This is a genomic window from Staphylococcus capitis subsp. capitis, from assembly GCF_040739495.1.
Lineage (GTDB): Bacteria > Bacillota > Bacilli > Staphylococcales > Staphylococcaceae > Staphylococcus > Staphylococcus capitis.
Genome location: NZ_CP145263.1, coordinates 288,358 through 346,028 on the forward strand (window position 1 = coordinate 288,358; position 57,671 = coordinate 346,028).

Annotated in this window: 52 protein-coding genes and 4 pseudogenes (2 of these 56 only partly in view); 38 read left to right on the top strand and 18 right to left on the bottom strand. The window is 33.4% G+C overall.

What is annotated here, in order from left to right:
• From betA to V6C74_RS01460, 13 genes are all read left to right on the top strand, one after another.
• On the top strand, positions 1-563 hold the end of the coding sequence (gene betA / locus V6C74_RS01400; RefSeq protein WP_002432573.1) for a choline dehydrogenase. It extends 1,156 nt beyond the left edge of the window; the window shows 563 of its 1,719 coding nt (coding positions 1,157-1,719); its start codon lies off the left edge, out of view; the stop codon is at positions 561-563.
• Positions 564-806: 243 nt separating this feature from the next.
• Positions 807-1,982 (top strand): M20 family metallopeptidase, encoded by a 1,176-nt coding sequence (locus V6C74_RS01405; RefSeq protein ID WP_002454103.1) that lies wholly within the window; start codon positions 807-809, stop codon positions 1,980-1,982.
• Between the two features lie 18 nt (positions 1,983-2,000).
• Entirely contained in the window at positions 2,001-3,383 is a 1,383-nt protein-coding gene (locus tag V6C74_RS01410; RefSeq protein ID WP_002454102.1) for an MFS transporter, read from the top strand.
• Between the two features lie 151 nt (positions 3,384-3,534).
• Positions 3,535-3,747: a sterile alpha motif-like domain-containing protein gene (locus tag V6C74_RS01415; RefSeq protein WP_016898557.1), complete on the top strand. Its 213-nt coding sequence runs from the start codon at positions 3,535-3,537 to the stop codon at positions 3,745-3,747.
• Positions 3,748-3,782: 35 nt separating this feature from the next.
• Complete coding sequence (locus V6C74_RS01420) at positions 3,783-4,253, top strand: antibiotic biosynthesis monooxygenase (RefSeq protein WP_002454100.1); 471 nt, start codon at positions 3,783-3,785, stop codon at positions 4,251-4,253.
• Between the two features lie 423 nt (positions 4,254-4,676).
• Positions 4,677-5,042, top strand: coding sequence for a hypothetical protein (locus tag V6C74_RS01425; protein ID WP_002454099.1), 366 nt, complete (start codon positions 4,677-4,679; stop codon positions 5,040-5,042).
• Positions 5,043-5,313: 271 nt separating this feature from the next.
• The gene (locus V6C74_RS01430; RefSeq protein WP_002454098.1) at positions 5,314-6,900 is read left to right on the top strand and encodes an acyl-CoA synthetase; all 1,587 of its coding nucleotides are present in this window, start codon (positions 5,314-5,316) and stop codon (positions 6,898-6,900) included.
• 238 nt (positions 6,901-7,138) lie between these two features.
• Positions 7,139-9,766 carry a pyruvate, phosphate dikinase gene (gene ppdK / locus V6C74_RS01435; protein WP_002454097.1) on the top strand — a complete coding sequence of 876 codons (2,628 nt, stop codon included), beginning with the start codon at positions 7,139-7,141 and terminating at the stop codon, positions 9,764-9,766.
• Between the two features lies 1 nt (position 9,767).
• A complete protein-coding gene (locus V6C74_RS01440) occupies positions 9,768-10,589 on the top strand; it encodes a pyruvate, water dikinase regulatory protein (protein ID WP_002432738.1) in 822 nt (273 codons plus the stop codon).
• A 346-nt stretch (positions 10,590-10,935) separates the two neighbouring features.
• Positions 10,936-12,441 (top strand): L-lactate dehydrogenase (quinone), encoded by a 1,506-nt coding sequence (lqo, locus tag V6C74_RS01445; protein WP_002454096.1) that lies wholly within the window; start codon positions 10,936-10,938, stop codon positions 12,439-12,441.
• Between the two features lie 154 nt (positions 12,442-12,595).
• A complete protein-coding gene (locus V6C74_RS01450; protein ID WP_002454095.1) occupies positions 12,596-13,456 on the top strand; it encodes a class I SAM-dependent methyltransferase in 861 nt (286 codons plus the stop codon).
• A 116-nt stretch (positions 13,457-13,572) separates the two neighbouring features.
• Positions 13,573-14,127 (top strand): PadR family transcriptional regulator, encoded by a 555-nt coding sequence (locus tag V6C74_RS01455; RefSeq protein WP_002454094.1) that lies wholly within the window; start codon positions 13,573-13,575, stop codon positions 14,125-14,127.
• 23 nt (positions 14,128-14,150) lie between these two features.
• Positions 14,151-15,335, top strand: coding sequence for an NAD(P)/FAD-dependent oxidoreductase (locus tag V6C74_RS01460; protein WP_016898559.1), 1,185 nt, complete (start codon positions 14,151-14,153; stop codon positions 15,333-15,335).
• Positions 15,336-15,544: 209 nt separating this feature from the next.
• Here the strand turns inward: V6C74_RS01460 and V6C74_RS01465 are convergent, their stop codons facing one another.
• From V6C74_RS01465 to V6C74_RS01475, 3 genes are all read right to left on the bottom strand, one after another.
• Positions 15,545-16,435, bottom strand: coding sequence for a fructose bisphosphate aldolase (locus V6C74_RS01465; protein ID WP_002454092.1), 891 nt, complete (start codon positions 16,433-16,435; stop codon positions 15,545-15,547).
• A gap of 356 nt (positions 16,436-16,791) precedes the next feature.
• Positions 16,792-18,153 (bottom strand): FAD-dependent oxidoreductase, encoded by a 1,362-nt coding sequence (locus tag V6C74_RS01470; RefSeq protein WP_002454091.1) that lies wholly within the window; start codon positions 18,151-18,153, stop codon positions 16,792-16,794.
• 219 nt (positions 18,154-18,372) lie between these two features.
• A complete protein-coding gene (locus V6C74_RS01475) occupies positions 18,373-18,960 on the bottom strand; it encodes a hypothetical protein (protein WP_002454090.1) in 588 nt (195 codons plus the stop codon).
• A 341-nt stretch (positions 18,961-19,301) separates the two neighbouring features.
• Here V6C74_RS01475 and V6C74_RS01480 point away from each other — a divergent pair, with 341 nt between their 5' ends.
• Positions 19,302-20,198 carry a hypothetical protein gene (locus V6C74_RS01480; RefSeq protein WP_002454089.1) on the top strand — a complete coding sequence of 299 codons (897 nt, stop codon included), beginning with the start codon at positions 19,302-19,304 and terminating at the stop codon, positions 20,196-20,198.
• A gap of 46 nt (positions 20,199-20,244) precedes the next feature.
• On the opposite strand, the gene V6C74_RS01485 is transcribed toward V6C74_RS01480, so the two are convergent.
• The gene (locus V6C74_RS01485) at positions 20,245-20,673 is read right to left on the bottom strand and encodes a hypothetical protein (protein ID WP_002454088.1); all 429 of its coding nucleotides are present in this window, start codon (positions 20,671-20,673) and stop codon (positions 20,245-20,247) included.
• A 282-nt stretch (positions 20,674-20,955) separates the two neighbouring features.
• Between V6C74_RS01485 and V6C74_RS01490 the strand changes: the two genes are divergently transcribed.
• Complete coding sequence (locus V6C74_RS01490; RefSeq protein ID WP_016898560.1) at positions 20,956-22,293, top strand: aspartate aminotransferase family protein; 1,338 nt, start codon at positions 20,956-20,958, stop codon at positions 22,291-22,293.
• 102 nt (positions 22,294-22,395) lie between these two features.
• Here V6C74_RS01490 and V6C74_RS01495 read toward each other — a convergent pair.
• A pseudogene (locus V6C74_RS01495) lies at positions 22,396-23,844 on the bottom strand (APC family permease).
• A 375-nt stretch (positions 23,845-24,219) separates the two neighbouring features.
• Between V6C74_RS01495 and V6C74_RS01500 the strand changes: the two are divergent.
• From V6C74_RS01500 to budA, 5 genes are all read left to right on the top strand, one after another.
• The gene (locus V6C74_RS01500; protein WP_002454084.1) at positions 24,220-24,861 is read left to right on the top strand and encodes a YoaK family protein; all 642 of its coding nucleotides are present in this window, start codon (positions 24,220-24,222) and stop codon (positions 24,859-24,861) included.
• Between the two features lie 84 nt (positions 24,862-24,945).
• Entirely contained in the window at positions 24,946-25,830 is an 885-nt protein-coding gene (locus tag V6C74_RS01505) for a LysR family transcriptional regulator (protein ID WP_002454083.1), read from the top strand.
• A gap of 410 nt (positions 25,831-26,240) precedes the next feature.
• Complete coding sequence (locus V6C74_RS01510; RefSeq protein ID WP_103175478.1) at positions 26,241-27,191, top strand: L-lactate dehydrogenase; 951 nt, start codon at positions 26,241-26,243, stop codon at positions 27,189-27,191.
• A gap of 59 nt (positions 27,192-27,250) precedes the next feature.
• Entirely contained in the window at positions 27,251-28,915 is a 1,665-nt protein-coding gene (gene alsS, locus V6C74_RS01515; RefSeq protein WP_002454081.1) for an acetolactate synthase AlsS, read from the top strand.
• Between the two features lie 132 nt (positions 28,916-29,047).
• Positions 29,048-29,752 carry an acetolactate decarboxylase gene (gene budA, locus V6C74_RS01520; RefSeq protein WP_002454080.1) on the top strand — a complete coding sequence of 235 codons (705 nt, stop codon included), beginning with the start codon at positions 29,048-29,050 and terminating at the stop codon, positions 29,750-29,752.
• A 66-nt stretch (positions 29,753-29,818) separates the two neighbouring features.
• Here the strand turns inward: budA and V6C74_RS01525 are convergent, their stop codons facing one another.
• The gene (locus V6C74_RS01525; RefSeq protein ID WP_002454079.1) at positions 29,819-30,694 is read right to left on the bottom strand and encodes an oxidoreductase; all 876 of its coding nucleotides are present in this window, start codon (positions 30,692-30,694) and stop codon (positions 29,819-29,821) included.
• A gap of 75 nt (positions 30,695-30,769) precedes the next feature.
• Between V6C74_RS01525 and panB the strand changes: the two genes are divergently transcribed.
• From panB to V6C74_RS01550, 5 genes are all read left to right on the top strand, one after another.
• Positions 30,770-31,588, top strand: a complete 819-nt coding sequence (panB, locus tag V6C74_RS01530) for a 3-methyl-2-oxobutanoate hydroxymethyltransferase (RefSeq protein WP_002454078.1) — start codon at positions 30,770-30,772, stop codon at positions 31,586-31,588.
• Positions 31,581-32,435, top strand: a complete 855-nt coding sequence (panC, locus tag V6C74_RS01535; protein WP_002454077.1) for a pantoate--beta-alanine ligase — start codon at positions 31,581-31,583, stop codon at positions 32,433-32,435. Before panB ends, panC begins: the two co-directional genes overlap by 8 nt.
• A complete protein-coding gene (gene panD, locus V6C74_RS01540; protein ID WP_002454076.1) occupies positions 32,435-32,818 on the top strand; it encodes an aspartate 1-decarboxylase in 384 nt (127 codons plus the stop codon). Before panC ends, panD begins: the two co-directional genes overlap by 1 nt.
• A gap of 177 nt (positions 32,819-32,995) precedes the next feature.
• Positions 32,996-33,889, top strand: a complete 894-nt coding sequence (locus V6C74_RS01545) for a zinc ribbon domain-containing protein (protein WP_002454075.1) — start codon at positions 32,996-32,998, stop codon at positions 33,887-33,889.
• 30 nt (positions 33,890-33,919) lie between these two features.
• A complete protein-coding gene (locus V6C74_RS01550) occupies positions 33,920-35,335 on the top strand; it encodes a zinc ribbon domain-containing protein (RefSeq protein WP_229716941.1) in 1,416 nt (471 codons plus the stop codon).
• A 78-nt stretch (positions 35,336-35,413) separates the two neighbouring features.
• Here V6C74_RS01550 and V6C74_RS01555 read toward each other — a convergent pair.
• Positions 35,414-37,097, bottom strand: a pseudogene (locus V6C74_RS01555) (CocE/NonD family hydrolase).
• A gap of 194 nt (positions 37,098-37,291) precedes the next feature.
• Between V6C74_RS01555 and V6C74_RS01560 the strand changes: the two are divergent.
• A pseudogene (locus V6C74_RS01560) lies at positions 37,292-37,636 on the top strand (TetR-like C-terminal domain-containing protein); the annotation flags it as partial.
• Between the two features lie 83 nt (positions 37,637-37,719).
• Here V6C74_RS01560 and V6C74_RS01565 read toward each other — a convergent pair.
• Entirely contained in the window at positions 37,720-38,166 is a 447-nt protein-coding gene (locus V6C74_RS01565) for a VOC family protein (protein WP_002454069.1), read from the bottom strand.
• 164 nt (positions 38,167-38,330) lie between these two features.
• Here V6C74_RS01565 and V6C74_RS01570 point away from each other — a divergent pair, with 164 nt between their 5' ends.
• Together V6C74_RS01570 and V6C74_RS01575 are read left to right on the top strand one after the other, a co-directional pair.
• Positions 38,331-38,831 carry a hypothetical protein gene (locus tag V6C74_RS01570; protein WP_002454068.1) on the top strand — a complete coding sequence of 167 codons (501 nt, stop codon included), beginning with the start codon at positions 38,331-38,333 and terminating at the stop codon, positions 38,829-38,831.
• A gap of 160 nt (positions 38,832-38,991) precedes the next feature.
• Entirely contained in the window at positions 38,992-39,708 is a 717-nt protein-coding gene (locus V6C74_RS01575) for an epoxyqueuosine reductase QueH (protein WP_016898564.1), read from the top strand.
• A 77-nt stretch (positions 39,709-39,785) separates the two neighbouring features.
• Here the strand turns inward: V6C74_RS01575 and V6C74_RS01580 are convergent, their stop codons facing one another.
• Together V6C74_RS01580 and V6C74_RS01585 are read right to left on the bottom strand one after the other, a co-directional pair.
• Positions 39,786-40,058, bottom strand: coding sequence for a hypothetical protein (locus V6C74_RS01580; RefSeq protein ID WP_002454066.1), 273 nt, complete (start codon positions 40,056-40,058; stop codon positions 39,786-39,788).
• Positions 40,059-40,195: 137 nt separating this feature from the next.
• The gene (locus tag V6C74_RS01585) at positions 40,196-41,260 is read right to left on the bottom strand and encodes a quinone-dependent dihydroorotate dehydrogenase (protein WP_103175479.1); all 1,065 of its coding nucleotides are present in this window, start codon (positions 41,258-41,260) and stop codon (positions 40,196-40,198) included.
• 247 nt (positions 41,261-41,507) lie between these two features.
• Here V6C74_RS01585 and V6C74_RS01590 point away from each other — a divergent pair, with 247 nt between their 5' ends.
• Positions 41,508-42,365, top strand: a complete 858-nt coding sequence (locus V6C74_RS01590) for a fructosamine kinase family protein (protein WP_016898566.1) — start codon at positions 41,508-41,510, stop codon at positions 42,363-42,365.
• 73 nt (positions 42,366-42,438) lie between these two features.
• Here the strand turns inward: V6C74_RS01590 and V6C74_RS01595 are convergent, their stop codons facing one another.
• From V6C74_RS01595 to V6C74_RS01620, 6 genes are all read right to left on the bottom strand, one after another.
• Positions 42,439-43,383 carry an amidohydrolase family protein gene (locus tag V6C74_RS01595; protein WP_002454063.1) on the bottom strand — a complete coding sequence of 315 codons (945 nt, stop codon included), beginning with the start codon at positions 43,381-43,383 and terminating at the stop codon, positions 42,439-42,441.
• A gap of 131 nt (positions 43,384-43,514) precedes the next feature.
• Complete coding sequence (locus V6C74_RS01600) at positions 43,515-44,150, bottom strand: nuclear transport factor 2 family protein (RefSeq protein WP_002454062.1); 636 nt, start codon at positions 44,148-44,150, stop codon at positions 43,515-43,517.
• Positions 44,151-44,183: 33 nt separating this feature from the next.
• The gene (locus V6C74_RS01605) at positions 44,184-45,020 is read right to left on the bottom strand and encodes an alpha/beta hydrolase (RefSeq protein ID WP_002454061.1); all 837 of its coding nucleotides are present in this window, start codon (positions 45,018-45,020) and stop codon (positions 44,184-44,186) included.
• A gap of 68 nt (positions 45,021-45,088) precedes the next feature.
• Positions 45,089-46,090: an amidohydrolase family protein gene (locus V6C74_RS01610; protein WP_002454060.1), complete on the bottom strand. Its 1,002-nt coding sequence runs from the start codon at positions 46,088-46,090 to the stop codon at positions 45,089-45,091.
• 115 nt (positions 46,091-46,205) lie between these two features.
• The gene (locus V6C74_RS01615) at positions 46,206-46,910 is read right to left on the bottom strand and encodes an SDR family NAD(P)-dependent oxidoreductase (protein WP_002454059.1); all 705 of its coding nucleotides are present in this window, start codon (positions 46,908-46,910) and stop codon (positions 46,206-46,208) included.
• A 15-nt stretch (positions 46,911-46,925) separates the two neighbouring features.
• Complete coding sequence (locus V6C74_RS01620; RefSeq protein ID WP_002432343.1) at positions 46,926-47,468, bottom strand: TetR/AcrR family transcriptional regulator; 543 nt, start codon at positions 47,466-47,468, stop codon at positions 46,926-46,928.
• Between the two features lie 126 nt (positions 47,469-47,594).
• Here V6C74_RS01620 and V6C74_RS01625 point away from each other — a divergent pair, with 126 nt between their 5' ends.
• The 4 genes from V6C74_RS01625 (at position 47,595) to V6C74_RS01640 (ending at position 50,982) form a co-directional block, all read left to right on the top strand.
• Positions 47,595-47,894 (top strand): DUF2316 family protein, encoded by a 300-nt coding sequence (locus tag V6C74_RS01625; RefSeq protein ID WP_002454058.1) that lies wholly within the window; start codon positions 47,595-47,597, stop codon positions 47,892-47,894.
• Positions 47,895-47,905: 11 nt separating this feature from the next.
• Positions 47,906-48,724, top strand: coding sequence for an NmrA/HSCARG family protein (locus tag V6C74_RS01630; protein WP_002454057.1), 819 nt, complete (start codon positions 47,906-47,908; stop codon positions 48,722-48,724).
• 41 nt (positions 48,725-48,765) lie between these two features.
• Positions 48,766-49,140, top strand: coding sequence for a VOC family protein (locus V6C74_RS01635; RefSeq protein WP_103175480.1), 375 nt, complete (start codon positions 48,766-48,768; stop codon positions 49,138-49,140).
• Between the two features lie 444 nt (positions 49,141-49,584).
• Positions 49,585-50,982 carry an amino acid permease gene (locus V6C74_RS01640; RefSeq protein ID WP_002454056.1) on the top strand — a complete coding sequence of 466 codons (1,398 nt, stop codon included), beginning with the start codon at positions 49,585-49,587 and terminating at the stop codon, positions 50,980-50,982.
• 241 nt (positions 50,983-51,223) lie between these two features.
• Here the strand turns inward: V6C74_RS01640 and V6C74_RS01645 are convergent, their stop codons facing one another.
• A complete protein-coding gene (locus tag V6C74_RS01645) occupies positions 51,224-51,919 on the bottom strand; it encodes an alpha/beta hydrolase (protein WP_002454055.1) in 696 nt (231 codons plus the stop codon).
• A gap of 19 nt (positions 51,920-51,938) precedes the next feature.
• Positions 51,939-52,094 (bottom strand): hypothetical protein, encoded by a 156-nt coding sequence (locus tag V6C74_RS01650; protein WP_016898567.1) that lies wholly within the window; start codon positions 52,092-52,094, stop codon positions 51,939-51,941.
• 286 nt (positions 52,095-52,380) lie between these two features.
• On the opposite strand from V6C74_RS01650, the gene V6C74_RS01655 reads away from it, so the two are divergent.
• The 5 genes and pseudogenes from V6C74_RS01655 to V6C74_RS01675 form a co-directional block, all read left to right on the top strand.
• The gene (locus V6C74_RS01655) at positions 52,381-53,439 is read left to right on the top strand and encodes a PTS transporter subunit IIC (protein ID WP_002454054.1); all 1,059 of its coding nucleotides are present in this window, start codon (positions 52,381-52,383) and stop codon (positions 53,437-53,439) included.
• 105 nt (positions 53,440-53,544) lie between these two features.
• Positions 53,545-54,951: pseudogene (locus V6C74_RS01660) on the top strand (phosphate--AMP phosphotransferase).
• 444 nt (positions 54,952-55,395) lie between these two features.
• On the top strand, positions 55,396-56,097 hold the full coding sequence (locus V6C74_RS01665) for a hypothetical protein (RefSeq protein ID WP_002454051.1): 702 nt from the start codon (positions 55,396-55,398) through the stop codon (positions 56,095-56,097).
• Between the two features lie 190 nt (positions 56,098-56,287).
• The gene (locus V6C74_RS01670) at positions 56,288-56,773 is read left to right on the top strand and encodes a hypothetical protein (RefSeq protein ID WP_002454050.1); all 486 of its coding nucleotides are present in this window, start codon (positions 56,288-56,290) and stop codon (positions 56,771-56,773) included.
• Between the two features lies 1 nt (position 56,774).
• Positions 56,775-57,671 carry the 5' portion of an NAD(P)/FAD-dependent oxidoreductase gene (locus V6C74_RS01675; protein ID WP_029625750.1) on the top strand. 594 nt of this gene lie beyond the right edge of the window, so the window shows 897 of its 1,491 coding nt (coding positions 1-897); its start codon is at positions 56,775-56,777; its stop codon lies beyond the right edge, outside the window.

The window sequence follows — 57,671 nt, forward strand, 5'->3', positions numbered from 1 at the left end:
ATCAAGTTCACGTAGGTCCAATGTATTCAAATTCAAGAGGTAGCTTGAAAATTAAATCTAAAGATCCATTTGAAAAACCAAGTATCGTGTTTAACTACTTATCAACTAAAGAAGATGAGCGTGAATGGGTAGAAGCAATTCGTGTTGCACGTAATATTCTTAAACAAAAAGCTATGGATCCATTTAATGGTGGAGAAATATCACCAGGACCAGAAGTACAAACTGATGAAGAAATTCTAGATTGGGTACGTAAGGATGGCGAAACAGCATTACACCCATCTTGTAGTGCTAAAATGGGCCCTTCTTCAGACCCTATGGCTGTTGTAGATCCATTAACTATGAAAGTTCATGGCATGGAAAACTTACGTGTCGTAGATGCATCAGCAATGCCACGTACAACAAATGGTAATATTCATGCTCCAGTTTTAATGTTAGCTGAAAAAGCAGCAGACATTATTCGTGGTAGACAACCATTAGAACCTCAATATGTAGATTACTATAAACATGGTGTTCATGATGAGAAAGCTGGCGCAATGGAAGACGATCCATTTTATCAATATTAATCGAACTAAGTTCATCAATTAAATCAATAAAAGCTATTCTATAATTAGCGAAGCCTTTAAGTGAATTGAATTCAAATTCATTTAAAGGCTTTTTATTTATGTTTTGGCAATTCATTTTCTATTAATTTTCAAAAAGTATAATAATGTAGTTGTTATTATCATAAATAAAAAATATAGTAAAAAGACACTGTGCAACATTCCTTGACGATTAAGTTCTATAATTGCATTGAGGAGAGGATATAAATGAATCAAGAATTAATTAAACGTTTACGTGAGAAAGAAAGTAAAATGATTGAAATCAGACGATATCTTCATGAACATCCTGAACTTTCTTTTCATGAAACTGAAACGCCTCAATACATTGCCGATTTTTATAAAGAGAAAGATTGTGACGTTGAAACGAATGTAGGACCCAATGGTGTTAAAGTAACAATTGATAGTGGGAAACCAGGTAAGACGATTGCGATTCGTGCAGATTTTGACGCATTACCTATTGAAGAACAAACTGGACTGTCATTTGCTTCAAAAAATAAAGGCGTTATGCATGCGTGTGGCCATGATGCGCATACAGCATATATGCTTATTCTCGGAGAAACATTGATAGAAATGAAAGAACAATTCAAAGGTAAAGTCGTTATCATTCATCAACCTGCAGAAGAAATACCACCAGGTGGGGCCCAAGGAATGATTAAAGATGGTGTGCTTGAAGGTGTGTATCATGTCTTAGGTGCGCATGTTATGAGTACGATGGAAGCAGGTAAAGTCTTTTACAAAGAAGGCTATGTTCAAACAGGTCGTGCTTATTTTAAATTAGTTGTACAAGGTAAAGGTGGTCATGGTTCATCACCTCACATGGCTAATGATGCAATTGTGGCTGGTTCCAACTTTGTCACTATTGCTCAAACAGTAGTATCAAGACGTCTGAACCCATTTGAAACGGGTGTAGTCACTATAGGTTCGTTTGATGGTAAAGGTCAATTCAATGTGATTAAAGATCAAATTGAAATAGAAGGAGACGTTCGTGCTCTAACTGACCAGACTAGAGATACAATTCAACAAGAATTAACTAGAATTGTTAAAGGTATAGAGGAAACATTTGGAGTAACATGTGAATTCGAGTTCAAAAAGGATTATCCTGCGTTATATAATGATCCAGAATTCACTTCATATGTCTCAGAAACAATCAAAAATGCACAAATTGATGATATAAAAGGTGTTGAGATATGTGAACCTCAGCCACCATCAGAAGATTTTGCATATTATGCTACTGAATTACCAAGTACATTTATTTATTCAGGTGCTGCACCTGAAGATGGTGATATTTACCCTCACCACCATCCTAAATTTAATATTAATGACTCATCAATGCTTGTTGCTACTGAAGCAGTGGGCACTGTTGTTTTAGATTATTTAACTTAAAAGGAGATTTAATCATCAATGAATCAGCAACATGAATACATAGGGACTCGTAAACTTTTAATAGGAATCGTATTAGCAGTCATCACATTTTGGTTATTTGCTAATTCTTTAATCAACGTAATTCCCAATTTACAAACGTCATTTGGAAGTTATTTAAGTACAATAAGCATTGCGGTAAGTTTAACAGCTTTATTTTGTGGCATGTTTGTTGTTGGAGCGGGCAGTTTGGCAGATTATTTTGGACGTGTACGTTTAACGATAATTGGACTATGGTTAAATATTTTTGGCTCATTGCTAATCATCGTATCTGACTACATTCCGTTATTATTGATGGGACGTGCAATTCAAGGTCTTTCTGCTGCATTGATTATGCCTGCGACACTATCATTAATTAAAGCATACTATCATGGTGACAAACGTCAGCGTGCGCTTAGCCTCTGGTCTATAGGTTCCTGGGGAGGTTCTGGTTTCGCATCTTTATTTGGAGGGATGATAGCTACATTCTTAAGTTGGAGATGGATATTTGTCTTTTCAATTATCGTCCCCCTCATTGCAGTACTTTTAATTAAAGGTACACCAGAATCTAAGAATCAACATGCATCATCAAGACAGTTTGATATTGTGGGTCTTATTTTACTAGTTGTTATGATGCTCAGTCTAAATATTATGATTACACAAGCTGCACATTTAGGTTTATTTTCCGTAGCGATTGTGTCATTATTTGTCGCATTTGTGTTATCTACAATATTATTTATCATCCTTGAAAATAGAAAACGCTATCCACTTATCGATTTTGCTTTATTTCGTAATCGATTCTATACGAGTGCGACATTTGCTAATTTTTTAATTAATACAGTTGCTGGTACGCTTCTCATAACGAATACGTTTGTCCAACAAGGTATAGGTTTGAGTTCATTCGAAACAGGTTTGTTGTCACTCACGTATTTGATTGCAGTATTAACAATGATTCGAGTAGGAGAGAAAATCTTACAAGAGTTTGGTTCTAGAAAACCTATGCTAATTGGTACGATGTCGACAACGGTGGGAATATTCTTAATGTCAATTACGTTTTTACCTATTCCAGTGTATATCACTTTATGCGTGATAGGATTTTTATTATTTGGATTAGGTTTAGGGTTATTCGCAACGCCTTCGACTGATACAGCCATTTCTCATTCTCCAGAGGAAAAGGTAGGCGTCGCCTCAGGTATTTATAAAATGGCTTCTTCAATAGGTGGCGCTTTTGGTGTGGCCATTTCAGGTTCGATTTATAGCATATTTTCAACATTATTTGATCCAAAATTAGGAGCAATGATGGGGCTATGGTTTAATACAATGATTGCTTTCACTGCATACTTTATTGTATGGCTCACACTTCCTAATACTAAAAAGAACTCATAAGAATTGTCTATTTTCTTTAAATTAAACAAACGTTTTAAAGAGTTTTCTTTTTGAAAATGCAAATAAATTTCACTGAATATTCTTTGATATGATGTTTTATGAGTCATTTCGTGATAGTATAAATTTATATTACGAAAAAAGGGGTGTTAGCGTGAGTTTCTATGAATTTATTCAGAACCTTGTGGGAGATCAAACGCCATTGGGAGAGTTAGCGGCGTGGATTAACCAAGATGCTCATTTTCCAATTGAAGAGACTGTAGCTGACAATATACTCAATTATTTCAATGGACTTAAAGATTTCGATCATGAACTCATAGAAATTGTTAAACGCTCATTATCCCTTTATGAACAAAGTAGGATGTAATACTTATAAATTGAAGTGAAATGAAGGAATTATATATGTTAATCAATGATGCATACAAGGCATATATTATAGAAGAAACTGATCATTCTTTTATGATAGAGAAAAATAATGATAAACAATATTACGAAGTGCTAGAATCTATAAATACACTATCGAACGACGCATTTTGCGTGTTAAATCATCTTTTTGTTAATGAAGGAAACGAAGAAGCTTTTGAACAAAAGTTTTTACAAAGAAACAAACACTTAGAAAATGTACCAGGATTTAGAGCGTTGAGATTTTTAAGACCTAAAACTGTAGGTCGACATTATATAATCGTAACTTTATGGGAAGATCGACAAGCATTTTATGATTGGCAGAATTCTGCTGAGTACGCAAAAACACATAAGAAACGTGGAACATCAAAAGGTGTGGATCATCGCATTGTTAATCGCGATTTATCATATAATGTTAGAATTGAACTTGAAAAACTTCATCATCATATAGATTTTGAAAGCGTCATATAGGTGAATAGGTGGAGAGAAGGGCAGAAATATAATTCTATTGTCCCACATCCAACTTACATAGCTTGTTGAAATCTTTAAAATAATTTTTGATTTGGGAGTCCACCGGCTAATTGTAGAAAATTGATGTAAGCGCAGTTTTAAAATAGTCATTCATTGCTAATATGTTAATTAAGGCTAAGACAATCATTTGTGTCTTAGCCTTCTTATTTATAGGCATTAGTTTTCAAATTGTATTTACAAGTTTAAATTGGTAAACGTGCCCCTCACTCATAATTAGAATAGAAGATTTTGAGGTCACTGTATCATTTTGACAATATAACATTTCTCAACTTTAATAGTTATAAAGTCGATTAACGATTTCCAAATACGATTAAATATTGAAAAATAGACAAATTTAAATAGTTAGGAGAGCACGAATCTAAAATGAATTTTTTCAAACTCATTACGATAATTTGTTCCTTAATTCCAATAGAGTTTATCGGCCTAAATATTGATTATCATACGGGGTCACTAATAGGTTATATTCCATATGTGATTGTCGCGCTCTTAGTGAGTTTATCTATTTTTAAAACTGGTATAAAAAATAATATAGGCATTGTAATAAGTAGAATCATTGGGATATTTCTCTCTTGGGTATGTGTTCATTTATTTATGAATGTTTATAATTCATCAGGTTATTTCACCCCATTTTCGACAGATGGTTTTGCAATATTTTTAGGAACCATTCATGTCATAGTCATTATAATTATCTATTTAGTTATCTATAGTTTCTCTTCTCTAAATAAGTGATTGTATCAATATAGACACAAAAGGCTAGTTTAATGCCTAACCGCGTAAGGATTATTTTTAAAAGTGACTTATAAGTAACTGTCTCCGATTCTGTTCATCATATTCCTTACGCATATACAGTGCTCTAATAAGTAATACAAGAACAATTATCAATATAATCCCAATAATACTAAAAATTCAGAAAATTACTATAATATAAGTTTAATCCATTTGAATGGTCTTTAAGTTCTGATAGTATGAGTATGAACGTGAATTGAAAGGAAGTACAGTTATGAACAAATCAGATTTACTTGCTCCAGAGAAATATAATATTATTTCTGAAATTGAAAAATACGCTTCAGATTCATCTAAAAAAGCGATTATTTATAAAGATAACGAACATGATAATATTTCAGTAAGTTATGAAGAGCTATTGCAAAATGCAAATAAAGTAGGGAATGTCTTTTTAAAACATGGTCTTAAAAAAGGTGACAAAGTATTAATCATGATGCCTCGCGCTATCGCCACTTACGAATTATACATCGCTGCGTTAAAGTTGGGTATCGCGATTATACCAAGCTCAGAAATGTTACGTACTAAAGATTTACAATATCGAATTACACATGGTGAAATTGATGCAGTGATTGCATTTCACACATTAACTAAAGAATTTGAAGGCGTTAAAGAATACGAGGAACTTACTAAATTCATTATTGCTGGTCATCAAGATGGTTGGATTTCTATCGAAGATGAAAAAGCTAACGAAAGTAATGAACTTGAAAGTGCTGAAACGACACGTGATGATTTAGCAATTCTTTCATATACATCGGGAACTACTGGTAATCCTAAAGCTGTTACACATTCTCACGGCTGGGGATATGCGCACTTACAAATGGCACCAAAACATTGGCTATGCATCAAAGAAGATGATCTTGTGTGGGCAACGGCTGCCCCAGGTTGGCAAAAGTGGGTATGGAGTCCGTTCTTATCAATACTAGGTACTGGCGCAACAGCCTTTGTATATAATGGACGTTTCCAACCAGAAACGTATCTTGAATTATTACAAGATTATCAAATTAATGTATTATGTTGTACGCCGACTGAATATCGTATGATGGCAAAATTAAGTAATCTAAATGACTATCATTTAGAACTCTTACACAGTGCAGTTTCGGCAGGCGAGCCTCTTAATCGTGAAGTTGTAGAGCAATTTAAGAACAACTTTAATCTTACAGTAAGAGATGGTTATGGTCAGACTGAAAGTACATTGCTTATCGGTTTTCTTAAAGATACAGAACCACGTCCGGGGTCTATGGGTAAAGGCATTCCAGGTAGTTTTGTCACAATTATTGATGATGATGGTAATGAAGTTCCACCTCAAACTAAAGGTAATATCGCTGTGCCATTAGATTTGCCTGCATTATTTAAAGGATATTATAAAGATGAGGAACGTACGAAAGCGGCTGCAGCAGGTTATTATTATGTCACAGGAGATTTAGCGCATAAAGATGAAGATGGCTATTTCTGGTTTGAAGGACGTCGTGATGATATTATTATCAGCTCTGGCTATACAATCGGTCCATTTGAAGTAGAGGACGCACTGACGAATCATCCTGCTGTTAAGGAATGTGCAGTGGTTGCCAGTCCTCACGAGATTCGTGGTAATATTGTTAAAGCCTTTATCATTTTACAAAATAACTATGAAGGCAATGATGAACTAGTTAAAGAACTTCAAACATTCTGTAAAAATGAAGTGGCACCTTACAAATATCCTAGAGCAATAGAATTTGTCGATGATTTACCAAAAACAAATTCTGGTAAAATTCGCCGTGTCGAACTGCGTGATGCGGAAATTGCAAAATACAATAACCGAGATTAATCTAATTCGAACTATAAAGCTATTATGATGTATCAAACTGTCGATTCAGTATTAAACTGAGTCGACAGTTTTTTGTGTATAACATATTTATATTTTCGCTAATGTTGTTTTAAAGGCTTTTATTCACGTAATCGTAATATTTATGAAATCCTTTTCATAAAAATAGTTGTAATTATTCTTTTAATATGACATACTAAAAATTATTAGTATGTCATATTAAAAGAAGAGGTGGTCTATGATGACACAATATATTTATGCATTTGACGAAGGACGCATTTCAATGAAAAATTTATTAGGTGGGAAAGGTGCTAACCTGTCTGAGATGAAACGTTTAGGTTTACCGGTACCTGATGGATTTACAATTACAACCGAAGCATGTATTGATTACTTAAAACAAAATGAACAATTGCCAACAGAAGTTAAAACACAATTGATACATCACTTAACGTCCTTTTCAGAAAGAACAGGAAAATCATTCTCCTCTGACGAAGATTTATTATTAGTTTCAGTGCGTAGTGGCGCAAAAATTTCTATGCCTGGAATGATGGATACTATCCTTAATTTAGGTTTGAACGATGACAACGTGAAGAAACTTGCTGATAAAACAAATGATGCACGCTTCGCCTATGACTGTTATCGACGTTTATTACAAATGTTTGGTGAAGTTGTGTATGGTATTCCTATGCTTGAATTTGATACATATTTTGATGATTTCAAAAATAAACACAATTACAAGAACGATGCGGATATACCTGCTGACGGCTTGCAAACGATATGTGAAAGGTTTAAAGAGATTTATCGAGAAGAGGTATATAAGCCATTTCCTCAAGAACCATTAAAGCAATTAGAGGAAGCGATTGAAGCGGTATTCAAATCTTGGGATAACGATCGAGCGCGTGTATATAGAGAATTAAATGATATTCCGCATGATATTGGAACTGCTGTCAATGTGCAAGAAATGGTATTTGGTAATAGTGGAGAACAGAGCGGTACAGGTGTTGCGTTTACCAGAAATCCAGTTACTGGTGATAATCAATTATTTGGAGAGTACTTACTTAATGCGCAAGGTGAAGACGTTGTAGCAGGAATTAGAACACCACAAGATATTGATACATTAAAGGCGCAAATGCCAGAGGTTCATCAAGAATTTGTTGAAGTGACAAAGCAACTTGAAACACACTATAAAGACATGCAAGATATCGAATTTACGATTGAAAACGGCAAGCTTTATTTACTTCAAACACGTAATGGGAAACGTACGGCAAGAGCTGCTATTGAAATTGCTGTGGATATGGTTAATGAAGGTTTAATCACTCGCAAAGAGGCAGTAGCAAATGTGGATGTAAAATCAATCGATCAATTATTGCATCCTAATTTTAAGGAAGAAGCATTAGAGCAAGCAACTGTTATTTCGAAATTAGGGCTACCTGCAAGTCCAGGTGCAGCAACAGGCCAAGTCGTCTTCTCAGCTGAAGATGCGAAAGAACAAGCTGAAGAAGGTCATCGTGTAGTTCTGATGCGTCCGGAAACGTCCCCAGAAGATATTGAAGGTATGATTGCTAGTGAAGCTATCGTTACAACTCATGGAGGTATGACATCTCATGCAGCAGTTGTGGCAAGAGGGATGGGTAAATGTTGTGTTACAGGTTGTTCAGATGTTGAAATCGATACTCTAAATAAAAGGGTTTATTATTCAGATGGCGAATTGCATGAAGGTGATGTGGTTTCGGTAGATGGTTCCACAGGAGATTTATATGTAGGTGAGATTGAAACGGTCAATGCAGAACACAGTGAAGCATTTGAACAATTTATGGAATGGTCTGAAGAAACTGCGCGCTTACAAGTCAGAATGAATGCCGAAACACCTCAAGATATTAAAGCAGGATACAATTTTGGTGCTAAAGGGATTGGACTTGTAAGAACAGAGCATATGTTCTTTGGAGCTGAGCGTTTAATAGAGATGCGCCGATTTATTTTAGCTTCAGACCATGAAGCACGTATTGGTGCATTAGAGAAGATTAAAACGTATCAAGTAGAGGATTTTGAAGCTATATTTAGACTTTCTCAAGACCGACCTACAATTGTGCGCTTATTAGATCCCCCATTACATGAATTTTTGCCAAGCTCAGATGAAGACATCGCAAGCGTTGCCGAACAACTTGATATTCCTAAAGATGTATTACGTAAGCGTATCGCTGAACTCAACGAAGTTAATCCTATGTTAGGTCATCGTGGTTGTCGCTTAGCTATAACTTATCCTGAGTTATACGAAATGCAAGTAGAGGCGATTATTGAAAGTGTATTGCAACTTAAGAAAGAGGGCATAGAGTGTCATCCTGAAATTATGATTCCACTTGTTTCTACTGTTGAAGAGTTTATTACTCTAAAAGACCGTTTAGCAGAAACAATTACTCAATTGAAAAATGACGCAAAAACAAATGTGAATTATCTTATTGGTACAATGATCGAAACACCGAGAGCATGTTTAATTGCGCAACAACTGGCACAACATTGTGATTTCTTTAGTTTCGGTACAAATGATTTAACACAATTAACTTATGGTTTTTCAAGAGATGATGCAGGGAAATTTATAAACGTGTATACTGAAAGTAACATTTTACAGATTGATCCATTCCAAACATTAGATAAAGATGGTGTGGGACAATTGATTCAATACGCGGTTGAACAAGCTAAGCAAATAAAACCAGAGATCAAGATAGGCGTATGTGGTGAACTTGGTGGTGATGCTAAATCAATTCATCAATTTAATCAATGGTCTATTGACTATGTATCATGTTCGCCATTCAGAGTACCTGGTGCGATATTAGCTACTGCTCAAAGTCAGGCGGAGGAAAGCGAGCGATAAGGTGGAAGAGAAGAACGATCAAGTTTTAAAGTTATTTATTGTTTCGGATTCAATTGGGGAAACGGCACAACGTATGATTCATGCTACATTAACCCAATTCCCAGATTTGACCCAAGTTGAGATTAAGAAATTTCCGTATATTAAAGATGAACAAGAATTTCTTAATGTGCTTCAACTTGCTCGAGAACAAAATGCAATTGTAGCGACAACATTAGTGAGCGAATCATTTAATGCTTTAGGTCATCAGTTTGCGAAAGAACATGATATTCCATACGTCGATTATATGTCAGAGTTAATTCGAATAATTGAAACGCATACAGATGCCAAACCTTTAATGGAAAGTGGCGCATTACGTAAACTTAATGATGAATATTTCAAACGTATTGAAGCTATTGAATACTCAGTCAAATATGATGATGGTAAACATTTTACAGATATTGGTGAAGCGGATGCGTTAATTGTAGGAGTTTCACGTACGTCTAAAACACCATTAAGCATGTATTTAGCCAACAAAGGTTATAAAATCGCAAACATTCCTTTAGTACCGGAAGTTGCCATTCCAGACAATGTATTTCAACAAAAGGGGCTAAAAGTGTTTGGCTTAACTGCAAGTCCGAACTATATTGCAAACATTCGTCGCAATCGTGCTGAAACGTTAGGGTTATCTGCTGAGTCTACATATAATAGTTTGGAACGTATTAAGAAAGAACTCTCTTATGCAGAAGAAGTTTTCAAAAAATTGAATGCTACAGTCATCAATACTGAGTATAAATCTATTGAAGAATCTGCATTTTATATAGAAAAGTTTTTAATGCAACGATAAATTGCTGATTTTAACAGTACGAGGTTGAAGTAGAAAACTTTAACTTTGTGCTGTTATTTCATGTTGATGTGGCTGTGCAATAAGAGCAATATTGTAGCCGGATTAAAAGAGAAAAATATTTTGTAATTAATATTTTTTTAGTATAAAAAAATTATTATTAAACAATTGAATAATCTTAGTTAGAATAATTTACATTTCCTTATTGTTGCTTTAACATAGAAGTGTAGTAACTAGTAAAGAGTTTAAGATGCTCTTTAATTTTTGGAGTTGTGAATTGGGATTTAATAAAAGAACAACTCTAATGTACTGGTGTAATATATTTTAAATTATTTGAGAGGTGAACAACATGGCAAAGTCTGAGAAAAAAGACGTTGTATTAATTGGTGCCGGTGTACTTAGTACAACATTCGGTTCAATGTTAAAAAGCATCGAACCTGAATGGGATATCCATTTATATGAACGTCTAGATCGTCCTGGTATTGAAAGTTCAAATGAACGAAACAATGCGGGTACAGGACACGCTGCGTTATGTGAATTGAACTATACAGTTCAACAACCAGATGGTTCAATTGATATCGAAAAAGCAAAAGAAATCAACGAACAATTTGAGATTTCTAAACAATTCTGGGGTCACTTAGTAAAAAGTGGTCAAATTGAAAATCCTAGAGAGTTTATTCATCCATTACCACATATTAGTTTCGTACGTGGTAAAAATAACGTAAAATTCTTAAAAGATCGTTATGAAGCAATGAAAAACTTCCCTATGTTCGATAATATCGAATATACAGAAGACTTTGAAGAAATGAAAAAATGGATTCCGTTAATGATGGAAGGTCGCGAAAATAACGGTGGCGTTATGGCGGCTAGTAAAATTGATGAAGGTACAGACGTTAACTACGGTGCTCTTACTCGTAAAATGGCTAAAAACCTTCATGACTCTTCAAACGTTGAAGTACAATACAATCATGAAGTTGTAGACTTTGAACGTTTATCAAATGGTAAATGGTTAGTTAAAATTAAAAACCGTAATACTGGTGATGTATTTGAACATCAAACAGATTATTTATTTATTGGTGCCGGCGGTGGAGCGATTCCACTTCTACAAAAAACTGGCATTCCAGAAAGTAAACACTTAGGTGGATTCCCAATTAGTGGTCAGTTCATTGCTTGTACTAACCCTCAAGTTATTGAACAACACGATGCCAAAGTATACGGTAAAGAACCACCTGGCACACCACCTATGACAGTTCCTCACTTAGATACGCGTTATATCGATGGTGAAAGAACATTATTATTTGGACCATTCGCGAATATTGGACCAAAATTCCTTAAATTTGGTTCTAACCTTGATTTATTCAGATCTGTTAAGCCATATAACATCTCAACATTATTAGCTGCAGCAATTAAGAATGTGCCATTAATTAAATATTCAATTGATCAAGTGATTATGACTAAAGAAGGTTGCATGAATCACTTACGTACATTCTATCCTGAAGCACGTGATGAAGATTGGCAATTATACACAGCAGGTAAGCGTGTACAAGTTATTAAAGATACTGAAGAGAATGGTAAAGGCTTCATTCAATTCGGTACTGAAGTTGTGAACTCTGAAGATCATTCAGTTATCGCTTTATTAGGTGAATCACCAGGAGCTTCTACTTCAGTTTCAGTTGCATTAGAAGTATTAGAACGTAATTTCCCTGAATATACTTCAGATTGGAAACCGAAAATTAAAGAAATGATTCCTTCTTATGGAGAATCATTAATTAATGATGAACAATTAATGAGAAAAATCCGTAAACAAACTTCAGAAGACCTAGAATTAGGTTATTATGATAAAGCTAAAAAATAGAATAGATATTTTTAACGTGTGAGATGTAAAGATGTCTCACACGTCTTTTTTATATACAAATATTTCACCTCATGCCTAGAATATTAATTAATTTTAATAAATAAAAGTAAGAGATACAATGGAGTCAAAGTTAGAGTCGAAGGAGTTTGATGATATGACAAATGAAAATATCTTTGATCAACAGTTTTGGAAAGAGGCTTGGGATAATGATCCTAATACACAAGATAAAAGAATGAAACGTGCAGGTTTAGGTCAACCTGAAGCTCCAGGCTTTGAAAAATGGGCTGAAAATTTTAATAAAAATTCTTTTACTGAAGAGAGTCAAAAAAGAGTAAAACGAATTATGTCATGGATTCAGAATCAAACAGGAGGATTTGAAAACCTAAGTATACTGGATGTTGGTGCTGCTTCAGGAGTGTTTAGTATACCGTTCTCAAAAGAAAGCGCTAAAGTTACTAGTCTTGAACCCTCATCCATATTGCACGATATGTTAAAAGATAATGCGCAACATTATGGTGTAGAGATTGAAACAATTAATGAATCATTTGAAAATATTGAAACGACAGATATTAAAAAATTCGATTTAGTCTTTGCATCAATGTGTCCTGCAGTAACAACATGGGAAGCCGTGGAAAAAGCTATAGATATAGCTCATCAATATGTTTATGTCAGCTTAATAGCAGGACCTAAAGAAAACTCAATCGTGGATGAGGTCGTTGCTTTTCTTGAATTAGAACCTTCGCCGATGACTGCTGATTTATATTATTTATTGCAGCTACTTTATTGCAATAACTATACGTATGAAACCTTAATTGAACGTCATACACAACATGCTGAAAAAAGTGTAGATGAAGTCATGCGTCAATTACCTTCTTGGTTAAAAGAAGTAGAAATTGAAATGAATGCGCAACAAAAAGAAAGTATTGAACAATATTTACGAGATAAATATGGCAATCATGTACCCGTAGTTACCGGTGGTAAGTTTGGGAAAGTACTTATCACATTACAAGACTAAATGTATTGAAGATACGACTTCTAAATGCCGTTTTAACAGTATTTGTTAAAATGGTATTTATTTTTCGAAAAAATATTACGATATATCGAAATAACAAATAAAGAAAGGTGATTTAAATGTTCAGAAGAAGACCTGAAATGATAAGACAAAGAATGGAGCGATTTGAAGGATTTGATTTTGGTAGAGGATTTGGTGGTCCGAGAGGTGGCGATCGTGACCGCTTTTTCAAGAAAGGCAATTTACAATTTGTCATTCTTAAAATGTTGAAGGAAGAATCACGCCACGGATATCAAATTATTAAAGATTTAGAAGAACGTTTTAAAGGCTTCTATTCACCTAGTCCTGGATCGGTTTATCCTATCTTACAAATGTTAGAAGATAGAGAATTTGTATCAATCTCTAAAGATGGTAAAAAGAAAGTGTACTCAATCACTGAAGAAGGTGAGAAGTTCTTAGAGGAGAATATTAATAATGATGAATTTACACAACGAATGAAACAATTTCAAAATATAGACTTTGAGCAATTAAAAGCATCACGAGAACAATTACATGAGGTGTTCCAAGGATTTATGAAAGCGAGTCAGCAAGCACTACAAGATGAAGAATTGAAAAAAGAGTTTGACCAGTTTGTTGAAGAAACAAAAGCACGTTTGGAACAATTTTCTAAATAAAGATAGATTGAGGGGGAGTTCAAATGAATATAAAAGATGTTAAAAGCGTAGGTATTATTGGAGGAGGACCTGGTGGATTAATGCTAGGACTTCTTTTGCAACAACAAGGATATGAAGTGTCAATTTTTGAGAAAGCTGGGTTAGATGTAAATAGAGACCGTGGAGGTTCCTTAGATATTCATGAGGAGAGTGGCCAGTTACCATTAAAAGAAACAGGTATTATTAATCGATTTAGAGAGTTAGCTCGTTTTGAGGGTGAAGATACTCGCGTTTTAGATAAAAATGGTAAGGTTTATTATGAAGAAACAGCCGATCCTGAAGTTGAGGGAGGACGTTCAGAAATTGATCGTGGTGAACTATGTGATATCATCATTGAACAATTAAGTGAAGGCACAGTAGTATATGGTAAAGCGTTCGAATCACTTCGTCGTTTAGACAATGGACAGGTTGAAGTCTCATTTGTTGAGGGAGATACAGCTGAGTTTGACTTTGTAGTTGGGGCTGATGGAGCATTTTCAAAAGTGAGACCTTATTTAGCAAATGTGGACGTAGAATATAATGGTATTTCAATGGTTGAACTAAATGTAGAAGATGCATACAATCAATATCCTGATTTAGCAACGTTTAATAAAAATGGGAAAATGATGGCATTTGGTGACCATAAAGCAATTCTTGGTCAAGTGAATGGCGATGGAAGAATTAAAGTATATATGTCTTATCAAATGGATTATGAGGAATTTGAAAAATTTAAAGAAATGAGTAAGTCAGAAATTAAAGAACAGCTGTTACAAGATTTCTCGGACTGGGATGAAGATTTAAAAAAATATATTGAATATGCTGGGGATGATATGCTCTTACGTCGAATTTACAAATTGCCTATAGGGTTTAAGTGGGAGAATCAATCTAATCTCACTTTAATCGGAGATGCGGCGCATTTAATGAGTCCATTTGCAGGCGAGGGTGTTAATATGGCATTCTACGATGCATATTTATTAGCGAAAGCACTTAAAGAGAATAATAATTTACAAGATGCATTGAAAGAATATGAAGCATGTATGTATGAAGCTTCAGAACAGAGTGCAAGTGAGTCTCAAGCTAATTTAGAAGAAATGTTTGGTGATGACGCTGCTCAAAAATTTGGCGATTTCTTTAATCACATTGGTGAATTGTTTGAAGAGCATCAAGCACAAAAATTAGATAATAAATAATAAAAAGTATAAAGAAATGCCGTGTGGTCAAATAGATTACCACACGGCATTTTATATTAGGTTAAGCAAGATAATGTTGCATAACCGGAATGATAGACGGGCTTCAGTGAGCAGATTGCTCAACAATTATACGCATCGCGCAAAAACTAAAGAACAGTTTTCGCTTGATGCTAGTAATTGCTCGCAACCTAAGCGCTCACTTCCGCACCTTAATTTTTATTTACTGATGCGTCATAGATTGAATCTACTGCGTCGCCTAACGCTTTATCGAATTCTTCTTGAGATTGGCTAGCGCGTAAGTCGCTTGCTAATGCACGTGAGAAGCTTGCGATTAATTCATCGTTGTCTTTTAATAATTTGTTAGCTTCGTCTCTGCTATAACCGCCAGATAATACAACGACACGTACAACGTTAGGATGGTCAGCTAATTCTTTGTATAAGTTAGCTTCAGTAGGAATAGTTAATTTTAACATTACTAATTGATTATCATTTAATGCGTCTAAGCCTTTTTTGATTTCAGCTTTTAATACTTTTTCAATTTCAGCTTTATCTTTTGCATTAATGTTTACTTCTGGTTCGATGATTGGTACTAACCCTTTAGCAATGATTTTTTTAGCAAATTCGAATTGTTGTTCAACAACGTCTTTGATACCTTGTTCATTTAATTCTAAGATATTAGAACGCATTTTAGTACCAAAGATATGACGTTCATTTGCACGGTCTAATGTTTCGTCTAAGTCATTGATAGGTTTCATTAATTGAACACCATTTTGTTGTTCAGCTAAACCTTTATCGACTTTTAAGAAAGGTACAATACCTTTGTCAGCTAAGTAATCACCAGTATATTTACCTTCTACTTCACGATCCATTGTTTGTTCGAATAGAATTGCACCTAAGATTTTATCAGGTGAAAATGATGGTGAAGTTACTACGCGAGTACGCATATCATGTACAAGTTGGAACATCTCATCTTCATTGCTATATTGGTCTTCATTAATGCCATATTCTTTAAGCGCTTTAGGAGTACTACCGCCACTTTGGTCTAATGCTGCGATAAATCCTTTGCCATTAGTCATTTTTTCTAATTGTTCTTTATTCATACTTTCCACTCCTTAACTTAACTTTCATTTATAGTATGATAAAAAATATTTTTTATCTCAAGCTTTTCAACTCGAAAAATGTGTAAAAGTATTCTGAATATTGTATTAAGTCATAAATTTGACGTAAATTAGAATTATATTGCTAACAATGTAAAAGTATAAGGCTTATTTCTTATCAAGTTGAAGTGAAAATTTCATAGGGGACATAAGGTCTTCATATAGCTCAAATGTTTTTAAGAATATTCCTTACATCACTCTGAAACTTTAAGAAACCTATACCATAAATATAAAAAACTCAGTGCAAAAGTTTTGTGTACTTTTCACACTGAGTATTGATATATGCAACCTAAATCAGTTTAGAATAGCATTTTGTCACTACCGAACGTATCACCAAGCGCTTGTTGAGCAAGCACGTTGAGGTAATTCCATGGGCGATCGTAGTCAGGTTGGAAGAAGAAATCTTGTACGGCTAATTGTTCTAGTGTATATCCTGCTGATATCGCTATAGAAATTGTATTGATAGAAGCTGTAACATCTTCTGTAGACATGACTTGTCCACCTAAAATTTGATGACTATCTTCATCGTAAATGATTTTCATGTGAATTGTAGTTTCGTCTTGCATAAATTTTGGATGAATCAGTTCTTCAACATATTTTTGACCTAAATTGCCATCATAACTATCAGCTTCTGTACCGTGTACACCAGTTTGTCCAAATTTATAATCAAATAATTGCAATCCAGATGTTCCGGATACTCTTGGCATAGTCATATTTTTACCAGTCATATTTTTTGCTGCTACGACACCTTGACGACGAGAGTTTGTCGCTAAAGCAATGTAACGATCTTCTTCAACTGGAGCGAATGGTACAAGTGTTGCGTCGCCACCAGCATATACATCTTTAGCAGAAGTTTGTTGTTGATGGTCAATATTGATAATACCTTTTTCGCCTAATTCAATTTTGCCATCTAACCATTCAGTTGCAGGTGTAACACCGACTGCGAATAAAACAGTATCTGCTTCATATTCATTTTTATCGGTTACAACTTTTGTTACGTTTCCATTGTCATCACCAGATAACGATTGAACGGTTTCACCGCCTTTGAAGTAAAGACCATTTTTTTCTGAATTTTGTTGTAAAATGTCAGTGAATTCTTGATCTAAATACGTATTTAAAATTCTATCTGCAATGTCAACTATCGTTGTTTCAATACCTGCTTTAGCGAAGGCTTCGGCAGCTTCGATACCAATATAGCCACCACCTACGACAACCGCTTTTTTAGCTTGAGGCACGCGTTGTTTAATTTGATCTGCCCATTTACGACCACGCATAAATAGTACGTTATTATACTGATCAATGCCGTCAATTGGGGGAGTAACTGGTTTACCGCCAGGACTTAAGAACAATTTGTCATACGTTACTTCATTAGATTGTCCATTTTGTTCTACAGTTATCACTTTTTTATCTGTATTTAAGTCAGTAACAGTACTGTTTACACGGATGTTAACGCCTTGTTCTTTATAAGAAGCTTTAGAAGCATAGTGTAATGAATCTAATGACGGTGAAACATCTTCTAAATAGCTTTGAATACCACAAGATAAGAATGAAGGTTTATCTCCACTTTCAAATACATGAATTTCAGCATTTGAATCTTCTTTTAAAAGTGTTTCAATCACTTCATAACCAGCATGTGATGTACCAACGACTACATATTTCATGATTAAATACCTCCTTAAAACTTTGTTTATCTATAGTAAAATGCGTAAGCATTATTAGAATTAATGTTTACATTATTATTATTTCCGTTCTAATTATCGATTATTCAATTTATCATTGCTATAATGTTGGATTTCAAAAAATCGTCAAAAAAAGGGCCATAACATAGTGATGAAACACTATCATATGACCCTCTATCAATAAAATTTAAATTTATAAGATTATGAAGTTTTTTCTCTACGTTTGCGTCCGCCAATTAATAATCCACCTGCTAGAAGTGAAGTGCCAGCGATTAAATCCATCCCTCCATGTGTGTTATTATGACCTGTTTCAGGAAGTGAAGATTTAGAGTGCTTTGGTAAATCAGATGATTTTACGTCTCCTACATAGAATGAATTAAGTTCTCTAGTAGCATCAACAGCTACTTCTTCTTTTGACGCGTGTTTAGGTTCTTTATAAGGTTTAGTTGTGATATCTTGGCCAGTATAACAATCTTCGCTATTCAAAGTGCTATAATTACCAAAGTTTCCACTTTTATATTGAACCTCACCATCTTTATAAACTTTATAAGTGCCCACACCTGCACCAGATTTATTATTAATACCGATTTCGTAGTAGTCCCCTTTATCTTTTACGGCATTGAAATTCTGTAAGTTGGGATTGCCACCGCTGTTTTTCATAGCTTGTTGTGCTACGTCTTTTGCATTATTTGCAGTTACTTCATCCGCTTTTGCTTCAGAAACATTTGCAGTCGTAAATAATACTGCCCCAGTTATTACAGTTGTTGCAATAAGAGAAATCTTGTTCACAATGATAACCCCATTTCGAATTTGAGAATTTAGAATTTGAAATAATGTTTTCTACGCTTTTAGTGTACCACCTGAATAAAATAATCATACCGGTTTAAAAGAAACATTATTGAAACTTTAAGATAAGTTAAAGAAGTTAATATATCCTCACGATTTGTTCATATTTACTTATTAATTTATTCATAAAAAATGACTTCGATAGAGTGCACTCAACATTTGATATGCAATTTTAAAATAACTATACACTTTAGTTTACATACACTATATAATTAATTTATATAGTAGTTTATATGTATTAAGCATCAAGCTATTCATTTTCAGAAAAAAGGGGATTAATGATTATGAAAAAAATGGTGAGTGCATGTCTAGTGACATCTTTATTATTAGCAGGTTGGAGTACGGGGCAAAGTAATGACAATAAAGGAAGTTCAAATCTTTCAGACGATAAATCTCAGTCATCTAAAAGTAATAAAAATTCTAAAAATAATAATTCAAATCATGCATCAAGTCAAAGTTCTAATGACAAGAGTCAAGAAGACGCTAATCAAGAGAATACGCATTCAAATACTTATTATGCGAAAGTATGGTTAACGGCAATAGAAAGCTATAGGGGAAACAGTGATATAAAATTTGACGATTTAGATATTAAACATGGGGATGTTTCAGGTAAGTTAATTGATCCTTATTTACCTGATGTTTCTGCAAAATTTCCAGAAGGAACTGAAATGTTAACTGCAAGCGTTCATGCTGCTGGGTCAGTCTATTATAAAAATAATGGTGACGGTACGATAACGATTTATCCCGTGCCATCACAATTTAACGGTCCGATTTACGGTGATGAATATGGCAAGAAAGAATCACAACGTGTACTACACAAAGCTTCAACTGTAAAATTATATGACGCAAGTGATAGTGAAATTAATAAAATAAGTGCTTTAATGTCATCTGAACCTGCAAGTTATGGGAATCCAATCGATACTCAATCAAATTCAGATTCAGATGATGATAATAGTTCAGATAGTACTACAGTGACACGAAGTAATGTAATCGATTTGGTTGAAGATTATGAAGGACACAAATTAGATACTGACACATATACTTACAAAGAACCTGAAGAAGACAGTGATGGCAATTGGGGATTCTCATTTACAGATAAATATGGGGAACTCGCAGGCTCTTACATTATAGATCAAGATGGCATTGTTACTAAGTATGATAAACATGGTGATGAGGAATAATAAATAATAAGAAAGGTCCAGAACAAATAGCTTCTGGGCCTTTTAATTATAAGTGTTTCTTAGCAATCGTAGGTATACTGATAGCCATGAGAATCATGAATAAGATATGAGCTTCCATCCACAATGCATATGCATTCCAACTGAATTTAAACAATGAACGTTGGGCAATCGCAATTAAAAATGGGTACATGACTATAAAAATAATCGTTAAAGGAACAAATGCTAAGTAATATAGGGGCTTGGAGTAATAATAAATAATTAAAAAAACGATATAGATTACGATACCTATACTTAAATGAATCAACCCTTCAACAATCGTAGGCACTTTCTTCGGGTCAATTAAGAAATCAATATTAAGTAATAGCTGGGTTAAATGCGTCTTTTGAAATAGAACGTCCATCACAATAGTAGTGATTAATAATATAGCGCTGATGACAATTGCACTTAATAAATGATAACCATATCTAAGCCACATAAATTTATCCTCCATAATAATTTTACTTTTTATTATTCCCATAATTAAACAATTTAGACATTTCTATTTGAGTGGTTGAATTCATTTTTAAATTAATAAACCCAAATAATATTTTAATAATTCAGAAAATATTTACAAATCAGAAAATTACTAGTATATTGAGTACTATCATATTACTGGGAATTCATTTTAAGACTGATAAAAAGTGACTCAAAAGCGTTTTGTGAGGGAATAATACAGTATAAGAAATGGATGATAAAGCCTAGGGAAGGTGAATTTATCATGAGTAAAGCAAAAAATTTAATTAATGAAGATGAGGAGTATTTCGCTAAGTCAGGACGTATTAAATATTATCCTTTAGCTATTGATTATGGCTATGGTGCGACGCTAGTAGATGTAGATGGAAAGGAATATATAGATTTATTATCAAGTGCAAGTTCGCAAAATGTGGGGCATGCACCTAAGAAAGTCACAGATGCTATTAAAAAACAAGCAGAAAAATTTGTTCATTATACGCCAGCATATATGTATCATGAACCACTTGTACGTTTATCAAAGAAGATTTGTGAAATAGCTCCTGGAGATTTTGAAAAAAGAGTAACGTTTGGTTTAACTGGATCTGATGCTAATGACGGTATTATTAAGTTTGCTCGTGCCTATACCGGACGTCCCTATATGATTAGTTTCACAAACGCATACCACGGTTCAACGTTTGGCGCTTTATCGATGTCAGCTATTAGCTTAAATATGCGAAAACACTATGGACCATTACTTAATGGTTTTTATCATATTCCATTTCCAGACAAATATAGAGGGATGTTTGAACAATCAACATCTAATACAGTGGAAGAATATCTTGCGCCTCTCAAAGAAATGTTTGCGAAATACGTTCCAGCAGAAGAGGTCGCATGCATTGTAGTAGAGACAATACAAGGTGATGGAGGCTTACTTGAACCTGTATCAGGTTATTTTGAAGCACTACAAGATTTATGTCACCAGCATGGTATTTTAATTGCAGTTGACGATATTCAACAAGGATTAGGACGTACAGGTAAATGGAGTTCTGTGGATCATTTTAACTTTACTCCTGATTTAATTACTTTTGGAAAGTCTCTAGCTGGAGGTTTACCAATGTCAGCTTTGGTAGGTCGTAAAGAAATTATGGAAAGCCTTGAAGCGCCAGCGCATTTATTTACTACAGGTGCCAACCCTGTTAGTTGTGAAGCGGCATTAGCTACATTAGAAATGATAGAAGAGGAAGATTTATTAACCGCTGCCACTGAAAAGGGGAACTACGTACGCCAGCGAATGAATCAATGGATGACACAGTTCGAGAGTGTAGGAGATGTACGAGGTGTTGGATTATCAATAGGTATAGATATTGTGTCTGATAAGGAAATTAAGACACGAGATTCAGAAGCAGCATTGAAAATTTGTAATTATTGCTTTGAGCATGGAGTTGTAATCATTGCAGTCGCAGGAAATGTATTGAGATTTCAACCACCACTAGTAATTACTTATGAACAACTTGATACAGCAGTCGATACCATTGAGAATGCACTTAAAGCATTGGAAAAAGGTAACTTAGATCAGTATGAAATTACCGGTCAAGGATGGTAATGAATCAAAAAGATTCTCATTTTATTAAAAATAAATGAGGATCTTTTTTTATAAAAAAGGCACAAGTGCTGTAAAAACAACAATTGTGCCACTTAGTATTTATTATTTCGGTGCGTGATATTCTTCTTCATCATTTTTCTTAGAGTGTTTCAGTCCATAAAGTAAGTAAATAACAATACCTACAACGAACCATATTAAAGTATATAATTTAGCTTCAAAGCTTAGTCCCCAGAATACAAGTAATACTAGTACAAATGTAATAGCTGGTAATACTGGATATAATGGTAATTTGAAATCTGGTTTTGGTAAATCCTTACCTTCACGTTTTCTTAAGCGATACATTGCCAGTGATACAAACATAAATGCTACGAGTGTACCTGCAGAAATTAATTGTGCTAAAAAGTTGAATGGGAACATTGAACCTATTATCACACCAATAATTGTTAAAATAAGTAAAGCTCTGTTTGGTAAGTGCTTATGATTTAATTGACTTAACCATGAAGGTAGTAATCCGTCGCGACCAAATGAATACAATAATCGTGATCCGGCTAACATCATACCGATTAAAGCAGTGAACATACCGATAACTGAAATCGCTTGAACCACTGCCGCTATAATTCCATGGCCACTTTTACGTAGAGCCCAACCTACCGGTTCAGCATTGTCTGCATATTGTGAGTAATGGAACATACCAACTAAGACTAATGCCACGGCTACAAATAGTACAATGGCTACTGCAAGAGAACCTAAAATCCCTCTAGGCATTGTTTTTTGAGGGTTAATAGCTTCTGCAGAGTTTGCAGCAATTGAATCAAATCCAATATATGCTAAGAAAATCATTGATACACCAGCATATATACCTTGCCATCCACCAAAATCACCTGATTTTGTAACTTTGTGCTCAGGCACAAATGGTACGAAGTTACTAAAGTTGATTGCTGTTAAACCAACAATGACAAATAAGATAATTGCCAAAACTTTAAGTATAACTAGGATATTTTCCATGCGAGCAGCTTCAGTCACACCACGAGAAAGTAATAACGCAGTTAATATAATTACGACAGCAGCGATGATGTCTATTACACCGCCTTTATTGCCGAAAGTATTCGACAACGCGTTAGGTAATGTGATACCAATCGGGGCGATAAGACCTCTTAAGTTAGCTGAAAATCCGGAATCAACAAAGGCTACCGCAATAAAGTACTCAGCAAGTAATGCCCATCCAGCAACCCATCCGAAGAATTCTCCAAATAATACATTAATCCATGAATATGCTGATCCTGCGAAAGGCATAGTCGATGCCATTTCAGTATATGTAAAAGCTACAAGACCAGCCACTATAGCCGCTAATAGGAACGATAAAGCTACTGCTGGACCGGCGTGCTCTGCAGCAACAACTCCTGGTAGAGTGAAAATGGATGTAGAAACAATTGTACCGACACCTAACGCAAGAAAGTCACGAACACGTAATGTGCGTTAAAGGTGTCCATCTTTATTTTGATAAATTGTTGGATTCTCTTTACGAGTAATCCGGTTAAAAAAACTAGACATAATAAACCTCCACTTACTAATAAGACATCTATTTCGAGCAGTCATGGTGTTTATAGAGATTGTTATAGTCCTTATATAAACAACACGAGTGACCAGCTATTTCTAATAATTTATATCATAGCATAGAATTTTCTTATTTTGTCTAAAAATTCTGAAAAATTAAAGCTTTTCTATCTCTCTTTTGATGAATAAATCAAATGTAAGCATTTCACGAAATGATAAACTTGATTATATCAGATATACAAAAAATAAAAATAGAATTTTTAACGAAATTTTTACCAATATTTTACAATTTACATTTATACGTTATAAAACGGATAAATTAACATTCTATAGTGGCAAGGTGTAAAATATGATTGAAAAAATAGAAAAGAGGTGATAGCTATTTCATTAGACAAATATCTCACACAAAATATTCATCAATTTAAAGAGATGGCTATTGCATTGACATTTGTTGGTGGATATATAGATGCTTATACCTTTTTAGAACGTGGAGGCACTTTAGCAGCGGGTCAAACTGGTAACCTCATCTTTCTAGCTTCTGAAGTCTCTCATCATAACCTTGATGGTGGATTGTTAAAGATTATTTCAGTTATCTCATTTATGATAGGTGTCATGTTTGTTTCATTAATACATGCGAAAATAGCTACAAGATATTGGCGTCTTATCGCTTTACTACCAATCACAATGAGTAGCATCACAGTGGGTTTTATACCTGCATCAATACCGAACATCTATATTATTCCACCTTTAGCATTTAGTATGGCCATGCTTACTACTGCGTTTGGTAAAATAGAAGGTGAAGGATATGCTAACACATTTTCAACAGGTAATTTAAAAAAAGCTGTGATTGCGCTAAGTGAATTTATTATAAATAAAGACAAAGTACAATTGAGTAAATCATTGCTTTACATTAGAATAGTAATAAGTTTTGTTGTGGGGGGCTATTATATCTGCGTTACTTCAAAAATATATGGGAGTCTATACAATTTTAATAGCTGCATTCATTTTAATTAGCGTTTTAATATTTTATAGCTTTCTGATTTATCGCAGAGAACGTAATATTCAGTAATATTAATTTGCATAAGGATGAGTAAAGAAATGGAAATTAAACAGATAAAATATTTCGTAGAAGTCGTTCGCCAAGGGGGAATGACACAAGCGTCAGAACATTTATATATTGCTCAATCAACGATTAGTAAAGCTATAAAAAATATCGAGAATGAATATGATATTACTTTATTCGATCGTTCTCAGAAACAAATTAAATTGACAGATATTGGCCAAACATTTTATGACAATAGTCTAGAATTTTTGGCTCTATTTGAGAAACTATCATTAGAAATGAACGATGTAGTCAATGTTCAAAAGGGCCATATTAAGATAGGACTTTCACCCATGATGAATGTTCAAATGTTTACAAATGCGCTTAATCAATTTCACAAGTTATACCCTAATGTGACATACGAAGTCATTGAAGGTGGAGGGAAAATAGTAGAGAACTTAACTGCTAATGACGATGTAGATATAGGTATAACAACGTTGCCTGTGGATCATTCATTATTCCATTCTGTTTCCTTATACAATGAAGAGTTATTACTAGTAGTCAGTAACGATCATCATCTCTCAGATATGGAAAAGGTAGACCTAGCAGAATTAAAAAATGAAGAATTTGTATTGTTCCACGATGATTATTATCTTAAAGATCAAATTATAGAAAACTGTAAACGTATAGGTTTCTATCCTAAGACAGTCGCTAATATCTCACAAATTAGCTTTATTGCTAACTTGATTCAACAAGGTATAGGTATTAGTATTGTACCTGAAAGTTTAGTACGTTTAATGGGAGATAATGTAACGTCCATTCAATTAGAAAATGTAGAACTCTCATGGCATTTAGGTGCCATATGGAGAAAAGATGCTTATTTAAATTATGTAACACGCCAGTGGATAGACTTTATTTCAACACTCCAACCAATTAAATAAATTTTAAACGCGACTTCTAATTAATTTGTTAGAGGTCGTTTTAGTTTATAAGAGAATATAAAATTAAAGAAAAATGTTTCCATAACGCGTATATTATTTACCACGATTTACAATTAAAAGATCTCATAGCTATTGATATATTATATTTTTCTATATATAAACCATTCCTTTTAAGAATACTTATAATCGTTATTATGTATTTTATTAATACATGTTTTCGTACTATAATTAATTATGTAATAAAGTTAGTCACTAAATAAAACATTTTGAACAAATTGTAACAATTTCGTCACTGAAATAATGATTTTATAACTAAGGACAATTAAAATTCTAGTTATTTTAATGAAAATATTATAAAAATAAAACTAAGCACATTAATTGTGTCACTTTATTGCGAAGGAGTCGTTAAAATGAAAAAATTTAGTAAAAAAGTTGTATTAATTGGTGATGGATCAGTAGGTTCTAGCTATGCATTTGCTATGGTTACTCAAGGGATTGCAGATGAATTTGTCATCATTGACATTGCTAAAGATAAAGTAGAAGCAGACGTGAAAGATTTAAATCACGGCGCACTCTACAGTGCATCACCAGTCGTAGTAAAAGCTGGGGAATACAGCGATTGTAAAGATGCAGACTTAGTTGTCATTACAGCAGGTGCACCACAAAAACCAGGAGAAACACGCTTACAACTTGTTGAGAAAAACACTAAAATTATGAAAAGTATTGTATCAAGTGTAATGGATAGTGGTTTCGATGGTTTCTTCCTAATCGCAGCTAACCCTGTTGATATTTTAACTCGCTATGTTAAAGAAGTCACAGGCTTACCAGCTGAACGCGTTATTGGTTCAGGTACTGTTCTTGATAGTGCGAGATTTAGATATTTAATTAGCCAAGAGCTAAATGTTGTGCCATCGAGTGTACATGCAAGCATTATTGGTGAACATGGTGACTCTGAACTTGCAGTTTGGTCTCAAGCAAATGTTGCAGGTATCTCAGTATTTGATACTTTAAAAGAACAAACAGGCAGTGAAGCTAAAGCTGAAGAAATATATGTGAACACTAGAGATGCTGCTTACGATATCATCCAAGCTAAAGGTTCTACTTATTATGGTATAGCTTTAGCGCTTTTACGAATTTCTAAAGCATTATTAAATAACGAAAATAGTGTTTTAAATGTATCAAGTCAACTTAATGGGGAATATGGACATAAAGAAGTTTACTTAGGTGTCCCAACATTAATTAACCAAAATGGTGCAGTTAAAATATATGAAACACCTTTAAGCGATAAAGAGAAACAATTATTTAAGCAATCAGTTCAAACACTTGAAGAAACTTACGACTCAATTAAACATTTAGTATAACGCATGCTTAAAATTCAAAAGAAATAAAGAAATTAAATTTTTGAAAGGATATGAAATGAATGGCTGACAAACAATATTCAGCAGCAGATATGGTAATTGACACTTTAAAAAATAATGGAATTGAATATGTATTTGGTATTCCGGGAGCAAAAATTGACTACTTATTCAATGCATTAGAAGATGATGGTCCAGAATTAATTGTTACACGTCATGAGCAAAATGCTGCAATGATGGCACAAGGAATCGGACGCTTAACTGGTAAACCAGGCGTTGCACTTGTAACGAGTGGTCCAGGTGTGAGTAATTTAACAACTGGATTACTTACTGCCACATCTGAAGGTGATCCAGTATTAGCAATCGGTGGTCAAGTTAAACGCAATGACTTATTACGTTTAACACATCAAAGTATTGATAACGCAGCACTATTAAAATCATCTACAAAATATAGTGCTGAAGTACAAGACCCAGAATCTTTATCAGAAGTGATGACTAATGCCATGCGTACAGCAACGTCAGGTAAAAATGGTGCAAGTTTTATTAGTATTCCACAAGACGTTATCTCTTCACCAGTTGAAACTAAAGCAATTTCACTTTGTCAACAACCTCAACTTGGTGTACCAGCTGAAAAAGATGTTCAAGCAGTCATTGATGCTATCAAAAACGCAAAATTCCCAGTTTTATTAGCTGGTATGAGAAGTTCAAGTCAAGCTGAAACAGAAGCTATTCGTCAGTTAGTTGAAAAAACAAATCTCCCTGTCGTTGAAACATTCCAAGGTGCAGGTGTGATTAGTCGTGAATTAGAAAATCACTTCTTCGGTCGTGTAGGTCTCTTTAGAAACCAGGTTGGTGATGAATTATTAAGAAAAAGTGATTTAGTAGTCACAATTGGTTATGATCCAATCGAATATGAAGCAAGTAACTGGAATAAAGAATTAGACACTAAAATTATTAATATCGATGAAGTTCAAGCAGAAATCACAAACTACATGCAACCAGTCAAAGAATTAATTGGTAATATCGCTGGTACAATTGAACTTATTTCAGAACATGTTGATGAACCATTTATTAATCAAGATCATTTAGATGAACTTGAAAAATTAAGAGCAGAGATTATTGAGGCTACTGGTATTAAAGCGACGCATAAAGATGGTGTGATGCACCCAGTTGAAATCATTGAATCTATGCAAAAAGTTTTAACAGATGATACTACAGTAACTGTAGATGTTGGAAGTCACTATATTTGGATGGCACGTAAATTTAGAAGCTATAATCCAAGACATTTATTATTTAGTAACGGTATGCAAACACTTGGAGTGGCACTTCCTTGGGCAATTTCAGCTGCACTTGTCCGTCCTAACACACAAGTTGTCTCTGTAGCTGGTGATGGTGGTTTCCTATTCTCAGCTCAAGATTTAGAAACAGCTGTACGTAAAAACTTAAACATTATTCAATTGATTTGGAATGATGGACGCTATAATATGGTTGAATTCCAAGAAGAAATGAAATATCAACGTTCTTCAGGTGTAGACTTTGGTGCCGTTGATTTTGTTAAATATGCAGAATCTTTTGGAGCAAAAGGTTTACGTGTATCTAACCAAGAAGAGTTAGAAGCAGCTATAAAAGAAGGTTATGAAACAGATGGTCCTGTATTAATCGATATCCCAGTTAACTACGAAGATAATGTTAAATTATCTACAAGCATGTTACCGAATGCTTTAAATTAATTTGAAAGCGTATGTGTTTGTTAAATCATTTTCCAGGATATAAAAAAGAACGCATTCTAGAGAGATAGGTCATCTTTAGTTTGCGTTTCTTAAAGTAATAAGAAATGAATAATAATAGGAGTGAAAAGTAATATGACTAATGTATTGTACCAACACGGAACGCTAGGAACTTTGATGGCAGGTTTATTAGAAGGAACTGCTTCAGTTAATGAGTTACTAGAACATGGGGATTTAGGTATTGGGACACTTACAGGTTCAAATGGTGAGGTCATTTTTATAGATGGTAAAGCTTACCATGCAAATGAACATAAAGAATTTATTGAATTAACTGGCGATGAAATGACACCATATGCTACAGTCACTCAGTTTAAGGCAGACAAAAATTTCAGTATTTCAGATAAAAATCAAGACGATGTTTATGATGAAGTTAAAAAAGAGATGACAAGCGAAAATATGTTTTCTGCTGTGAAAATTTCAGGTACATTTAAAAAAATGCATGTACGTATGATGCCTGGTCAAGAACCACCTTATACACGTCTTATTGATTCAGCACGTAGACAACCTGAAGAAACACGTGAAAATATCAAAGGTTCTATTGTTGGATTCTTCACACCAGAATTGTTCCATGGGGTGGGTTCAGCAGGATTCCACATTCACTTTGCTAATGATGATCGCGACTTTGGTGGTCACATATTAGATTTTGAAGTAGATAATGTTAATGTAGAGATTCAAAACTTTGAAACGTTTGAACAACACTTCCCAGTAGATGCGAAATCATTTACTGACGCTGAAATTGACTATCAAGATATTGAAGATGAAATTAGAGAAGCTGAATAACAAAAGTTAATCCCAAAGGCGATAGATAATGTCGCTTTTGGGATTTTTTTATGAATTGATATTCAATTATAAATCTTTGGTTTCTGTAAATTTAAGATGATAAGCCTTTAAGAAAGTATAAACTGTATCTAGATAAGGCGTGTTAAGTTTATGAAATCTAGCCTTTTGATAGATATACCCCTGAATAGCTTCAACCTCTAAGGGTTGCTGATTTAAAACATCATAATACATACTTGTTCCCATTTCATCAGGATAACCTTGATAAATCTTCATAATGTCATCGAGTGTCTGATCTGGAAAATGAATCCCCTCAGATTGAGCAACTTGTAACCCATCGTTAAGAATAGAACGACATATTTCTTTCATGTGTGCTGATTTTAATATTTTAGCGGGTTGATGCCCTATAGCAGTAATTGAATTAATTCCCAAGTTAACAAGAAGTTTATACCAAAGTTTGTTTTGGATATCACTTTCCAATATAAGTTCAATCTTAGAAGAAGAAAGCTGTTGTTTTAACTTACGAATATTTGGTGTGTCTTGTAAATGTAAGCGATAATCACGAAAGTGAGTAATTTTATCGTTTCTTTTTTGACCGCTAATATAGACAACAGCTTGATAAACATGTTGGTAAGGAATATGTTGTGATTGACCATAACCATTTTGGGCTAAGATTATAAGTGAATCTTTATGGGCTATGGTTGGTAATTGCTTAATGACGTTGTGAAGTTGATGTGTTTTAACAGCGATGATTATGACATCGAATGAATGATGCGTGTTATCGTATGAAACAACATCAACGTTTTGTGCTTTAGAAGTATTTTCCGGGAAATAGGTCATTGTTTTATTATGGCGACCAATGAGTTGTGTATCAGGTAAGACAGCTTTTAATTCAGCAGCAATCGTTGTTCCAACAGCCCCTGGACCAATAACGGCAATTGTCATAATATAATTCTTTCCTTTCTTGGTGCAATTCATTATACTATTGCTAATAATAAAGGAAATTGAGGTTGAAATGAATTGAAAACATTAAGTCAATTGATAAAGATGAAAGACGAGCAAACTAAAATTTCTATGGTAACAGCTTATGATTTTCCGAGTGCAAAGCAAGCAGAACAAGCTAGGATTGACATGATCTTAGTTGGAGATTCACTTGGAATGACCGTATTAGGATACGAAAGTACAGTTCAAGTGACCGTTGAAGATATGATTCATCATGGAAAGGCTGTGAGAAGGGGCGCACCTAACACATTTGTAGTTGTTGATATGCCTATAGGGACTGTAGGTGTATGTGATGAAGATGATTTGAAATATGCACTTAGACTTTATCAAGCAACACAGGCGAATGCTTTAAAAGTAGAAGGTGCACATCTTGTTTCATTTATTCAAAAAGCAACACGTATGGGTATTCCCATTGTTTCTCATTTAGGACTTACACCACAAAGTGTTGGTGTGATGGGATATAAATTACAAGGGGGAACGAAGGAAGCGGCAATACAATTGATTGAAGATGCAAAAGCTATGCAAGAAGCAGGCGCAGTGCTTCTAGTATTAGAAGCAATTCCTAGTGATTTAGCTCAAGTCATTAGCCAACAATTAACGATACCAGTGATTGGCATTGGCGCTGGGAAAGAGACTGACGGTCAGGTATTGGTTTACCATGATCTGTTGAATTATGGTATAGATCGACAGGCCAAATTTGTAAAACAATATGCTGACTTTTCAGTTGGTGTGGATGGTTTAAAACAATATGATAATGAAGTGAAGTCTGGTAAATTCCCTTCAGAAGCTCACACGTATAAGAAAAAGATTATGAGCGAGGTCGACATCAATGACTAAAATCGTTACAACTATTAATGATATGCAAGAGATTGTGAAGTCATACCGTTCTCAAGGGGAGACAATAGGCTTTATACCTACAATGGGAGCATTACATGATGGTCACTTAAAAATGATGCGTATGTCAGTTGAGAACAATGATGTAACAGTCATTAGTGTATTTGTTAATCCTTTACAATTTGGACCGAACGAAGATTTTGATGCATATCCACGTCAAATTGACCAGGATGTTAAAGCTGTAGAAAGTATTAATGTTGATTACGTCTTTTATCCTAGTGTGGGGGAAATGTACCCTGATCAGCTAGATATTACGCTTAAGGTAGGACGTTTAGCTGAAGTGCTTGAAGGTGCACAACGACCAGGGCACTTCGAAGGAGTAGTCACAGTAGTAAATAAACTATTTAATATCGTTAGTCCTGATTATGCTTATTTTGGGAAAAAGGATGCGCAACAGTTAGCAATAATTGAAAAAATGGTTAAAGATTTTAATCATCCTATTCAAATTGTTGGTGTCGATATTGTACGTGAAGAGGATGGGTTAGCTAAGAGTTCTAGAAATGTATACTTAACTCAAGAAGAACGAAAAGAAGCTATTCATTTAAATGAAAGTTTGCAAATTGCACGTGATTTATATGAAAAAGGTGAGAGACAAAGTTGTGTCATCATTCAAAGTATTACTTCTTATTTAAACAACAATACTAGTGGACACGTTGATGAAGTAGCTATCTACAGTTATCCAGAATTAGTTGAACAGAAATGGATGAGCGGACAAGTTTTTATTTCACTAGCAGTTAAATTTTCAAAAGCACGTTTGATAGATAATATGATTATTGGAGAGGGCAAATAATGATAAGAACGATGATGAATTCTAAGATTCATAGAGCGAGGGTCACGGAGTCAAACTTAAATTATGTAGGTAGTATTACGATAGATTCGAATATCTTAGATGCGGTGGATATTTTACCTAATGAAAAGGTCGCTATTGTGAATAATAATAATGGTGCCAGATTTGAAACATATGTTATTGCTGGAGAACGTGGAAGCGGTAAAATTTGTCTAAATAGTGCAGCTTCTCGTTTAGTAGAAGTGGGTGATATCGTCATTATAATGACTTATGCACAATTAAATGAAAAAGAAGTTAAAAATCATTCACCCAAAGTAGTAGTTATGAATGAGTACAATGAAATTATAGAAATGATACATGAGAAAGAGAACTCGATTGTGCTATAAAAAAGTAATACCTAAAACTTAAAGATTATTGCTGAGTTACTAATGAGTAGCTCGGCAATTTTTATATTAAAAACTAGTATAACACTAATATTATTATATAAATATAAAATTATATAGATAACAATATAAATATGGTATATAATCTAAAATATCTTAATAGTGGAGGTCCAAACATCTATGAATTGTCCTAAATGTGGCCAGAATATTCAACCAGAAGACGTCTTTTGCGGTAACTGTGGTACTAAGCTTCAATCTGTTACTACAGAAACTACTGGGATAACATCATCAGAAACTACAAATAAAGAGACATTAGATAAACGAACTAAAGAAACTAAGGAGCATGTACAATCAACACTTACGGATGTTAATCATCATCAAAATATTAATCAATCTGTAGTCAATCAAAATGATACACATCATCCTGTTAATCAAACATTTGAACAGGCACGTACAAATGAGAAAGATTTTCTTAATGAATTAAAAGAATTTTTTATTAATGCTTTTAAACGACCAGATCAAGTTATTAAAGATAATCAAACATTTAGTTTTAGAATACTGATTACTCTTATTGTTGCAGGACTACTGTTGATAAGTTTATTTACTACTATGCTTATTCCGAGTCAAGTAGGTTTATTTGAAATACAAAAAGAAGATATCTTACTTAGATTTGTTTTAAGTTTAGCTATTATCTTAGCAATTCATATTGGAATTACATATGCGGTGGTAAGATTAACAGTTATTCCTGAAATCAAGTTCAATAAATTATTATCAGATTATGTAATCATCAATACGTTTACAGTAGCTTTATTAATTTTCTCAGGAATAATTCTTGCATTAAATTCATATAAATTTGCGACACTTATTTTTATTGTTATGTATCTATTTTTTACAATATCACCCGCGTATATCCTCGGGAAATATAGTTCATTGTATGAAACTAGAATTTCAGGTGTTTACGGCGTGATTATTTTGATATTTGCTTTAGCCATCATAGCTTTAATCTTTGGGGAAAACGTGATTGAAAGTGTAGTAATGCAAGACTTAAGTAGATTGTTCGGAAGAGTGATTTAATTGAGATTTTGTAAATATTGTGGAAACCCATTGAATCCCAATCATAAAGTATGTACACGTTGTGGTAAACCTACAGGTTATTCTGAACAGTCTATGTCTAGAAATGATGTACGTCTACCTTATCCCCCAGGGCGTTATAGTGATGCTTATCAATTTAAGAAACCGAATAAACCATTAATTATTATTTCAATTTTAGTAGCAGTCATCGCCATTACTTTAATAAGTGTGTTCATATTTTTAAAGCATCAACTGTCTCCAGAACAAAGTGTGGATCAAATTTCAGATGCACTTAAGAAAGAAGACCATCGTCAACTTTCTAAATTACTCACTTCTGATGGAAAGAAGCTTAATGATAATCAAGCACATGCATATCTTCGATTTTTAAAAAATGAAGGAAAATTAAATGAACTTTCTCAAGATTTAAAAGATAGTCTGAAAAATTTGAAGACGTCTAAAGCTAAGACGCATACAATAAGTATCAATCAATTAGCAATTATTAAAATAGAGAAAAATGGTAAACGTTTTGGAGTGTTTGACCATTACACGTTTAATATTCCTAAATATTCTATAGCAATGTATTCACATGATGATGGGAAAATTAATTATGATTACAATGGTCAAACTCATACTATCAATTTAAAAAAGGATGAATCCGTTGAAGTAGGCACATTTCCACTTGGTAATAATCAACTCGATGCCAAAAAACAAGTTGGTAATCAAACATTCAAGGGTAATATAACTATTTTAATGACACCAGCACGTTCTATCGTTAAGGAGAATTTTAAAGAAAAACGCTTTATGATTAAGCCTAATCATACTTATAAAGTAAATGATATTAAGTTGTTCATTAATGATAAAGTTGATGAACGTTTCGATGAAAATAAAGTATATGGACCATACAATTCAAATGATAATATTGTGGTTCATTTAGAGGGAAAAATTGGAAAACATACAGTTAAGACAAATAGTGAACGTGTAGGATTGCCGGAAGGAACTGAAGAGTATAAAACAATCGAACTATCTTTTAATAGTGAAGAAATCTATAAATACGAAGATGAATCTAATGAGTCTGATGACTCTAGTGGCTCTGATAAAGATGACAAAAAAAAGAAAGATAGGGACGATGGCGACAAAGGTACATCTGAAGATCATAAAAGTAAAGATGATGAGGATAAAGAAGATAATACTGAGAAAAGAGTGAAGGCTGACTTAACGCAAACAGAAGCGATAAATATCATTAAGAAGTATGAAAATGATAAATTTGAAAGTAAAGATTATTCTTTTGAGCTGCAAACCTACCAAAGTAGTAGTAATAACATAGTAAAGGTGAAAAATAATAAAGGAAAACTTATTTATACATATAAGATTTACACTCCAATTAAATTTATATATAAAACAGATTCTGAAAACAACTACATTTCATCAGGAGTCTATGAAGGAATTTAATTACTAAAATAATTTTTAAAAGATAAGCTTTAGGAAGCTTGGGCATAAAATTGTCTTAACTTCCTAAAGCTTTTTTATTTATTGAGGTATAATTGGGATAATTAATTGAGAATCATAGTTAGCACCAGTATGAATATAGTGATGACCTTTATTAACTGTTTCATGATGTTCATAACGTGTACTTAAACCAGGAGAACTAGTGCCTTTAATTATTTCATTTCCTTTTATAACTACAACGAGCGTTTCACCTTGTTTAAAGTAAGTACTTGAAGGTAAAATTTCTATTTCAATTGGTACAATCTCGCTTTTTTTCAATTTTAATTCTTGTTCATGTTTGTGCCATGGTTGTATAATGGTAGACTTTTCATCATCTAATTCACGATGAGATACTCTTAACCAACCTGTAGCAACTTGTCCTTGTTCAATATGGTTGAAGTCAGGGAAATTAACTTCATTACCTTGTCTATCTAATTTTTTAATACCTGCGAATATATCCATATCATCTGCTTCGTTAGAAGAAACCCATAGTTTTAAATTCATATTTCCAGTTAACTCTGTATCCTCAGAAAATGTATATGTGAAACGTAGTGACTCATTATCTTTTTCAGAGTGATAGTGTGAAACATGAGTTTGTTTTGGTTTATCTAAATTGAGGGAAAGATTCTCTCCGTCTAGATATAGAGGTGTATATTGTGTATTAGGTATAGGGAAATCAGATGCTTCACGATAATGTCCTTGATAGAACTTCTCACGGACTTCATAAGTCACAGTTGGGGTATCTTTCCAATCGTTGTCCTCTTTTTTAAGGTAATAATCAAAGAATAACTTTTGCTTCTCTAAATTTTCACGCGCATAATAGCTTTCCCACTCTTTTCGGCCATGAACATATAACCATTTATTAACTGAGTTTGCTTGTTTAAAGCCTTCAAATGTACCACGATTGTGTAAACCTTGTGTAGACCAACTGGCGCAAGTAAATAACGGAATTCGAATTTGAGAAAGAGGTACTTGACGTGCTTTCCAATAGCTATCAAAAAGTGTGTGATCTCTTTGAGCTTGGATTAAATCTTCAATATTTGGATTATTTGGCCATCTAGCGAAAATGCCTTGAATCCAAAAACGGTAAAATCCTGTATCAGGAATTCCGCCATGAAAAGCGACCTCTTTATACATATCATTTAATCCTTCCCAAGGAATCATAGCTTTTAAGTGAGGAGGATTGAGGGAGGCTACCCACCATTGAGTCACTGCTAAATAAGAGACTCCATTCGTTCCAACATTACCGTTGGACCATTCTTGTTGTGACGCCCATTCAATGACTTCATAATAATCTTTAGCTTCACGTTTTGACCAAGGTGATAGAACGCCATTTGAACCTGAACTACCTCTCAGTGCTACTTTGACTACTACATAACCATTTGGTACCCAAAATCCAGGATCAGGGGATTCCTCAGGTGTAAAACTAGATGTTGCTATATTACCTAAGGTAGGCCATTTTGCCCCCCATGTTAGTGATTTTAGGTTTGTTATCTTTACCATATATGTCTGCTGACATGACAACTGGAAAACGACCTTCCTTGTTAGGTCTAAAAATATTTAAATATAGAGTTTCACCGTCTTTCATGATAATTTCTACATCTTTTTCCATTATCATCTCTTGATTACCATATTGAACGCTATCTACAACGATATAATTGAGCCCTTTATGAACATCATTAACATCAGTTACATTTAATTCTGGATTACCTAATAAATGATTCATTAATGTGACCTCCTTTTATTGAGAATGGTTTTCAATACACTTTCATCTTACTAAGCGTGTTTATAATTAACAATAATCATTTTCTTAAGTTTGTCTAAAACCCAACAGAATGCTTATAATTGTGGAAAGAGATAAAAAGAAGGTGACAAGATGTCTCAAGATAAAAGAGTAAGAATGATGACGAACTGAAAATTTCAGAAAGCCAGTTAAGAGAGACGATGGATTTTGTGATTAATAGTATAGGAGAACATCTAGATTTCTATAAACTTATGTTTAACTTAGGTAAAGAGTCCAATTTACATGAAAAATTATACGAACTATTAACTGGGCACTTGAATCATGTAGTTAACGATAATGATAAAATCGGAGATATTCCATTTCCGTATTTTATGAGTTATGTCTCAGGCGCTGGTTTATCTTTAATACGTCATTGGGTTGAGGATGAAAATAGAATTTCAAAAGAGGAATTGATTCAACATTTTTATGAAATCGTTAATAATGGTCCAGCAACACTTATAAGACGAAAAAAGGGAATTTAATATAATATAGATAAAAAGTGACACATCTCTACATTGTGAAGTTTGTAAGAGATGTGCCACTTTTTTAATTTGCATGAGTATGATTAATTCATTTGAGAATAATCTTGGCCGTTAAGCATCCAACGCACACCATATTTATCAGTAAAAGTTCCCATTTTACCGCCCCAGAATTGCTCTTCTAATGGCATTTCAATGTTGATAGATTCGTGATCTTTAATTTTATTGTAGAAATTCTCAACACGTTCAGAATCTGTTTTATCATTAGTATCAAAATCAATTAATAAAGAAATACCATTATTTATATTATCTACACGTCCAAAAGAATCAGAACATAAGATTTTAACACCTAAAATCTCAAATTCTGCATGCATCGTTGCTTCTTCACCTTGTTCTTTTGTTAAACCGAAATTTTCAGCTTGTTCTTCGCCTACTGCTAATCTGTTTACATTAGTTGCTCCAAAGACGTCTTCATAGTATTCAAGTGCATCTTTTGCTTTATCAAATGATAAATATGGATGTAGTTGTGTCATATATTTTACCCCCTTTTTTATGAAATATCTTTCTAACGCAATCTTACTATATAATTTTAAAAATTCTAATAATATGATTATATAAAAGTGTCGTCTATATTTGACATTTCTAATGTTGTCATATATATTTGACATTAACAAAGGATATTGAGGAGTGAAACGAGATGAGTAATTTTAATGATTTGATGCTTAATTGGATCACAAGTACCTCTACAAAAAAGGATGAAAGAGAAAAGTCAGAACTTAACCAAAAACTAGCAAACATGTTTGCTATTAACTATTTGGTTACAGTTCTAACAATTGTATTCTTTACAATTATTGATATGTATCATCATACAATTACAATGCATACGATAGTGTTATTTGCCGTATTCTTTATATTTAATATTATACTTATCATTAACTTTTGTAAGAATAAACATTTTGAGGAAGCCGCATATTCACCCAATGAATATAATAAATTAATAAGAAGATATAGTATCTTGAGTGTTGTATTTATGGTTTATTTTGGTATTTGCATGACTCTCATCGGTGTGATAATAGATTATTTATGGAATGATCCCATTGATTGGAGCGGCCATTTACTGAATGGGCTTATTTCAGGAGTAATATTTGGTGGCTTAATGTTTTGCGTCTATTTAGTTAAGCTTAAAAAGGAATACTAGTTTGTTAAATAATAAACATGAACACAAGTATAGTTGATTAAAAAAGTAAATTGTTTTAGTAATTATTACTTTGATGATAGACAACCTCTCTTTATACATCATGTTATTATATAATAAAGTTAATATATAATGAAAATGTATGTTAAAGGGAGGTTTTATTATGATTGAAGCGAATAAAATTTTGGCAAAAATGAAAAACCAGAAGATTAATTACGATAGAGTACTAAGAAAAATGATATCTCAGTGGCAACGTGATGGGGAACGCCCACGTATCTTATTACATAGTTGTTGTGCACCATGTAGCACATATACTCTAGAATTTTTAACTCAATATGCTGATATTGCAATTTACTTTGCGAACCCAAATATTCATCCTAAGAATGAATATCTAAGACGTGCTAAAGTTCAAGAACAATTTGTTAAAGATTTCAATAGTAAAACAAATAGCAATGTCGAATACATTGAAGCAGAATATAAACCACATGAATTTATGAAGATGGCTAAAGAGAAAGGGCTAACTGATGAGCCAGAGGGTGGATTGAGATGTTCAGCATGCTTTGAAATGCGATTAGAAATTGTAGCTCAAGCAGCTGTTGAATATGGTTACGACTATTTTGGAAGTGCCATAACACTCTCTCCAAAGAAAAACGCACAACTTATTAATGAACTAGGAATGGATGTTCAAAATATTTATAATGTTAAATATTTGCCTAGTGATTTTAAAAAGAATAAAGGATACGAACGTTCAATTGAAATGTGCAAAGACTATCATATTTTTAGGCAATGCTATTGTGGTTGCGTCTTTGCTGCAATGAGACAGGGTATTGATTTTAAACAAATTAATAAAGAAGCAAAGGCATTTTTACAACAATTTTAATTAATATAAAATCCCAAATGTACAGATAATATTTAAGACAATACTATCTTATTACATTTGGGATAATTTTTTTAAAACTATATCATTCTGTGTATAAATCTAAAAATCGCTAAGCCTGCTATTGCAATCATCGAGATAAGTGAGAATATCTTAAACTTTCTACTTTCCGTCTTTGTTTCTGATTCTCCTGATTCCATCATTTCACGCAGTTCACGTTCAATATCTAAATCGAGGTCTGTTTTACGGTAACCATTCAAACCTATTCTGTCATCATTAGATTGATGATTGGGCTTTTCAGAAATCGTTTGTTGGTTAGATTGAGATGTTGTCTCTTTCTTCTCATCACTCATATTGTTGCCTCCTAAATTCTTGAAACATATACTTTTCTTTAGTATAAATCGTAAATATTATAAGTAAAGAAATTTCAGGAGTATTAACTAAACGTTCATTTTTTTGAAATATTTCAAAGCGTTATAATCATTTAAATTTATGCGTCTAAACCAATAATATCGCTTACGTTTTGATATCCATTTTTAGATAAATATTTAGCAATGTCTCTATTCATTGACTTAGTTAAACCTGGACCTTCAATGACTAGAGAAGAATAGATTTGTAATAAAGAAGCACCATTTCTTAACATTTTAATTGCGTCTTCAGAGCTAAAGATTCCACCAGTTCCGATAATTAAGAATTTACCTTTAGTTTGTTGATACGCGTATTTAACGAGTTTTAAATTGCGTTCGAATAAAGGTTTACCACTTAATCCGCCTTCTTCAGTTTTATTCTTAGAAATTAAACCGTCACGTTGACGAGTCGTGTTAGCTAGTATAACGCCATCAAAAGTCTTAGTTATGGAAGGTAAGATGTTTTTGAATCCTTCAAGTTCCATATCTGAAGTTAATTTCAAGAATATAGGTACGTTGATATCATTTTCAGATTTAAAAGTAGTGAGCGCTTCGCAAAGCATCGTGAATTCATCTTTATCATGGAAATTCTGTAAATTCTCAGTGTTAGGTGAGCTGATATTAACTGTGAAGAATGTCACGTCATTCTTAAATGTATCGATAACTTTTATATAATCTTGATAACGGTCTTCGTAAGACGTCTTCTTATTAACACCCACATTTAATCCTACTGGGATCGTATAGGCATGACGACGTAAATGACTAAGTGCTTTATTCATCCCTATATTATTGAAGCCCATACGATTAATTAACGCGTCATCTTCAATTAAGCGATACATACGTGGTTTAGGATTCCCTGGTTGCGGTTTAGGGGTAATACCACCTAATTCTACGGCTCCAAAACCAACATGCTCTAATGCTTTAGGTACTTCACAAGATTTATCGAATCCTGCAGCGAGACCGATGGGATTATTAAATTTGATACCATGAATGGTTTGAGAGAGTGATGGGTGATTGTAATTAAAAATTTTGTCCATGATAGGATAAATTTTCGGAACTCTTTGTACCATTTTCAATGCATCAATGGTAAGGCCATGTGCTTTTTCAGGATCTAATTTAAATAATAAAGGTTTAACTATTTTATACATGTTAACGCTCCTATTTCATTATATTTGAGGCTTACTATCCTCAATTTAATATATTTGAAATACATTCCTTTAATAGACTAGCATTTTAATAAAAATTTTCATAGCTAAATTAATGAAAGTTGAAAATTTGACTTAATTCTTAGGTCAGTTTTATTTCATATATACCGATTACTTTTAAAAGATTAATTATAATGAGAGTTGGCAATATAATAATGTATAACGACAAACTTCTTAAGAAGGTGAAAGTATGAAAGCAGAATGGAAAGAGAAACTCCCCCTAGACGGAGTGAAAGACATCTCACCAGTAAGTGGTGGTGATGTTAATGAAGCATTCAAAGTTACAACTACTGAGGATGATATCTCCTTTTTACTTGTTCAGCGTAATCGTCCAGAATCATTCTATGCGGCTGAAATAGCTGGCTTAAATGAATTTGAGAACGCAGGTATCACAGCACCACGTGTGATTGCTAGTGGTGAAATTAACGGAGATGCTTATCTTATTTTGAGCTATTTAGAAGAAGGTGGAAGTGGAAGTCAAAGAGAGCTCGGTCAGCTTGTAGCTAAGATGCATAGTCAACAACAAGAAGAGGGTAAATTTGGTTTCAGTTTACCACATGAAGGCGGAGATATTTCATTTGATAATTCATGGACTGATAGCTGGAAAGAACTTTTCATAGAAAGAAGAATGGATCATTTAAGAGATGAATTGATGCGTAAAGGGTTGTGGAATGAAGAAGATAATAAAGTCTATGAAGAAGTAAGAACTGTGATGGTAAATGAACTTGATAGTCATGAAAGTAAGTCATCTTTATTACATGGTGATTTATGGGGCGGCAACTATATGTTTTTAACTGATGGCAGCCCTGCACTATTTGATCCTGCACCATTATATGGTGACAGAGAATTCGATTTAGGTATTACGACAGTTTTTGGCGGATTTACTCAAGATTTTTATGAGGAATATGAAAAGCATTTTCCTTTAGCCAAAGGTGCACATAAAAGATTAGAATTTTATCGATTATACTTATTGATGGTTCATTTAGTTAAATTCGGTAATATGTACGCAGGTAGTGTTAATCGCTCAATGGATACAATTTTAAATTAAAAAAATTCCCCACACAGGCTCTAATAATGATATATATGAGCGCTTGTGTGGGGTGATTTTATATCTTAATAAATTAAAGTTTCATTTTATCTAATAATGATTTGCCATTGTCATAAAGCATATGAATTTTTGAGTCAATTGTAATTAAATCTGTAGATTCAAATTCATTCGCTAACATTGAGACTACTTGGTCCGTTGTGTAAGGTGCATCAGAACCATATACAATTTTATTTTTATCAACCATTTCTAATAGAGTAGGTAATTGATATGGTAAAACCTTACCGGCCAAATCGAAGTAAAGTTCTTTCATTACTTGTTCTAAATCATCAGGTTGCTTCTCTGATCCAAACATCTTGTTGCCCATCGCTACGCGTTGTGCGATTATAGGGAGTAAAGCACCACAATGAGGTACAATCCACTTAATATTCGGATACTTACTAAATACATTCTTTTGACTCATATAAATAATTGTACGAGTTGTATCAAAGATAAATTCCATAAGTGGCGGAGGTACTTCTTCGCTCATCGCTTTAATAGCTGGCTTGGGTTCATTCGGATGAATGGCTACAGTTGCTTGACGTTCATTTAATCTTTCAAATATCGGCGCTAAACGCTCATCACCTAAATATACGCCACGTGCATTCGTTGGTAACGTGAACCCTAACGCATGCTGTTCATCTAATGCTTTATCTATAAATTGAACACTCTGATCGACTAAGGGCAGGGGTAATGTTGCGAAGAAACCAATACGTTCGCTATGTTCCTGCACGATATTTGAAGCATAGTCGTTCACTTCTTCAGCAAGTTTTAACATCTCGTCATCAGGTGCAACGCTAATGTGCGGGCTCGAAATCGATAATACACCATATTCAATATCTTGTTTCTTCATTAATTCTAAATATGATTCTACTGAAAATGGGGGCGTCTTAACGCCGTCACCTTCACCATTAAAATAGTCATCAAGAAATTGGCTATAACCAGGTGAAATGTAATGTGCATGTAAATCTATCTTCTTCATTGAGCAAACTTCCTTTATAGAAATAACTGATTTTAAATATTTTGTATAATGTTGCGATATTTTAAAACTAGGCAGCAGTTCTGTATATAAGAGTAAACGTTACTTATTTATTTTGAGTATGGTTTATAACTCTAATGTTTCTCTTCTTCATCATCTTTCTCAGTTAACCATTTATCTAATTGGCGATAGTATTTATTAACTTCATCAGGTCTATCTATACCTGGTAAGTCATGGTTAACATCATACCCTAGTTCATTGAGCGCATATGATAAACAAGCATAACTTTCTCGGTATTCACTAAATTCTGAGTTAGGTAAATTAATAGTCGTTGGAATGACAGGAGTTAATTTATCTTTTTCATAAATACAACTTAAATTAGAAATATACCAAACGTCATCATTGTCTTTTTCAAGACAGTAGATAATTTTAGTGTCTGAATCCAATTGCATTTCTACGTTTTTAATATCTACTCGAAACTGGATTGTTGCTTGCATAATTGCTACAGCACGATGGTTATTAATCCACATTTGTGTATTATAAATTTGATGTGGCGCGTATCGATTCATTGCTTCAGAGGAGGATACAAATTCTTCTCCAGTACCATTAAACCAAGAAATGCTCACATGTGAGTCTTTAGCGAAACAAGTTCTCATGCTATCCCATAAGGCATTATCGCGACAAAAACGTTCGAATTGAATTAATTCTAAAATGTTTTCTTTATCTAACAAAGTTTCTTGAGTATAAGGTTTATTTCTTTCAAATAACATTTAATAAACTCCCTTTAATACTTTAAGCTAAGATTAGTTCCAGATTTTGAGTAATACTTCTGCGAATCCTTCAGGCTTTTGTACATAACCTAAGTGACCACCAAGGATATCTACAATATTAATTCCCGTTTCATCTTTAATATAGAAGTTAACTTCTTGAGGGAAAGAACCTTTGGAATCAGTCCCATTAAGTAATGTGATGATATCTTTATGCTGATTTAAATCTTCTAAAGAGATATCAGATTCTGTATATTGGCGGATTTCATATTTAAACCAACCTAACATTTCTTCAAAACGTTTTTTACTCTCTGCATCATCTTCTGCTTGAGCAGGTTTAGACATTGATTGTGCATCAATAGAACTAATATTTAATGCTTCACCGAAAAGTTTCATAGCTTGAGGCATGCCTTCATTCACAGCAATATCAATAATTTCAGCATTCTTATCTTGCCAATATTTAGCATTCGGTAAGAATGTATTAATCGGTGGTTCATGAAATGCAATTTGCTTCACAACATCAGGATGTTCTTTTAGGACATGCATTGCAACGATAGCACCTGAACTTGAGCCTAAAACATATACGGGTTCGTCACTTAATGACTTAGCTAATTCAGCAATATCTTGTGCATCACGTTTCACGCGATAACGACTCTCTGGGTTAGATACTTCCTCTGGTAATGATTCAGTTAATTCACTTTGTCCATATCCTCGACGATCTACAGCTACAACTGTAAATTTTTCTTGTAATTGTTTAGCTAGTGGCATGTAGATATCACCAGTTCCATTCGCACCAGGGATTAAAATAAGAACTGGTCCATTGCCAACTTTATGATAACGTAATTTTGCGCCTTGCAATTCTAATGTTTCCATCATTGAAACCTCCATTTAAATATTTTTCGTATTAAAGAAAAGACACACTTATATATTTCGTGTAAGTGTTACTCAAGACCTAATAATTTAGCTCCGTTTTTATAGCTGATTTTTTCTTTTTCCTCTTCAGTTAAATCTAATTCGTCTAAGAATGTACCCAATTTTTCAGGTTCAACATAAGGGTAATCTGCTGAATATAAAATTCTGTCGACGCCAACTTCTGCTTTCACTAAATCAAATTGTGGTTTAGTTAACATTCCACTTGGCGTAATATAGAAGTTATTTTTGAAATAATAACTAATAGGATGTTCTAGATGGTCAGCAAATAAAATATCATCCATACGTTCTAAGAAGAATGGAACAAATTCGCCCCAGTGACCGATGATCATGTTGAGGTTAGGGTGACGGTCAAATACACCTGATAGCACAAGGTGAATGGCATGAATACCTACATCTACGTGCCAACCATAACCGAAGCAAGCAAATGTAGCTGCTGTGACATCTGAGTAGTTACCTTTGTAATAAGCTTGGTAGACATCGCTTTGAACTGGAGAAGGATGTAAGTAAATAGGGTCATTTAAATCTTCAGCTACAGCAAAGATGCCATCATATTCATCTTGGTCTAGGAAGCCACTCTTAGGATGTCCCATAATTAATGCGCCTTTAAAACCTAATTCTTTTACACATCGTTTAAATTCTTCTTCTGCTGCTTTAGGTTCATTAATTGGTAATGTAGCAAATCCTACAAATCGATCTGGGTGTTCATTGATATATTGTGCTAACGTATCATTTGCTTTTTTGCATAATTCGATTGCACGTTCGCCTTCAAGATTAGAAGGGGCACCATTTCCATAAGATAATACTTGCATTTCAACGTCATGTTTATCCATGAATTGAATACGTGCATCATGATGTTTGATTTCATCTGCATCAGTAAAACCAGATTTTTCTTCAAGGCCTTTTAACATCGTTTGCATAGGTACACCTTTAGGATAAGATGTCATATGTTTCATTGTTTCTTTTTGTATATCCTCAACAACATAATGTTCTTCAAAGTTTATACTTTTCATTGTGTATTTCCTCCCTAAGATAATAAATATCTTAATAACTAATTATATATGTGTAATTTTCATTGATTTCATTGAAAATTTTCCCGTTAAACATGAGTCCAAACTTGTTAATGATTTACCACGACATTGTGCCATTACCATCAATAAATGTTCCTGTAGGACCATTTTTATCAATAGTAGCAAGTTTTACGATAGGTTTTACACCTTCTGAAGCAGGTTTAGAGTTGTTACTGAAATCACCAACTAAATCAGTATTAGTAGAACCTGGATCTGCTGCATTAATTTGAATGTGTGGTAAGCCTTTAGCATACTGTACAGTCATCATTGTGACCGCTGATTTAGAAGAACAATACGCAAGTGAATTAACTTGCGATTCAGCAGTATCTGGGTTTGTAACCATTCCAAATGAACCCAATCCGCTACTCACATTTACAACTACAGGCTGCTCTGATTTCTCTAATAATGGAATAAAGGTATTCATCATGCGTACAATACCAAAAACATTTGTGTTATATACCTTTTCGACGTCTTTAGCAGTAAAATCAGCGACTTTAGCGAATCCTCCTGAAATACCGGCATTGTTTATAAGTACATCAACACGGCCTTCTTTATTTGAAATAGTTTCAAAGGCTTGTTGAACTGATTTATCATCACTTACATCTAGTTGAACATAGTCAACGCCTAATTCTTTTGAAGCTTGTTGACCACGTTCTTCATTTCTAGATCCTATATAAACCTTGTAGCCTTTCGCTTTTAATTCTTTAGCTGTCTCATAACCTAAACCTTTATTTCCGCCAGTAATTAGTGTAACTTTTACCATTCATGAACACCTCAATTAATTTAAATATAGTTTTATTAAGTTATCTCTTATTTCATTATTTGAAAGTTGTCTTTTATTTTTTTGAATTTCATAAGCTTTAGTAGAAAGTGATTTTAATAACATATCAGTTTTAAATATGGCCCAAGAATCATCCTCGCCATCTTTAAATAAATCATAGTAAAAATTAAATAAATCAGAGAAAAATTGGCTTTGATGAAATTGAGACTTACTATTACTTTCCTCAATACAGTTTAATAAATCACTATTTTCATATTTAAATGTCAAAAAAACATCTAGGGAGTGTTCCATCTTCTCTTCTTTAGAATTAGATGAAGCAGCTACATCATTCATTTTTTGAATAATTTCATCGAAATCATGCTCGATAATGTGATAACACAAATCGCTTTTATCCTTAAAATGCCGATAAAGTGTTCCCATACCGATACCAAGTTCTTTAGAAATTCTATTCATACTGATTGTCTCAACGCCGTATTGTTTAAATAGTTCGATCGCTTTATTCTCGATACGTTGACGGTTTAGAAGAGCATCTTTACGCAATGTATTCACCTACTTAATGAGCTAATGTTGACAAACGGATAACGATCCGTTTATTATAAATCTCACTTACTTGGAATTCAAATATAATGCTAATTAAAAAATAAGATGAAAGTGGGACACTATAATATGTCACTAAATAAAGAGCAAAGACGTATCACTGCTATAGAATTACGAGAACATTTCCATAATTCAAATTTAAATATTGAAGACATAGCAAATAAAATGAGTATTTCGGTTGAAGAAGTGGAAAAGGTATTAAACATGAATGCTCCTAGCGGTTTCTTTGGTAATCAGTTACAAAGATTTATCCATCGCGTTTGGGATGTTCGTGACATTATAAATTCAAATATTAAAGAAAATGGTCTAACACCTGAAGAATATACCTATTTAAAAGGCGAAAAAGAAGATTATTGGTTCTTACAATAGGAGAGATAAACATGAGTAAAAGTATATTAGTCATTGGTTCAACTGGTAAACAAGGAACTGCTGTTGTTAAACAATTATTGGAAGATGGTTGGCATGTGCGTGCGTTTACTAGAAATAAAAATAATGAAAAATTAACATCAATTCATAATGGTCAATTAGAGATTTTTGAGGGCGATTTGAGTGATAGAGAAAGCTTGACTCAAGCGATGGCTGATCAATATGGAGTATATAGCGTTCAGCCTATTATTCCAGACCATGTTGAAGAGGAATTAAAGCAAGGTGAACATATTATCGAAACTGCTGAAGAACAAGGAGTTAAGTATGTCGTTTATAGCACAGCGGGTGGTGTAAATCGTGATAGAACAGGTCCTCACTTTGAAGCATTAGCACAATTAGAAAATAAGATAAAAGCATCTCGTTTAGATTTTACAATTATTAAACCATCGTTTTTTATGGATAACTTCTTAAGAATCACTAAAGTTTCAGACGGAGAAATTAAAATCCCAGAATTTATCAACCCTGAAGTTAAATTTGCAATGACTTCTTCTATTGATATTGCTAAAATTGCGTCAGCACTTTTCAAAGATCCTAAAACATATAATCATCAAGATATAGAAATTGCTTCTGATGAGCTGACTCTAAATGAAGTAGTCAAAACTTTTGCAACCGTAACAGGTAAACCAACTGAAATTGAAGGCGAATTTACGAGTGGCACTGCTGAAAGAAGTTGGCTTGAAAATAAAGGTTATGTTATAGATTTTGTACAAATGGAACGTCTTAATCCCACGCGCTTAACACTTGATGAATGGATTACTCAAGCGGCATTTTAAACTTGAAATCGTCTAATTATAAATGAGAGGTGACATGTACGATGCATTCAATGTGGTTTAATCTAAATGTAAAAGATTTAGATCGTAGCGAACAGTTCTTTAAGTCTCTAGGATTTGAAATTAATAAAAATCCAGAAATGTTAGATAAAATGTTAGGTATTACAATTGGACAAAAGATTGTGATATTGATAGAAAATAATCACTTCGAGTCTGTATCACATCAAGATGTCGATTCAAGCCCTAATGAAGTGATGGTTTCGTTAGGTGTTAAAGAAAATAAAGACGTTGATGAATTATTAGCGAAAGTAGAACCTGCTGGTGGAACAATTATTGAAAAACCAGGTGTAAGACAAGGGTATTATGGAGCAATGTTTAAAGATCCTGATGGGCATAAGTTTAATTTTCTTGTTTGTTAAATAAGCGTGAAAAAATATATAAATAGGCACCGTGTATTCTCATTCAGTACATGGTGCCTTTTACTATATCTTTTGGTTTGATTTTAAAAAATGAAAACTTCTCACAATTTGTGAGGAATTGACGTGACTATGAAGAAAAATATCAACTTTCATCAGATACATATTGAAGTTGTTCGATTTACCATAAAACGGTGAATATTAATGAAATTGTTCAATTTGTTATAAATATTTATAATAAAGGAATTATTAGAGCTATTGGAATAGATAAAAAAGACAAATTATTCTAGTATTTGATTGTTTTTGATTGTTTGGGGTATTATATAACTTATAAGAATAAATGATTTGATTTTGAGAAAAATTGTTTATTAGATTAAAAAGGGGTATCTAATTTTACATATCGATTTCAGTCATAAATATACTCCATGAAATGGAGAAGGAAAGGTTATGGCAGATAAACTGCAAAGAGAATTAAGCAATAGGCATATCCAATTAATTGCAATTGGTGGTGCTATTGGTACAGGATTATTCCTGGGCGCAGGTGCTTCTATTCATTTAGCAGGACCATCCATATTACTTACTTATATTATAGTAGGTTTTATATTATTTATGTTTATGAGAGCGATGGGAGAGTTGCTCTTATCGAACTTAGGTTTCAAGTCATTTGGTGACATTGCCCATCATCATATAGGTTCAATGGCAGGATTTATGGTTGGTTGGACTTATTGGTTAACTTGGATTATTTCAGGTATGGCGGAAGTTACCGCTGTAGCCAAATACGTCGACTTCTGGTATCCAGACATGCCTAACTGGATTACTGCAGCAGCTACAATATTAGTATTAGTAGCATTGAATTTATTTAGTGCCAAATTATTTGGTGAACTTGAATTTTGGTTATCTATTATAAAAGTTATTACAATTTTAGCTTTAATTATTGTTGGTATTGTAATGGTAATCTTTGCTATGAAGACGGATTACGGTCCAGCGACGGTAACTAATATTTGGAAAGAAGGCGGCTTCTTCCCAAATGGTGCCTCAGGATTCTTTATGTCATTCCAAATGGCAATATTCTCATTTATTGGTATTGAATTGATAGGTATTACAGCAGGGGAAACTAAAAATCCTCATGAAACAATACCTCAAGCAATTAATAACGTACCATTCCGAATTTTAATCTTTTACATAGGTTCATTAGCAGTCATTATGTCAGTAGTTCCTTGGGACAAACTAGATCCTGCAGAAAGTCCTTATGTTAAATTATTCGGATTAATAGGAATTCCTTTTGCTGCTGGAATTATTAACTTTGTTGTATTAACTGCAGCGGCTTCATCATGTAACAGTGGTATATTTGCGAATAGCCGTACAATGTTTGGCTTAGCTGGAAGAAACCAAGGTCCACCGTTTTTACATAAAACAAACAAAAATGGCGTTCCATACAATGCAATTTTAGTTACTTGTGGATTATTAGGCATTGCAGTAATATTAAATGCGATTTTTAAAGATGCTACTAAAGTATTCGTTCAAATCACTACTTTCTCTACTGTGTTGAATATTTCAATTTGGGCAGTTATTATGGTAGCTTATATTGGATACTTAAAGCATAATCCTGAGCAACATAAAGAAAGTAATTATAGAATGCCTGGTGGTAAATACACGGCATATGGTATTTTAGTATTCTTTGCTTTCATTTTTGTTATTTTACTTATTAATAGTAGTACGCGATTAGCAGTTCTATTTATTCCAGTTTGGGTTCTAGTATTATTCTTGATGTATCAAAATTACAAAAAAGAATCTCGTAAAGCTGAAATTCCAACAGAAGATGATGCAGAAACTACAGAAGAATAATAGTTAAAAACACTTCCTCTATTACAGAGGGAGTGTTTTTTATACAAAAAATCCCTAAGAAAGAGTAAAAATAATATCTTTCTTAGGGAATCATTTATCTTAAATAATATTAACTTTAATTTTTCGATTGTCATTGATGATATATCTTAAGTTTTCTCTAAATTGTTTTGCTTCTGGAATATTCTGAATCGCATAGTCATGAAGCATATGACTTCCAATAAGTAAATTATGGCTAATTCCTTCAGAGTTTAAATTTACGAGATAACTTAATTACGTCAGGATAAAGTAATTCATGTGTTCCTACTGAAAGAGTGATGTGACCGAGATTGTTAAAGTCTCCATTAATTGGAGATACTTTATAATTGTCTAACTCATCACTTTCAGCCCATATTTTAGCAAATGTTTTAAGTCCTTCTTTACCAATCATACTATCAACTTTTTCGTAATGAGGTATTTCTGGATTTGTAAATGTGGCATCAACCACTGGTGATATAGTGATAATATGACCTGGTTGAGGTAAATTAATTTCATTAAGATACTGCGCGTAGCTTAACGCGATATTACCACCTGCAGAATCTCCCATAATGATAATTTGGTCGGATGAAGACACAGAATCTAAAAGATTACGATAAATTTGAGTCATTAAATCAAATGTTGCACGTTTGCCACTTTGAGGCACTTTGGGGTATATAGGTGCAATAACTTCTGCGTTGTAATCAGTAGCAAGTTGATCCATCATTTGATAATGCTCTTTGAATGGACCTGCGACCCAAGAACCACCATGCATATATAAAATCTTTAACTGATGTGGATCATTTTGATGATTAACATAGTACGTATGTGTACCATAATATTCTCGTATATCCACTCTATGATTAAATCTATATTTTGTAGCTTTGAAAGGTTTGCTATTTTCGATTTGAGCCATTTTAAGCATTTGATCAATCTTCTTCGGATTAATAAAGTATTGTTTGCCACGTGAAACATGATTGAATTTTTCTTTTAAAAAAGCTCTTATAACTACGCTTTTCAATTAATTTAGTATATAAGTAAGAGCTCACAATAGCTGCACCTGTTGTGGCACCAACAGAACATGCAATTTTTTTCCACATAACGTTACCTCCCTTGTGTCAATGATTGTAGTATATCTTCGTGTAAATATTAAATCATACGGTTTTCGCATAATTTGAAAATTTGTAAGATAATAGCAAAATAATTATCTAAATTTTCTGAAAACGTTATATACTATTACTCATAGTCTTGAGACGCGTGTATGAATATCATTAAATATCCCTCTAAGTTATTGCATCTAAGAATCATTTACTTGAATCATACTTTGCGAATCAAGACTTTGTCTTTATACATAATTATTACTCAGCACATTGGGAGGTTTAAGTCATGTCAGCTATTAGAAATATCGACGGACCAAAGGATTTTATTTTTAGAGTTTTATCAGGGGTAGCAATTGGAATTGTCGCAGGACTCGTTCCAAATGCGATTTTAGGAGAGATTTTTAAATATTTAATACAATATCAGCCTATTTTTAAAACTTTACTAGGAGTCGTGCAAGCCATCCAATTTACTGTACCGGCCCTTATCGGTGCACTTATTGCTATGAAATTTAATTTAACACCATTGGCAATTGCCGTGGTTGCTAGTGCTTCTTATGTTGGAAGCGGTGCAGCTCAATTTAAAAATGGTGTATGGATCATCGCAGGTATAGGGGACCTTATTAATACGATGATTACAGCTGCAATTGCAGTATTATTCATATTATTAATTGAAGAACGTGTAGGAAGTATGGCCCTTATAATCTTTCCGACAATTGTAGGCGACCTATCAGCAACAATAGGTATTTTTACATTACCTTATGTGAGATTAATTACTACAGGTATTGGAAATATGTTGAATAGCTTTACTGAATTACAGCCTGTTCTTATGAGTATGTTGATATCTATGGTATTTAGCTTTATTATTATATCGCCATTATCAACCGTCGCAATTGCAATGGCAATTGGCCTATCAGGTATTGCAGCTGGTTCGGCATCAATAGGTATAGCCGCTACAGAAGTTGTCCTTCTTATTGGTACGAGCCAAGTGAATCGCTTAGGCATTCCTTTATCAATTTTCTTTGGTGGCGTAAAAATGATGATGCCTAATATGGTCAAGTATCCTGTGATTATGGTACCAATACTTATCACAGCAGCATTATCAGGTATCGCATCAGGTATCATTGGTATTGGTGGAACAAAGGAATCAGCGGGCTTCGGATTTATAGGTATGGTAGGACCTATTAACGCTTTTAAATTTATGCATGTTGATTCAGTATGGTTAAGTCTGTTACTGATTATAGTTACGTTTTTTGTAGTGCCGTTTTTAATTGCTTGGATTTTAGATTTATTATTACGGAAAGTAATTCATCTATATCGTAATGATATATTTAAATTTATGGGATAGAGTAGAGTCTCTTCGATGTGTGATACATTGAGGAGATTTTTTCTGTGCTAAAATAAAAGTGTAAAATCGGATGTTTATTGTAATAAAAATATAGAGGGTGAAAACATGTCGCATCACATCGACACATTACAGTTGAAAGTGGAGCAGTTAAGTAGAAAGACCCATGAGTTAGGTATACCTGTCATGATCATTTTTGAAGGGATACCCGCGTCTGGTAAGACACGTTTGTCAAATGATTTATTACTTCAATTAGACGCGAAGTATACAAACTTTATCGCTACGAAATCTCCAGAAACATACGATTTAAGATATCAATTTTTACAAAAATATTGGAATACTCTGCCACAAAAAGGTTACATCAACATTTATTTTAGAAGCTGGTATTCACATTATCTTGATTATAAGGAAAATAAAATCAAACATCATCAATATGTTAATTATGATTCATTACTTAAACAAATTAGTAATTTCGAATCAATGTTGAAGAAAGATAATTATGAAATAATTAAGTTCTTTATAGAAATAAATGAAGAGAAACGTCAAGCTCATATTCAACAAACTAAAAGTAACCCGTTAATGAGATGGAAGGTTCAAGAATATGAGGAGGTAATATCCCAAGATGTTTATTTAAATGAAATGAGACGTATTATACACAATTGTAATGATTGGCAAGTCATTGATTATACGGTTAGAGAACAAGCAATAACAAACATGTATCTACATATAATAGAAAGATTAGAATATGCGCTTGAAAAATACCAAAAACATGAAGAATATATAGATGGAGAATTTAATAGTCATTTCTCAACGTCGTTATTTAATATTGAAGAATCTAAAATTAAGAAAAAAGATTACCAACATCAAATAGTAGAATTACAAATCCGTATGAGAGAAATTCAATTTGCGTTGTACAAACGTAAAATCCCTTAAGTTTTAGTATTTGAAGGTATGGATGCTGCAGGTAAGGGTGGGAATATTAAACGTATCAGAGAAAAGTTAGATCCGACTGGTTATGAAGTTAATGGAATCAGTGAGCCTACAGATGTTGAAAAGAATCATCATTATTTATGGAGATTCGCTACAAAAATGCCTAAATCAGGACACATCGAAATTTTTGATCGCAGTTGGTATGGAAGAATATTGGTGGAACGAGTCGAAGGATTTGCAGAGCATCATGAATGGAAACGCGCATATGATGAAATTAATCAGTTTGAGAGAATGTGGACGGATGAAGGTACCATAATTATCAAATTCTTTTTATGCTTAGATAAAGAAGAACAATTGCAACGTTTTAAAGATAGAGAACAAAATCCAAATAAGCAATGGAAAATTACAGACGAAGATTGGCGTAATAGAGAAAAATGGGATATGTATTTAGAAGCCAGTCAAGATATGATTAAGTATACGAATACGAAGTTAGCGCCATGGCATGTGATAAAAGCAGATCATAAAAAAACAAGTCGTCTCGAAGTTCTCAAAACGATTATTAAAAGATGCGAAGACGTTTTATAGATAAGAAAAAGTTGTATCAGAGGATGAATTTCAAGAATATTTCTTTGAAATTCATCTTTTTTACTTTTTTGTTGGGTCAAATTAGATTATAGAATTATTATGGTAGTGTAACAAAAATGAAATCTGTAATATTACAGACTATTTGAAAGTTGGGTCAAACCAACCTAAAAACTAATGTAAAACCACAAATACCAATGTAATTTTAAACAATTTTTAAGAAATTATATGTTACAAAGAGAAATGTTTTTGTTTCAAGATTACAAAATTAAACTCCTATTGTAATTTTTTGTAAGGAACGTGTAATATACAAACGAGATTTTTGTGGTATAGTGAATACCGTCAAAAGTTAACAAAAAACATTTTCAATGTAGCACAACGAAATCAAACACTTAGAATATAATTTACAAATTTTAATTTTAAAACATATTTGGAGGATTTTATATTATGAAAAAGACAGTTATCGCTTCATCATTAGCAGTATCTTTAGGAATTGCAGGTTATGCATTAACAGGTAACGAAGCTCACGCTTCTGAAACTACTAACGTAGATCAAGCTCACTTAGCTGATTTAGCTCAACACAACCCAGAACAATTAAACTCTAAACCAGTTCAAGCTGGTGCTTACGATATCCACTTCGTAAACAATGGTTTCCAATACAACTTCACTTCTAATGGTACTAACTGGTCATGGAACTATGCTCAAGTTGGTTCAACTACTCAAGCATCAGCTGATTACACTAAATCATACAGCCAAGAAAGTTCAAACCAATCAGTAAGTTCAAACCAACAATCAAGCAATACAAGTGTTAAAGCTGTTTCAGCTCCAACTACTTCAACACATAATTACAGCACTTCAACAACTTCATACTCAGCACCATCAAGCTCAGCTTCAACTGGTGGTTCTACTAAAGCTCAATTCTTAGCTGCTGGTGGTACTGAAGAATTATGGAACGCTATTGTAATGCCTGAATCAGGTGGTAACGTTAACGCTTCTAACGGTCAATACCATGGTTTAGGTCAAACTAACCAATCTTGGGGTTACGGTTCAGTATCTAACCAAACTAAAGGTATGATTAGCTACGCTAACAGTCGTTACGGTTCAATCAGTAACGCAATTTCTTTCCGTCAAGCTAACGGTTGGTGGTAAGATATAGTTTATAACTGGAAAGACAATTCGAGTTATAATCTTTGAGGATGACAATATGTCATCCTCTTTTTTTATGCAATTTTTTAGTAGTGTAGAATAACATGGCATTTGCGTTTCGCATCTGATATGAGAGGGAATATAATCGAATAACTATTTAAGGTTTTATTTGTAAATAGAAAGCTGTGAAAGTATGAAAGCTATTAAATCTATAACTCGCCTTATTATTTTGCACAGTTTATTTTGGTTTGTCGTTCAAATGTCTATTGCACATTTAGGTACACGTATCCCTAAATCATTTTTTGAAAAGTATTCATATTTATTTCGATCTTTTCAATGGGAAGAAAATGGTGAACTTTGGGATCATACTTTAAAGGTAAGTAAGTGGAAAAGATTGATACCTGAAGGTGCTCAAATTAATAAGGATATCTATGATAAAAGCAAGTTATCATTAAATATTGAAGAGACGCGTCGCTTATTATTGGAAATGAGACGTGCAGAATTGATACATTGGATTTCCATTTTACCTGTGTGGCTATTTGTAAAAGCTCCACGGTACATCAAAATGATTAACATTGCGTACGTACTGTTTAGCCATCTTCCAGTGATTGTAGCACAACGATATAATCGTCCAAGAATCGAACGTTTAATACGTATAATTGAAAAGCGAGGTAAGTAATATAACTCAATCCATCTTAGTTATTGGTGGTGGTTTAGGAGGGATATCCGCTGCTATTCGAATGGCTCAAAGTGGTTATAAAGTAACATTATTTGAGCAAAATAATCATATTGGGGGAAAGGTGAATCGTCTAGAAGAACAGGGTTTTGGCTTTGACTTAGGTCCATCTATTTTAACCATGCCATACATATTCGAGCGTCTTTTTAACTATAGCGGGAAAAATATGGCTGATTATATCGAAATTGAAAGATTGCCGTTACAATGGCGGAGTTTCTTTCCTGATGGTGAAATCATTGATCTATATGAAAATACTGAAGCAACTTTACTTAATAATTTGCAGTTAGGTCAAGAAGATAAGAAGGAACTCGACAATTATTTAAAATATACTAAGCGTATACATCGTTTTACTGAAAAGGGATATTTCAATTTTGGCTTAGATACGTTACGTGAAATTATAAAATATCATGGAACTTTTAAAGCATTGCGAGGTTTTGATTACTTTTCAACAATGCAACAAGCAATTCACCGTTATATTTCGAATCCAAAATTAAGAGATATGCTAGGTTACTTTATTAAGTATGTAGGTTCTTCTTCCTATGATGCACCTGCAGTTCTCTCAATGTTATTTCATATGCAACAAGAACAAGGATTATGGTATGTCAAAGGTGGAATTCATAAATTAGCACTGGCGCTAAAACAATTGGCTATTGAAGAAGGCGTGGACATACAAATGGGTGTTGCTGTTGAAAATATTAAAACGTATCATCAACGCGTTACGAGCGTACGTTTAAGTAGTGGGAAGTATGTTGAAGCGAATTATATAATTTCGAATATGGAGGTCATCCCTACCTATAGAGAGTTGTTGCATTTTAATCAACAAAAAATTGACCAACTCGAA

Coding starts and splice junctions, on each gene's coding strand:
- V6C74_RS01405 (WP_002454103.1), top strand. CDS start 807: ATGAATCAAGAATTAATTAAACGTTTACGTGAGAAAGAAAGTAAAATG.
- V6C74_RS01410 (WP_002454102.1), top strand. CDS start 2,001: ATGAATCAGCAACATGAATACATAGGGACTCGTAAACTTTTAATAGGA.
- V6C74_RS01420 (WP_002454100.1), top strand. CDS start 3,783: ATGTTAATCAATGATGCATACAAGGCATATATTATAGAAGAAACTGAT.
- V6C74_RS01425 (WP_002454099.1), top strand. CDS start 4,677: ATGAATTTTTTCAAACTCATTACGATAATTTGTTCCTTAATTCCAATA.
- V6C74_RS01430 (WP_002454098.1), top strand. CDS start 5,314: ATGAACAAATCAGATTTACTTGCTCCAGAGAAATATAATATTATTTCT.
- ppdK (WP_002454097.1), top strand. CDS start 7,139: ATGACACAATATATTTATGCATTTGACGAAGGACGCATTTCAATGAAA.
- lqo (WP_002454096.1), top strand. CDS start 10,936: ATGGCAAAGTCTGAGAAAAAAGACGTTGTATTAATTGGTGCCGGTGTA.
- V6C74_RS01450 (WP_002454095.1), top strand. CDS start 12,596: ATGACAAATGAAAATATCTTTGATCAACAGTTTTGGAAAGAGGCTTGG.
- V6C74_RS01455 (WP_002454094.1), top strand. CDS start 13,573: ATGTTCAGAAGAAGACCTGAAATGATAAGACAAAGAATGGAGCGATTT.
- V6C74_RS01460 (WP_016898559.1), top strand. CDS start 14,151: ATGAATATAAAAGATGTTAAAAGCGTAGGTATTATTGGAGGAGGACCT.
- V6C74_RS01465 (WP_002454092.1), bottom strand. CDS start 16,435: ATGAATAAAGAACAATTAGAAAAAATGACTAATGGCAAAGGATTTATC.
- V6C74_RS01470 (WP_002454091.1), bottom strand. CDS start 18,153: ATGAAATATGTAGTCGTTGGTACATCACATGCTGGTTATGAAGTGATT.
- V6C74_RS01480 (WP_002454089.1), top strand. CDS start 19,302: ATGAAAAAAATGGTGAGTGCATGTCTAGTGACATCTTTATTATTAGCA.
- V6C74_RS01485 (WP_002454088.1), bottom strand. CDS start 20,673: ATGTGGCTTAGATATGGTTATCATTTATTAAGTGCAATTGTCATCAGC.
- V6C74_RS01490 (WP_016898560.1), top strand. CDS start 20,956: ATGAGTAAAGCAAAAAATTTAATTAATGAAGATGAGGAGTATTTCGCT.
- V6C74_RS01505 (WP_002454083.1), top strand. CDS start 24,946: ATGGAAATTAAACAGATAAAATATTTCGTAGAAGTCGTTCGCCAAGGG.
- V6C74_RS01510 (WP_103175478.1), top strand. CDS start 26,241: ATGAAAAAATTTAGTAAAAAAGTTGTATTAATTGGTGATGGATCAGTA.
- alsS (WP_002454081.1), top strand. CDS start 27,251: ATGGCTGACAAACAATATTCAGCAGCAGATATGGTAATTGACACTTTA.
- budA (WP_002454080.1), top strand. CDS start 29,048: ATGACTAATGTATTGTACCAACACGGAACGCTAGGAACTTTGATGGCA.
- V6C74_RS01525 (WP_002454079.1), bottom strand. CDS start 30,694: ATGACAATTGCCGTTATTGGTCCAGGGGCTGTTGGAACAACGATTGCT.
- panC (WP_002454077.1), top strand. CDS start 31,581: ATGACTAAAATCGTTACAACTATTAATGATATGCAAGAGATTGTGAAG.
- panD (WP_002454076.1), top strand. CDS start 32,435: ATGATAAGAACGATGATGAATTCTAAGATTCATAGAGCGAGGGTCACG.
- V6C74_RS01545 (WP_002454075.1), top strand. CDS start 32,996: ATGAATTGTCCTAAATGTGGCCAGAATATTCAACCAGAAGACGTCTTT.
- V6C74_RS01565 (WP_002454069.1), bottom strand. CDS start 38,166: ATGACACAACTACATCCATATTTATCATTTGATAAAGCAAAAGATGCA.
- V6C74_RS01570 (WP_002454068.1), top strand. CDS start 38,331: ATGAGTAATTTTAATGATTTGATGCTTAATTGGATCACAAGTACCTCT.
- V6C74_RS01575 (WP_016898564.1), top strand. CDS start 38,992: ATGATTGAAGCGAATAAAATTTTGGCAAAAATGAAAAACCAGAAGATT.
- V6C74_RS01580 (WP_002454066.1), bottom strand. CDS start 40,058: ATGAGTGATGAGAAGAAAGAGACAACATCTCAATCTAACCAACAAACG.
- V6C74_RS01585 (WP_103175479.1), bottom strand. CDS start 41,260: ATGTATAAAATAGTTAAACCTTTATTATTTAAATTAGATCCTGAAAAA.
- V6C74_RS01590 (WP_016898566.1), top strand. CDS start 41,508: ATGAAAGCAGAATGGAAAGAGAAACTCCCCCTAGACGGAGTGAAAGAC.
- V6C74_RS01595 (WP_002454063.1), bottom strand. CDS start 43,383: ATGAAGAAGATAGATTTACATGCACATTACATTTCACCTGGTTATAGC.
- V6C74_RS01600 (WP_002454062.1), bottom strand. CDS start 44,150: ATGTTATTTGAAAGAAATAAACCTTATACTCAAGAAACTTTGTTAGAT.
- V6C74_RS01605 (WP_002454061.1), bottom strand. CDS start 45,020: ATGGAAACATTAGAATTGCAAGGCGCAAAATTACGTTATCATAAAGTT.
- V6C74_RS01610 (WP_002454060.1), bottom strand. CDS start 46,090: ATGAAAAGTATAAACTTTGAAGAACATTATGTTGTTGAGGATATACAA.
- V6C74_RS01615 (WP_002454059.1), bottom strand. CDS start 46,910: ATGGTAAAAGTTACACTAATTACTGGCGGAAATAAAGGTTTAGGTTAT.
- V6C74_RS01625 (WP_002454058.1), top strand. CDS start 47,595: ATGTCACTAAATAAAGAGCAAAGACGTATCACTGCTATAGAATTACGA.
- V6C74_RS01630 (WP_002454057.1), top strand. CDS start 47,906: ATGAGTAAAAGTATATTAGTCATTGGTTCAACTGGTAAACAAGGAACT.
- V6C74_RS01635 (WP_103175480.1), top strand. CDS start 48,766: ATGCATTCAATGTGGTTTAATCTAAATGTAAAAGATTTAGATCGTAGC.
- V6C74_RS01640 (WP_002454056.1), top strand. CDS start 49,585: ATGGCAGATAAACTGCAAAGAGAATTAAGCAATAGGCATATCCAATTA.
- V6C74_RS01645 (WP_002454055.1), bottom strand. CDS start 51,919: ATGCTTAAAATGGCTCAAATCGAAAATAGCAAACCTTTCAAAGCTACA.
- V6C74_RS01650 (WP_016898567.1), bottom strand. CDS start 52,094: ATGTGGAAAAAAATTGCATGTTCTGTTGGTGCCACAACAGGTGCAGCT.
- V6C74_RS01655 (WP_002454054.1), top strand. CDS start 52,381: ATGTCAGCTATTAGAAATATCGACGGACCAAAGGATTTTATTTTTAGA.
- V6C74_RS01665 (WP_002454051.1), top strand. CDS start 55,396: ATGAAAAAGACAGTTATCGCTTCATCATTAGCAGTATCTTTAGGAATT.
- V6C74_RS01670 (WP_002454050.1), top strand. CDS start 56,288: ATGAAAGCTATTAAATCTATAACTCGCCTTATTATTTTGCACAGTTTA.